Consider the following 54,532-nt stretch of genomic DNA (forward strand, 5'->3'; position numbering starts at 1 on the left):
CCAGTCGCCAAAAAAGAAACCAAAAAGGCTCGCCCCTGCATCCGGGTCCCGCTTCGCGGGACTCCCCTCGCTCCATCGTTGCTTCGGGGGCCGGCGCGATGGGCCATCCATGGCCTGGCGCGCCTCTCGCGGCATCCATGCCGCTCGTCCCCCTGCGCAACGACTGCGCTCGGCCTCCTGAAGGGGCAGGTTCCCTGCCTCAACTTCTCAGCCACATGCAATTTCGGAGTGCGCTTCAGATGGACTGCTCCCCAAAAAAAGCAGGCGCCACGAGGGCGCCACAGGGAGCAATGAACAATGCCCTTGTTCTGACCCCCTCGGGGCCGACACGTTCAGTCGTTGGCCCGGATCGGTGGTTTCAGGCCGTCGGCACCGGCCAGACGCCCCCGTCGCCGCAGAGGTAGAGGCGGGTGCCCGGGGTGGCCGATTGTTCCAGCCCGCCGGTGAATTCGCCGAAGGCCGGCAGCAGGCTGACGCTGCGGCCGAGGGCGAAGCAGGGCAGGCGCAGGCTCTGCCGGCCGGGGCCGCGCAGGCGGTGGCAGGGGTGCAGGTGGCCGGCCAGGACGTGGCGCTCTGGGTGGGGTTCGGGCTCGTGGCGCAGGGCGAAGGGGCCGAGCAGCAGTTCGGCCTCGTGCAGGTCGATGCCGAGGCTGGCGGGCGGGTCGCCGGCGTGGCGGTCGTGGTTGCCGCGCACCAGGTCGATGTGCAGTGCGGGATGCCGTTCGCGCCAGTCGGCCAGGGCCTGCCAGAGGCCGTCGTGGCGCCCGTGGCGGGCGTGCAGGAAGTCGCCGAGGAAGACCAGGCGCCGGGTGTCGTGGCGGTGCAGCAGGCGGTCCAGCCGCGCCAGGTTGGCGGCGGTGGTGCCGGCGGGGACCGGTTGGCCGAGGCGGCGGAAGCTGGCGGCCTTGCCGAAGTGGATGTCGGCGATCAGCAGGCAGTGCTGGTCCGGCCAGTAGAGGGCGCGGTCCCCCAGCAGGCGCAGGCGGGTGCCGGCCAGGTCCACGTCGAGGTGGGTGTTCACGGGCGGCGCCTCCGTCTGGGCGGGGCGTCGGCGGCTTTTTCCAGTTGCGCCACTATGCGGGCGATGCGGTCGGCGAGCTTCTCGGTGCTCAGGCCCTCGCGCAGGCGCTCCACCAGCAGGGGGAAGGCCAGCGGGGTGGCGCGTTCGACGTCCTTCACCACCAGGCGCCGCTGGCGCAGGCGGGCGAGGGCGTCGGCCAGGCGTGGCAGGTCCAGCTCCTGGCGCAGGGCTTCGTCGCGGGCCTGGTGCAGCAGGCGGTTGTCCGGGTCGTACTGGCGGAACACGTCGAAGAACAGGCTGCTGGAGGCCTGCAACTGGCGGGTGCTTTTGTGCGCCCCCGGCGGGCCGCTGTAGAGCAGGCCGGCGATCTGGGCGATTTCGCGGAAGCGGCGGCGGGTCAGCTCGCTGGCGTTGAGGCTGTCCAGCAGTTCGGTGAGCAGGTCGCCGTCCTCCAGCAGGGCGGGCAGGCGGGCGTCGTCCCAGTCGGGGTCTTCGGCGGCCAGCAGTTCCAGGCCGTAGTCGTTGACGGCGATGGAGAAGGTGCCGGGGCGCTGGCGGGCCAGTCGCCAGGCCAGGAGGCTGGCGAGGCCCAGGTGCACGTGGCGGCCGGCGAAGGGGTAGAGGAACAGGTGCCAGCCCTCCCGCGAGTGCAGGCGCTCCACCAGCAGGTTGTCGTTCTCGGGCAGGGCGGACCAGGCGGCCTGCAGGCTCAGCAACGGGCGCACGAGCTGCAGCTCGGGGCTGTCGTAGCGGCCCTGGGCGGCCTCGCCGAGCTGGTGCACCAGGGCGGCGGCCAGTTCGCTGGAGAGTGGCATGCGCCCGCCGTTCCAGCGCGGGATGGCAGCCTTGCGGACACTGGAGCGGCGTACGTAGGCGGTCATGCCTTCCACCCGCACCAGTTCCAGGTGGCGGCCGGAGAAGAGGAATACCTCGCCGGGGCGCAGGCGGGCGATGAAGCTTTCTTCGATGCTGCCGAGGTGGCCGGCGGCGCCGCCCTTGCCCCAGAAGCGCACCTGCAGGCTGGCGTCGCCGACGATGGTGCCGACGCTCTGCCGGTGGCGCCGGGCCAGGGCGCGGTTGGGTACGCGCCAGAGGCCCTGCTCGTCGGGCTCCACCCGCTGGTAGTCGGGGTAGGCGCTGAGGGAGCTGCCGCCATGGCGGACGAAGGCCAGGCACCAGGCCCAGTCGGCGGCGTCGAGGTGGCGGTAGGCCCAGGCGCCGCGCACTTCCGCCAGCAGCGCGTCGGGCTGGAAGCCGCCCCCCAGGGCCATGCTGACCAGATGCTGCATCAGCACGTCGAGGGGCTTTTCCGGGCTCTGCCGGGCTTCGATGCGGCGCTCGGCCACGGCCTGGCGGGCGGCGACGGCCTCCACCAGTTCCAGGCTGTGGGTGGGCACCAGGGTGACCCGCGAGGTGCGGCCGGGGGCGTGCCCGGAGCGGCCGGCGCGCTGCATGAGGCGGGCGATGCCCTTGGTGGTGCCGATCTGCAGGACCCGTTCGACGGGCAGGAAGTCCACCCCCAAATCGAGGCTGGAGGTGCAGACCACGGCCTTGAGCCGGCCGTGCTTGAGGGCGTCCTCGACCCATTCGCGCACCTCGCGGGACAGCGAGGCATGGTGCAGGGCGATCAGCCCGGCCCAGTCGGGCCGCGCCTCCAGCAGGGCCTGGTACCAGAGTTCGGCCTGGGAGCGGGTGTTGGTGAACACCAGGCTGCTGGGGCTGGCCTCCAGTTCGGCGACCACCTTGGGCAGCATGCGCAGGCCCATGTGGCCGGCCCAGGGGAAGCGCTCGACGCTGTCGGGGAGCAGGGTGTCCACTGCCAGGGCCTTGTCCTGGCGGCCTTCCAGCAGCAGGCCCTGGCCGTCGGGTACCAGCACCTCCAGGGCGTGTTCGAGGTTGCCGAGGGTGGCAGAGAGGCCCCAGGTCACCAGTTGCGGGTGCCAGCGGCGCAGGCGTGCGAGGGCCAGTTGCAGTTGCACGCCGCGCTTGCTGCCGAGCAGTTCGTGCCATTCGTCCACCACCACCATCTGCAGGTGGGCGAAGGCCTCGGCGGCGTCGGCGCGGGTCAGCAGCAGGGTGAGGCTTTCCGGGGTGGTGACCAGGGCGCTGGGCAGGCGCCGGGCCTGGCGGGCGCGCTCGCTGCTGCCGGTGTCACCGGTGCGCAGGCCGAGGCTCCAGGGCAGGCCGAGGGCGTCCAGGGGCGCCTGCAGGGCGCGGGCGGTGTCGGCGGCCAGGGCGCGCATGGGGGTGATCCACAGCACCGAGAGGTGCAGCGGCTTGGCGGGGCTGGCGGTGCCGGGGGCGATGGCGTCGAGGGCGGCGAACCAGGCGGCGTAGGTCTTGCCGGAGCCGGTGGTGGCGTGGAGCAGGCCGGAGCGGCCCTGGCGGGCGGCGTCCCAGAGCTGGCGCTGGAAGGGGAAGGGCGTCCAGCCCTGGGCGTTGAACCAGGCGTCGGAGGGTCGGCTCATGCATCGTCCTCTGTCGGGGCGTTGCCCAGCAGGGCGTGCAGGCTGGCCAGGGTGTCGGCGTCCTCCACGGGTTTGTCGCGGCGCCAGCGCAGCATGCGCGGGAAGCGCACGGCGACGCCGCTCTTGTGCCGGCGCGAGCGGGCGATGCCTTCGAAGCCCAGCTCGAACACCAGGCTGGGGGTGACGCTGCGCACCGGGCCGAACTTCTCCACGGTGGTGCGGCGGATGATGGCGTCCACCTGGCGCATCTCCTCGTCGGTGAGCCCGGAGTAGGCCTTGGCGAAGGGCACCAGGCTGCGCGGGGCGTCGCCTTCGCCCTCGGCCCAGACGGCGAAGGTGAAGTCGGTGTAGAGGCTGGCGCGGCGGCCGTGGCCGCGCTGGGCATAGATGAGCACGGCGTCGACGCTGTAGGGGTCGAGCTTCCATTTCCACCAGGTGCCGTCCTCGCGGGTGCGGCCGACGCCGTAGCGGGCGTCGCGGGCCTTGAGCATGAGGCCTTCCACGCCCTGTTCGCGGGCGCGCTGGCGTTCAGCGGCCAGGGCCTCCCAGGTGGCGCCGGCGACTTCCGGGGACAGCCCCAGCAACGGGGTGTCGAGCCCTGCCAGCAGCTGTTCGAGCTGGGCGCGGCGGGCCTGTTGCGGGCGGCTGCGCCAGTCTTCGCTCTGCCATTCCAGCAGGTCGTAGGCCAGCACCCGCACGGGGGCGTCTTCCAGCACCTGGCGGGTCAGGCGCTTGCGGCCGATGCGCTGTTGCAGCAGGGCGAAGGGCTCGGCGCGGCCGTCCTTCCAGACCAGCAGTTCGCCGTCGATCACGCAGCCGTCGGGCAACTGCCGGCAGAGGGCGTGCAGCTCGGGGAAGCGCTCGGTGACCAGCTCTTCGCCCCGGGACCAGATCCACAGCTGGCCGTCGCGGCGTACCAGTTGCGCGCGGATGCCGTCCCACTTCCATTCCGCCAGCCAGTCGCCGGGCGGGCCGAGGCGTTCGTCGAAGGCCTCGGGCTCCAGCTGCAGCGGGTGGGCGAGGAAGAAGGGGTAGGGCTGGCCGCCGCGTTCGCGGTGCTCGTCGGGGCTTTCGGCGGCGATCAGCCGGCGGTAGCCGTCGGCGCTGGGGACGCGGCTGATGTCGGTGTAGCCGACCATGCGCTGGGCGATGCGCTTGGGGTCCAGGCCGCTGAGGCTGGCCAGGGCGCGGGTCACCAGCAGGCGCGAGACGCCGACGCGGAAGGCGCCGGTGATGAGTTTGTTGAACACCAGCAGGCCGTCGCGATCGAGCCGCGCCCAGAGCCGCGACAGGCGCTCGGTGAGTTCGGCCGGCGGCAGGCCGCGCAGGGGCAGCAGGTGCTCTTCCAGCCAGTGGGCGAGGCCCTCCTGGCTGTCGCTGGCGGCGGGGGGCAGCAGCAGGGCGATGGTTTCGGCGAGGTCGCCGACGCTCTGGTAGCTCTCTTCGAAGAGCCATTCGGGCAGGCCGGTGACGGCCAGGGTGCTGGCCTTGAGCTGGCGCACCGGCACCAGTTGGCGCGGTTTGCCGCCGCTGAGGAAGTACACGGCCCAGGCAGCGTCTTCGGCGCTGGCCTGGCGGAAGTAGTCCTCCAGGGCGGTGAGCTTGGCGTTGCTGGAGGTGCTGGCGTCGAGGCGCACGTAGAGGTCGGCGAAGGCCTTCATGCGGGGGCCTCCGGGATGGCGTCGGCGCTGTCGGGGGTGTCGTCCTCGTCGCCGTACTCGGTGCTGAAGCCCTGGGCGTCGAGGCCCTGTTCGCGCAGGTAGCGCACCAGCACGGGGACCGAGCCGTGGGTGACGAAGACCCGCTCCGCGCCGCTCTGCTGCACGGCCCAGAGCAGGCCGGGCCAGTCGGCGTGGTCGGAGAGTACGAAGCCGCGGTCCACGCCCCGGCGGCGACGGGCGCCGCGCAGGAGCATCCAGCCACTGGCGAAGGCGTCGCTGTAGTCGCCGAAGCGGCGCATCCAGGTGCTGCCGGCAGCGGAGGGCGGGGCGATGACCAGGGCTTCGCGCAGCAGCGGGTCGTTGCGCTTGAGTTCGCCGGCGTAGCGGGTGTCGGCCAGGCGCACGCCGGCTTCGCGGTAGACGCGGTTGAGGGGCTCCACGGCGCCGTGGACGAGGATCGGGCCCGGATCGTCCGCCAGGCCGTGGAGCAACCGCTGGGCCTTGCCGAAGGCGTAGCTGAACAGCACGCTGGCGCGCCCGGCGGCACGGTTGGCCTGCCACCACTGGCGCACCTGGCCCATGACCTGGGCCTGGGGCTGCCAGCGGTAGATGGGCAGGCCGAAGGTGGATTCGGTGATGAAGCAGTGGCAACGCACCGGCTCGAAGGGAGCGCAGGTGCCGTCGGCTTCGGTCTTGTAGTCACCGGAGGCGACCCAGACCTGGCCCTGGTGTTCCAGGCGCACCTGGGAGGAACCGAGCACGTGGCCGGCGGGGTGCAGGCTGATGCGCACGCCGTTGTGCAGCAGGGCTTCGCCGTAGTCCAGGGTCTGCAGGGGCACGTCGCCGAGGCGGGCGCGCAACACGCCGGCACCGGGGGTGGCGGTGAGGTAGTGGCCGTTGCCGCTGCGGGCGTGGTCGCCGTGACCGTGGGTGATGACGGCGCGGGCGACGGGTTTCCAGGGATCGATGTAGAAATCGCCGGGCGGGCAGTAGAGGCCCTCCGGCCGGGCGACGACCAGGTCCATGGGATGCCTTGCTGTGGGTTCGTGGTTGCTGACCCGGCAGCGCGCTGGTTGGTTCGCCCTCAACGCGATGGACGTCGCAGTTGGACGCGGCATTCGTCGCCGGAGGTGGCCTGGAGCGCGGCTGGTGCGTCAAGATCGTGAACGGCCAGAAGGCCGGTTTCAAGGAGGATGTCCGATGGAGGCTCTCAAAGCCTATTTCCAGCGCCATGGCCACGCCCCGTTCCGGGTCGGGGAAGGGCGTATCAGTGGTTACCTGTCTGCGGCACTGGGCCTGTTGAGCCTCTGCGCGGTGCTGTGTTTCCTGTTTCCCGAGTGGCTGACCTTTGCGGAGTTCCGCAAGGTCTACAGCGAGCAGTTCGCTCGCACGGTGCTGTTGGTGGGCCTGGTGCTGTCGTTCAGCCTGGGCACGCTGAACATCCTGCTTAACCGGCGCAAGCGCCTGGGCTTCACCGGCATCGCGGCCTCGGGGCTGGCGGTGTTCTTGGGGGGCACCAACATCCAGTTCGAGACCATCGGCCAGACGCCCTATTCCCTGGGGCTGGACTGGTTCGTGCTGGCGCTGCTGGTGTCGGCCATCGTCTTCATCCCGCTGGAAAAGCTGTACGCGAAGGACCCGGAGCAGAACATCCTGCGGCCGCACTGGCGCACGGACCTGGCGTACTTCTTCGTCAGCCACATGCTGGTGCAGTTCATCCTGATCTTCGTCACCGCGTCCTCCACCCTGCTGGGGGGCTGGGCGGTCTCGGCGACCTTCCAGGCCGGCGTGCAGTCCATGCCGGTCTGGCTACAGTTCATCCTCGCGGTGCTGGTGGCGGACCTCGGCCAGTACTGGCTGCACCGCCTGTACCACGTGGTGCCCTGGCTGTGGCGCTTCCATGCGGTGCACCACTCGAGCACGGCGATGGACTGGCTGGCGGGCTCGCGCATCCACTTCGTGGAGATCCTGCTGACCCGTACCGGGGTGCTGGTGCCGCTGATGCTGATGGGCTTCTCGCCCCAGGCGATGAACGCCTACGTGATCCTGGTGGGTGTGCAGGCGGTGCTGGCCCACGCCAACGTGCGCATCGATGGCGGTTGGCTGAACTACCTGCTGGTGCTACCGCGCTACCACCACTGGCACCACGCTCGGCACCCGGACTACATCTACAAGAACTATGCGATCCACCTGCCGATCGTCGACATGGTGTTCGGCACCTTCAAGCTGCCGCCGAAGGAGTGGCCGACCCGCTACGGGGTGTTCGGCAAGCCGCTGCCGGACGGCATCCTGCGCCAGCACCTGTATCCCTTCCTGAAGCCGGAGCCCAAGGCGCCGGTGAAGCCCAAGGCGTCCTGAACCCGGGCGGCCCCTGTGCAATGCAGGGGCCGCTTTCCCTGGCTTTCCCTTCTTGCCGATCTCCCGGGCTGAAGCCCGGGCTACATCCGCGCATTTTCCGCAAGGTTGGCGCTGAGGCTTTTCACGGGCAAAAGAAAGGGCGCCGGTGAGGGCGCCCTGAAGATGTGATCTATGGAGTAAGTCCGTTTACATAGACAGCCACCACGCGGGGAGTTCCGCGTGGGGGTGATCATTTCTGCGGGGTGAGCATCAGCCGCTTGGTGCCGTAGACGCCGTCGAGGTTCTGAGACTGGAACGGGAAGCTCAGGTAGCGGGCCTTGAGCCAGGCGTCGATGCCGTCGGCGTAGTGCGGGCTGGCGGGGTTGCCGGACTGGCCGGAGCTGTTGAGGCCGATCATGGGTTCCGGCTGGCCGAAGTCGACGATGATGCGCATGGCCGGGATCAGCCAGGTGTCGAAGTCGTTGCCCCAGTTGTAGCCGGAGACGTTGAGGGTGTTCATGTCGCCGCCGGCGGGGTAGGGGCCGCGGTCCAGGTAACCCTTGATGGCGTTGATGCCGGTGCGCTGGCTGGCGCTCATGTAGGGCGCGAGACGGGTGGTGTCGGTGGCCCATGTGTAGGTGTGCAGCTTGCCCCACTGCCAGTTGCGGCGGTCGGCGCCGAGCTTGCCTTCGGCGAAGCTGACGGCGGCGGCGAGGCTGCGGGCGAGGATGGCGGGCTTGTCTTCCTTCTGCGGGGTGCGCACGTCGTCCCAGAAGGGGCTGTCGGCGCGGCCCAGGAGGTGGTCGGCCTGGGCGGAGTAGGAGAGGTTGGCGGTCTCCACCAGGGCCTGCCAGGCGGGGCTGGTGTCCGGGCCCAGTTCGTCGAGGAAGATCTGCCGCGCACTCTCGTGGAGGAAGGCTTCGTAGTAGACGGCGTCGGCCGAGGTGGGGGCGAGGTTGCCGTCGAAGGCCAGCAGGCGGCTCAGGGCTTCGCGGGCACGGTCACGCTCGGCGCCGGGCAGGGCGTCGATGGCCTGCTTGAGCGGCTGGGCCATGGCCGGGTCTTCGAACATGGCCTTGAGCTTGGTGGCGAAGGGGGTGGTCTGGTCGTACTGCATGGCGATCATGCTGCGGGTGTCGTGCTTGCCGCTGCCGGCCAGTTGGGCGATGCGCTCGGCCCGCTCGGGGTAGAACCAGGAGTTGGACAGTTGCACGCCATAGCCGCCCTGGACGGTGCGCTGGTTGGCGGTGCCGAGCCAGCCCTGGGGCGGGTCCTGGTCGTAGGGGTGGAGCATGGGGTCGGCGTAGCCGTCCCAGTCGTAGCGGCTGTCCCAGCCGGGAGAGGGCATCAGGCCCCGGCCTTCGCGGCGGTTCGGGTAGCGGCCGGTGACCTGCCAGGCAATGTGCTGGGCGTCGGCGGTGAGCAGGTTGAGGCCGATGGCACGAATGGCGCGGGTGGCTTCGGCGGCCTGTTCCACGGACTGGGCGCGGGACAGGTCGAAGAAGGCGTCGAGGGTGGTGTCCTGCTCGAACTGGACGGTCTTCAGGGCGATGCCCAGGCCGCTCTTCAGCTCCACCGGCTGCAGCGGGTGCTTGCGTTGGCCGAGTACGGAGTTCAGTAGCGGGCCGTGGCGGGTTTCAAAGATGGTTTCGCGGATCGGGCGCTCGCCCTTGATGAAGAAGGTCTCATTGCGCTCGATGGCCGGCTGCCACTTGCCGTCGGCCAGGTAGTAGAGGCGGTTGCCTTCGCGCTTGACCTTCTCCAGGTAGAGGTCCTGGTTGTCGGCCATGACCATGGTCATGCCCCAGGCGAGCTTGCCGTTGAAGCCGGCGACGATGGCCGGGACACCCGCCACCGAGACGCCGGCGGCCTGGAATCTCGGCGAGCGGATCTGCATGAAGTTCCAGATGGAGGGCATGGACAGCGGCAGGTGGGTGTCGTTGGCGAGGATGCTTTTGCCGTTGCGCGCGCGCTGCGGGGCGATGGCCCAGTTGTTGGAGGCGGCGACGCCGAGCATGCCGAGGCCGGCCACCTGGGCGGCGGCCTGGTCGATGCTGGCCAGGCCGGGGATCTGCCCGCCGAGGTTGAGGCCCTTGAGCTTTTCGGCTTCGTCGAAGGGCAGGTTCTCGTCGGGGTAGACCGGCAGCAGCCAGGCGACCTTGTCGGCGCCGACCTTCTGCGCCATGACCAGGGAGGCGATCTCTTCCTGCAGGTTCACCGCCAGGCCGAAGTTGAGCAGGGTGAAGACCAGCACCGAGTCCTCGGGCTTCCAGTAGGCGGGCCGGTAGCCGGATTCGGCCAGGTCCATCGGCAGCTTGTCGCGGTAGCGGTAGAGGTAGGCGTTGACGCCCCGGGCGTAGACCTCGAAGAAGGACTTCAGGCGCGGGGAGGCGTTCTTGTAGAGGATGTCGGCACTCTTGCGCAGGTTGGCCGCACGCATGAAACGGTCGATCTCCAGCACGCCCGGGCCGGCCATCTCCGCCAGGCGGCCTTCGGCCATGAGGCGCAGGCCGACCATCTGGCTGAGGCGGTCGGAGGCATGCACGTAGCCCATGGCGAAGAGGGCGTCGTGGAAGGTGGTGGTTTCGATCAGTGGCATGCCCAGCGGGTTGCGGCGGATCGAGACGCTCTGCGCCAGGCCCTTGACCGGCTGGAAGCCGGAGGTGGGCGGCAGGCTGTCGGCGTAGCGGCTGTCCAGCCAGGACTGGCAGCCGGTGAGGCCGACCATGGCGCTGAGGGCGGCGCCCAGGCAGAAGGTGGAGATGAGGCGCTTGGGCGCAGGCGAAGCCATGGGGCGGTGTCTCCCGGGGAAGGCGGCGGTTCGAAACGCGCTACGTTAGAGAGCGGCTTCGGACTGCGCAAGGGCCGGATGACCGGCCTTCCGACGGGGGCACCTGAGCACTGCCCGACGCCCACTGCATCACGGGTGCCGGGTGTGGTGCAGCGGTTACTTGCGGACGGCTGCGGCGGGGTTGATGCGCTCCACCAGGTCGTAGGCGCGGACGGTGGCCGGGCGGGTCTGGATGGCCTGGAACCAGCGCTTGACGTGGGGGAAGTCGTCCAGGTCCTGCTCCTGGTAGGCGTGGGGCACGATCCAGGGGTAGATGGCCATGTCGGCGATGCTGTAGTCGTCGCCGGCGACGAAGGCGCGGTCGGCCAGGCGGCGGTCGAGCACGCCGTAGAGGCGGGCGGTTTCCTTGACGTAGCGCTGGATGGCGTAGGGCACCTTCTCCGGGGCGAAGCGGTTGAAGTGGTGGTTCTGTCCGGCCATCGGGCCGAGGCCACCCATCTGCCAGAACAGCCACTGAAGGGCTTCCTGGCGGCCGCGCAGGTCCTGGGGGATGAAGCGCCCGGTCTTCTCGGCGAGGTAGAGCAGGATGGCCCCGGACTCGAACAGCGAGAGCGGTTCGCCGCCGTCCGCCGGCTCGTTGTCGACGATGGCGGGGATGCGGTTGTTGGGGGCGATCTTGAGGAAGTGCGGCTGGAACTGTTCGTCCTTGCCGATGTTGATGGGGTGTATCCGGTAGGGGAGGCCGGTCTCCTCGAGGAACAGGGTGATCTTGTGGCCGTTGGGGGTGGTCCAGTAATACAGGTCGATCATGGCGGGACTCCTCTGAAGCGGCCGGTCAGCCTAAAGGATTCCCGGCAGACACGAAAAGGCCCGTACTAGACGGGCCTCGTTGTGCGGGTGCGGATCAGGCACCGTGGCACTTCTTGAACTTCTTCTGGCTGCCGCAGGGGCAGGGGTCGTTGCGGCCCACTTCCTTCAGCGGGTTGCGCACGGGCTCCTGGTGGCCATGGTTGCAGTGCGGGCCGTGGACGTGGTGGTGATCGTGGTCATGGTCGTGGTTGCAGTCGGGACCATGGACGTGTTCGTGCTGGCTCATGGGGTGGATCACTCCGGGATGTAGTTGCCCGGGATTATCTCGCCATTGCGGGCGAGGTGCACGCTCTTGCCGAACATGAGGCCGGTCTTCACTTCGCCTTCGAGGCGGTAGCGGATGACCTCGTCGGGCTTTTCCAGCAGCTTGACGATGTACTTCATGTGACGCCACAGGTTGGTGCGCACCGGCACTTCGAAAGTCTCGCGGCCCCGAGCGGGGACGGTGAACCAGGTGTCGGATTCGCCGGTGGCGAGCTTCACGTCGTTGAGGTAGACGGTGTAGGCCAGGCCACGGATGGGCAGGCTGACGTCGTTGGGGTTGTCCACGCGAAAGCGCAGCAGGAACTGTTGTTCGAGGAGGCGGGCCTTGATCACGTCGACCTTGACCAGTTGCACGTCGGGATCGCGAAAGCCCCCGGTCAGCCAGGTGGAACAACCGGAAAGGCCTGAGGCAGAGAGGGTCAGCAAAACCAGTAGGCTGAGAATTCTTATCGTTTGCGCCTGATAAAACATCGCGATACTCCGAAGACGCTCAAGTGTAACAAGCAACTGCTCGGCTGCAACTTGTTGTTGGCAGAAAAAAACCTGCGCCATACTGCGTGCTGTTTAGGACAGGAGTGTGACCAATGAGCCGCTACGAGATCGCCTTCTCCGGCCAACTGGTTCCCGGTGCGGATGCCGACCAGGTGAAGGCCAACCTCGCCAGGCTGTTCCAGGCCGACGCACAGCGCATAGCCTTGCTGTTTTCCGGCCGGCGCATCGTGATCAAGAACAATCTTGATGCGGCCGGGGCGGAAAAATACCGGGTGACGCTGGAGCGGGCCGGGGCACGGGTGGATGTGCGCGACATGGACGTGGAGGTCGAGGAGGTGGAGCTGGCGCCCCCGCCACCCGCCGAGCCGGCGGCGCCTGCCGTGGCACCTGTGCCCGCTGCTGCGGCCCCCGCAGCCGCACCGGCCGGACGCCTCAAGGTGGCCCCGCGTGACGAGTACATGGCGGCCTTCATGGACGTCGACGCACCGGACTTCGGCATCGCGCCGGTCGGGGCGGACCTGCAGGACGCCAAGGCCGAGCCGGTGGCGCCGAAGGTGGACCTCAGCCAGTTCAGCCTGGCGCCGGTGGGCAGCGACATGGGCCAGGCCAAGGCGGTGCCGGCCGGCCCGCCGCCGGATATCTCGCACCTGAAGCTGCAGGAGTGAACGAAAGAGCCCGCCGAACTGGCGGGCTCTTTCGTTCTTGCCGTTGCGTCCTGCTTCAGCCCTGGGGGGCGGTACAGGTCTGCTTGGCCTTGTCGGCGTCGTACTTGCGGATGGAGGTGTAGAACAGCTCGCAGGTCTGCACCTTGTTGGTCACCTGCCAGGTCTGCTTGCAACTGGAAAGGGTGGTGGACGGGTCGGCACTCGGGTTGCTGCCCAGCTTGGCTTGCCAGCAGGCGGCGCTGAGGTCCTGGCCCATCACCTTGAGCCCGGCAGCGTCGGCCTTGGCTTCGTCGCCGTCATAGTTGTCCGGGTTGGCGGCGTACCAGATGTAGCTCGGGTGGTTGCTGCCCAGCACCGGGACCTTCTGGTCCTTGCCGAGGTCGATCTGACCGAGACCGAGCACGCCGATGCTGACGTTGTACTGCTTCTTCACCCAGTCCCGGACCGGCTTGCCGAACGCCACCATGGGCAGGGCAGCCGGTTTGCCGGCGGTGAGTTCCTGGACCATCCGCGTCTGGTAGGGCGTGAAGTAGTCGTAGACGGATTCCAGGGTGCTGCCGGCGTCGGATGGGGCGGCGATGGGGGCGATGTCGATGATGGTCTGGTAGCCCGGGGTCGCGTCGGCGGCCACGCCGTTGACCACCAGCAGGCTGGCCCAGCGGTTGGTGGTGGAGGACTCGAGGTAGTCCTGCGCCTTGGTCAGGGAGTAGTCCGGCGGGAAGTGCAGCAGCTCGACGCTGCGGCGGTTTTCCAGGGCCATGCCCAGCGGCAGGAAGAAGTACCAGTTGTACTGCCACTGCTTGTCGTGGTTCAGGCGCTTGGCGCCTTCGTAGGCGCTGTCGCCGGCATCCAGCAGCTTCATCAGCGGCTTGCCGTAGTCGGCCGGCACGCCGGAGAAGTTGGCGTAGACGCCGTCCTTGTCGCGGTGGACCTTCACCGAGGCCTTGGCCAGGCCGTCGCGGGCCAGGCTCTGCTTGAGGTAGTGCTCGACCGTCTGCTCCAGGCTCCAGTCGCGGTAGCAGATGACGTTGCAGTTGTTGGGGTAGGCGAACAGGCGGGTGACCCGTTCGGCGCTGCCGAGTCCGAGGTGGACTTCGGCGGCCTGGCTGGCGCAGGCCATGGCGGCGAGCAGGGGGATGAGCAAATGGCGCTTGGCCATGGGTGTCTCCTTCTTGGGGTTGGCGTGGATTCCTTTCGCTGCGCAGCTGTGTCTAGAGATACCCCGCGCAGCACTTCTTGAATTTCTGCCCGCTGCCACAGATGCAGGGGTCGTTGCGGCCCGCTTTCACCGGCACGGTGGGGTCGATGAAATACCAGCGCCCGTCGTGCTGGACGAAGGACGAGCGCTCACGGTGGGCGTGCTCGCCCTGGCTGTCATGCCAACGGGCGGTGAAGGTGACGCGGGCGTGTTCGGGGGCGCCGCCGAGGACTTCGCTGGCTTCCACCTCCAGACCCAGCCAGGTGCTGCCCAGGCTCCAGGCCTTGATCGAGTCCTGATCCAGACCCGCCTGCTGGCTCGGCAGGGTGGTGGCGACCAGGTAGTCCACCTGGCCCAGTACGTAGGCGCAGTAGCGCGAGCGCATCAGCGCCTCGGCACTGGGGGCCGGCTGGCCGGCGTGGTAGCGGCCACAGCATTGGTCGAGGAGGTTGCCGCTGCCGCAGGCACAGGGTGTTGTGCTCATGGTCACCACCAGTACTTGCCGAAGTTTTCCGGGTTGGCCCAGAACTTGGCGTTCAGCCAGTCGGGCACCTGCTTGTATTCGTGCAGGTCGTAGGTGAACAGGTGCAGCACCTGACCTTCGCGCTGGAAGGTTTCGGTGGCCTGGAGGGCCAGGGCGAAGAAGTCGGTGTCCTGCCAGTCGCAGGCAGTGAGGTCCACCAGCACGGCGATGCGGCTGGCGTTCAGGTTGCGGATGCCGCCCAGCAATTCCAGGCCGGTGCGCTTGGGCAGGTGCTCCAGGCAGTCGGCCAGCAGGGCCAGGTCATAGCGCTGGGCCGCCTGGGCACCGGACAGCGGCGCGGCGGGGGCGTGCTCCACCCGGCTGTCTGGGTGGGCGGCGGCGAAGGCTTCGGCCGCCGGCAGCGGGGTGTTACCCACCAGCAGCAGGCGGGCCGGGGCATAGCGGTCGAGCAGGGCGGCGACGGCCTGCTGTGGTGTACGGGTGGAAAAACTCTGGGTCATCGTCGTTCCTCGGACAGGTCTGCGAAGACTAGCCTGCCCGCGGAGCCAGGCCTAGTTCTGCCGGGTGCCTTGCTGGCAGTTTGCAGGGGGCGCGTCTTTACTCCCCAGGGATCGGCTTTCCGGGCCGACAACCATGAGGAGACAGGCATATGAGCATCACAAGGACAGCAATACCCTTGCTACTTGTGTCGACTCTGCTGACCGGCTGCGCCGGTCTGCAGAAGACCGACTGGCCCAAGTGCGCAGCAGTAGGCGGTGTAGGCGGTGCGGCGCTGGGTGCGATCGAAAGCAGTTCCTGGGCGGGGTGGGGGGCGTTGCTCGGCGGCGGTCTGGCGGCTGGTTACTGCTGGTCGCGCGGCGATGGCGACGAGGATGGTGACGGTGTACCGGACAGCCGCGACAAGTGCCCCGGCACGCCGCCCGGCACCGTGGTGGATGCCAATGGCTGCCCACCAGCGGCTCCGATGGTGGAGCAGGTGGAAGAGGTGGTGGTGGTCAAGGAGGAGACCATCGTGGTCCGTGACCTGCTGTTCGCCTTCGATTCGGCGAAGCTCGATCCGGCCGACAAGACCAAGCTGGACACCATCGTCGCGCGGCTGCGCAACGAGGCTCCCAGCGCTCGGCTGAGCGTGACCGGGCACACCGACAGCGTCGGCAGCGATGCCTACAACCTCAAGCTGTCGGAGAAACGCGCCAAGGCAGTGGCGGACTACCTGGTGGCCTCGGGGATTCCAGCCGACAGCGTGCAGTCGGTCGGCGGGGCGGGCGAGAGCGAGCCGGTGGCGGACAACAAGACCGCCGAAGGCCGCGCGCTGAACCGCCGCGTTGAGATCGTCATCCGCCGCTAGGCCACGCCTCGCGAGGCCTGAGCCTTGGCAAGCGCAGCGCCGGGGTCTTTACTCCTGTGTTGCCGGCATTCGGTCGGTGACACAGGAGAACTTCATCATGAGTACCTTTCCACGGGTGGCTCTCTTTCTTCTGGTCGGCAGTGTTCTTTCCGGTTGCGCCTCGACGTCCAGTACGGGCGATGCGCCGCTCAACCAGGGGAACTGGCCAATCTGCAGTGCGATCGGTGCGCTGGCCGGCGGTGGGCTGGGCGCGATCGAGAGTTCAGCCTGGGCAGGGGGCGGTGCCGTCGCGGGTGCGGTGGTCGGCGGCCTCATCTGCTATGCCCAGGACGGTGACGCGGACGGTGACGGTGTCTTCGACCGTCGCGACACCTGCCCCAACACCCCGGCTGGCATGGAGGTCGACCACAACGGTTGCCCGCAGCCGAGCTACCCCGACATGGTGCGCAACGAGCCGCCGCCCCCTGCAGAGGACGAAGTGATCGTGCTGAGCGACCTGGGCAAGGTGCTGTTCGCCTTCGACTCGGCGGAACTCACGGCCGCCGCCAAGCAGGAGCTGGCCACCATCGCGACCCGTCTGAACGGGGCCTCGATGGTGTCGGTGAAGGTGGTCGGGCATACCGACAGCGTGGGCGCCGACGGCTACAACCAGCGGCTTTCCGAGCGCCGGGCACGCAGTGCAGCGGACTACCTGATCAGCCAGGGCGTGCCCTCGGGCAAGGTCACCACCGAGGGGTTCGGCGAGAGCCAGCCGGTGGCGGACAACGGCACCGATGCGGGCCGTGCGCAGAACCGGCGGGTGGAGATCCACGTCGATCGCTGAAACACAGCAGACCCTCGAAGGGGCCGGAAGGCCCCTTCTTTTTGCCTGTTATCAACCGCTGGCATCTGGCTTATGAAGGGAGGCATAAAGGTCGCCAGGACAGGATGACCGTCGCTGAAATTTTATTTCGGCGGGGGTATTTGGCTGTGGCGGCGTTAGGGGTAAGGTCGCCCCACTAGAAAAACAAAAGGGGGTGACATGAAATTCTTCCTGGGGGTGGGCAAGTTCGTTGCCCTGCTGTTCTGGCTGGCAGTGCTGGCCAATCTGTTCGAACCCTTCGCTCGACCCTTCTCCACACTGCTCAATGGCCTCGCCCTGCTGGTGCTCGGCCTGCATGTGCTGGAAGCGCTGCTCTACAACGCCCAGCTCCGGACACGGCCGCATCCCTGGAAGGACCGCCTGCAACTGATGCTCTTCGGCGTGTTCCACCTGGCCAGCCTGCCGAAACAGGAGGCCAGTCATGCGTAGACTCTGCCTTCTCGCCCTGTTGACCAGCCCGTTGGCCTTCGCTGAAACCAGCGTGACCGTTGAAACCAACAGCTTCATCAAACTGCCGGCCCTGACCGGCACCCTCAACCTTGATCGCGTGGCGATTGCCGACCACGGCACCCTCGTTGTGCCCGTCAGCATCACTGAGATCAAGGTGGGCGATTTACGCATGGGGCGTGATGCGCGCATCGGCATCGCTTCGGCTGATCAACCCTTCCGCCTGGAGGTTGCCCGGGGCGAGATCGCCACCGGTGGCCACATCACCGCCTCCGGCGCGGCCGGCAGCATGAAGAAGCCGGCCAGCGACGGCCGCGACCTGACCTTGCGCCTCGGCACCGTCGCCGTCGACGAACTCACCGTGGATGTACGCGGTGGCATCGGTGCGCCGGGCTACAGCGGCCTGGCCGGTGCCGATGGCAAGCCCGGTGGCTGCCTCTGGGGCCAGGCCAGCCGGGGCCATGACGGCCAGAACGGCGGCAATGGCGGGGAAGGTGGAAATGGGGGGCACATTCGCCTGGAGGTGGCCCAGGACTTCCCGCTGGAGCAGGTACGGGCCCGTGTCGAGGGCGGTGCCGGCGGGCCAGCCGGTGAGGCCGGTGCCCCCGGCGCGGGTGGTGCCGCTAATGGCTGCCTGATCTACAGCACCGATCGTGGCCAGAAAGGCCGCGCCGGCCAGCCGGGGCAGGCGGGCCCGGCCGGCACGAACGGTCGCATGGACGTGGTGCGCTACTGACCTCAGAAGCTGGGGCGAGCGGCGGCGATGGTCATCAGCAGCAGCCCCAACAGCAGGTTGATGCCCATCAGCCGACGGATGCGCCCCAGGGCCGCGCCGCCGGCTGGCCAGTCTTCCGCCGCCACGGCGCGCTTCAGTTCCGGCAATTGCAGCAGGCTGACCCGCAGGAACAGCGCCAGCATCGCCAGGTAGAGCCCCACCATGATGTGCACATAGCGCGGCGAGCCGTCGAAGCCGGCGAAGCGCAGGTGCATCATCCCTACGCCGCTCAGCGGCAGTGCCAGCACGGCGACCCAGACCCAGACGAAGAATCGGCGGAACACCTCGATCCACAGCTTCAGGCGCTCTGGCGGCTGCAGCGTGGTCACGGCCGCCGGGCGCAGCACCATCCAGGCGAAGAACATGCCGCCGACCCATACCAGGGCGGCGAGGACGTGGGCAGCGTAGAGCGCGGCGAAGGGCGTCATCGGGTTTCTCCAGTCGGAAACAGGGCGCGGTATGATAGCCGCCCTGTTAAAGTACTGAAAATTTATCCAGCTCTCCGGCGTCCGCAACCTCCCCATGCTCAGCACCGAACTCAAGTCCCAGATCCAGGGGGCCTACTCCCGTTTCCTCGAAGCCAAGGGGCTCAAGGCCCGCTATGGGCAGCGCCTGATGATCGCCGAGGTGGCCAAGGTGCTCGGCGCCATCCCCCAGGATGACGAAGGGCATCGCCAGGGCGAACCGGCGGTGGTGGCGGTGGAGGCCGGGACCGGTACCGGAAAGACCGTGGCCTACAGCCTGGCGGCGATTCCTTCGGCCAAGGCAGCAGGCAAGCGGCTGGTGATCGCCACGGCCACCGTGGCCCTGCAGGAGCAGATCGTCCACAAGGACCTGCCGGACCTGATCCGCAACAGCGGGCTGAATTTCAGCTTCGCCCTGGCCAAGGGGCGCGGCCGCTACCTGTGCCTGTCCAAGCTCGACATGCTGCTGCAGGACGGTCAGGCGCAAAGCGCCACCGCGCAGTTGTTCGCCGAGGAAGGCTTCCGCATCGATGTCGACGAGAGCAGCCAGAAGCTGCTCAACCAGATGATCGAGCGCCTGGCCGGCAACCGCTGGGACGGCGACCGTGACTCCTGGCCCGAGGCCATCGAGGACCAGGACTGGGCCCGCGTCACCACCGACCACAGCCAGTGCACCAAGCGCCATTGCCCCAACTTCCAGCAATGCGCCTTCTACAAGGCGCGTGAGGGCATGACCAAGGTGGACGTCATCGTCACCAACCACGACATGGTCCTGGCCGACCTCGCCCTGGGCGGTGGCGCCGTGCTGCCCGACCCGCGCGAAACCCTCTACGTGTTCGACGAGGGCCACCACCTGCCGGACAAGGCCATCGGCCACTTCGCCCACTACACCCGCCTGCGCTCCACCGCCGACTGGCTGGAGACGGTGGCCAAGAACCTCACCAAGCTGCTGGCCCAGCACCCGCTGCCGGGGGACATGGGCCGCCTGATCGAGAACGTGCCCGAGCTGGCGCGGGAGATCCGGGCCCAGCAGCAATTCATGTTCACCGCCTGCGAAGAGCTGGCCGACTTTCGGGCCGGCGAGGACATGGAAGGCCGCGAGCGCCCACGCCACCGCTTCGAGGGTGGCGTGGTGCCGGAGCACCTGGTGGAGATGGGCATCGAGCTGAAGAAAGGCTTCGCCAAGCTCAACGACCTGTTCACCCGCCTGGCCGAACTGCTCAAGGAAGCCATGGATGGGGAGGGCGCCAATGGCCTCTCCAGCCAGCAGGCCGAGGAGTGGTACCCCTTGTTCGGCAGCCTGCAGACCCGCGCCCAGAGCAACTGGGAGTTGTGGACCGCCTTCACCACCGAGGACCCGGAGGAGAGCCCGCCCATGGCGCGCTGGCTGACCCTCGCCGAGTTCGGCTCGGCCTATGACATCGAGGTCAACGCCAGCCCGATCCTCGCCGCCGAGACCCTGCGGCGGAACCTGTGGAACGTCGCCCACGGTGCCCTGGTGACCTCGGCGACCCTCACCGCGCTCGGCACCTTCGACCGCTATCGCATGCGCGCCGGCTTGCCGCGGCAGTCGGTCACGGCCGTGGTGCCCAGCCCCTTCCACCATACCGATGCCGGCCTGCTGCGGGTGCCGGACCTCAAGGCCGACCCCCGTGACGCCGCTGCCCACACTGCCGCCATCACCCGCGAGCTGCCGCGCCTGGTGGAAGGCGCCCGAGGCACCCTGGTGCTGTTCTCCTCGCGCCGACAGATGCAGGACGTGTTCGACGGGCTGGAGCGTGACTGGCGCAGACGGGTGCTGATCCAGGGCAACCTGTCCAAGCAGGAGACCCTCAACAAGCACAAGGCCCGGGTGGACGACGGCGAGCCCAGCGTGCTGTTCGGCCTGGCGTCCTTCGCTGAGGGCGTGGACCTGCCGGGTGCCTATTGCGAGCATGTGGTGATCGCCAAGATCCCCTTCGCGGTGCCGGATGACCCGGTGGAAGCAGCCCTGGCCGAGTGGATCGAGGCCCGTGGCGGCAACCCCTTCATGGAGATCGCCGTACCCGATGCATCCCTGCGCCTGGTGCAGGCCTGCGGCCGCCTGCTGCGCACCGAGAGCGACCGCGGCACCATCACCCTGCTGGATCGCCGGGTGGTTACCCAGCGCTACGGCAAGGCCATCCTCAACGCGCTGCCCCCCTTCCGACGCGAGATCGAATGACCGGACGGCCCAGGCGCTTGACGCCGGGCTTGCCTCTGCGATGATTGCCCGCTCGCGCGGACACGGATCATTCGATCAGCGGCAACATTCGCCGTATCCGTTGTCTATGCACTGACTTTTCTTGGGGATCGGCTTGATGTTCTCGACACCTAAAACGGCTCGCCTGCTGCCTATCGTGCTGGCCCTGGCCGGCATGAGCGCTCCCATCCAGGCCGAAACACTGTTCAATTTCGTGCGTCCGCTGGATACCGTCACCGTCACCACTCAGGACGCGGTCCTGCCCAGCGTCACCGCCGAAACCACGCCCGAAGGCGAGGTGCTGCGCCGCCTGACCTTCAACCCGGCGGAGAAGCCCAGCCTGCGCCTGTCACCGCAGAGCGGCACCTGGGACTGGACCCAGGCCAGCGTCATGAGCCTGCACCTGCAAAGCGCCCAGGACTGGGCGATCACCCTCGACGTCACCGTCGAAAGCGCCGATGGCAAGACCCTTCGTAGCCGCATCGCCCTGCCGGCCGGCCCAGCCCAGACCCTGTTGTTGCCCCTGGCCGCCACCTCGCCCCGCGCCCATGGCATGCGCGCTGCACCGCCGCAGCCCTGGGTGAAGGATGGCAAGCGCTACCTGCTGGCCACCGAGGTGGAGGGTGAGCTGGACCTGTCCAGGGTCACGGCCGTCGTCGTTTCCCTGGAGCGCCCGAACGCCGCCCAGAACATCCTGCTGGGCCGCTTCGGCACCGAGGACAAGAACCCCCAGACCGATTTCTATACCGGTCTGATCGATGCCTACGGCCAGTACACCCGCGCCGACTGGCCGGAGAAGGCCAAGAACGACGAGCAGCTCAAGGCCGCCGCCGAGAAGGAGCGCAAGCAGCTCGATGAATGGAAGGCCAAGCTGCCCGAGCAGGACGCCTACGGCGGCTGGCTTGGCGGCCCGAGCTTCGAGGCCAGCGGCTTTTTCCGCACCGAGAAGCACGATGGCCGCTGGTACCTGGTTTCGCCCGAAGGCCACCCGTTTTTCTCCTTGGGCGTCAACACCGTTGCCCTGGACAACAGCCAGACCTACGTCGAAGGCCGCGAGGCCATGTTCACCGCGCTGCCCAAGGACGGTGATCCCCTCGCCAACTGGTACGGCAACGGCGACAGCCGCCGGGAGACCGGCTCCAACAAGGGCCGGGCCTTCGACCATGGCCGCTGGTACGACTTCTACCGTGCCAACCTGGAGCGCACCTACGGTCCGCAGGAGCCCGCGCGCTGGGTCGAGCACAGCCTGGATCGCCTGAAAGCCTGGGGTTTCAACACCGTGGGCAATTGGAGCGCTGCCGAGTTCGGCACTGCCCAGCGCATGCCCTATACCCTGCCGCTGTCGATCCACGGCGACTACGCCACCATCAGCACGGGGCTCGACTGGTGGGGCGGCATGCCTGATCCGTTCGACCCGCGCTTCGCCATGGCGGCCGAGCGGGCGATTGCCATTGCCGCCCGTGACCATCGCGACGATCCCTGGCTGATCGGCTACTTCGCCGACAACGAACTGGCCTGGGCCGGCCCCGGCAGTGATCCCAAGTCCCGCTACGCCCTGGCCTACGGCACCCTGCGCCTGACCACCGACGTGCCGGCCAAGCGCGCCTTCCTCAAGCAACTGCGCGACAAGTACCGCAACCAGCAGGGCCTGTCCCGGGCCTGGGGCATTGATCTGCCGGCCTGGGAGCTGATGGAGGACCCGGGTTTCGAGGCACCACTGCCCAATCCCGAGCACCCGGCCATCGAGGAGGACCTCAAGCGCTTCCAGCGCTTCTTCGCCGACACCTACTTCAAGACCATCGCCGAGTCGATGAAGTGGCACGCGCCGAACCACCTGCTGCTGGGCGGGCGCTTCGCCGCCAGCGTGCCGGAGGCCGTGGAGTCCTGCGCCCAGTATTGCGACGTGTTGAGTTTCAACTTCTATACCCGCGAGCCACAGCACGGCTACGACTTCGAATATCTGCGCAAGCTGGACAAGCCGCTGATGGTCACCGAGTTCCACTTCGGTTCCCGCGACCGGGGCCCGTTCTGGGGCGGTGTCTCCGAGGTCTACAAGGAAGAGGAGCGTGGCCCGGCCTACGCCAACTTCCTCAAGAAGGCCCTGGAAGAGCCGCTGATCGTCGGTGCCCACTGGTTCCAGTACCTCGACCAGCCCGCCAGTGGCCGTCTGCTGGACGGCGAGAACGGTCACCTTGGTCTGGTCGCCATCACCGACCGTCCCTACGAGGGCTTCGTCAAATCGGTGCGCAAGACCAACCTCGAGGTCGCTGCGCAACTGGCCGCTTCCGCCCCGGCGGCGAAGCAGCCGGCCGGCGCACCAAAGGCAGAGCCCGCCAAGCCCGAGGCGCCGAAGGCCCAGGCAGTCAAGCCGGAAGCCCCGAAAGCCGAGGCATCCAGCCCCGCGCCGGCCCAGCCTGCACCCGGGACCAAGGATGCAGCGTCGGCGCAACCCGCCGCGAACTGAGGCCATCCGCGCCGAACTTCAGCGGGGTTCACAGCAGACGGCGGCATCGCAACAATGCCGCCGTCGTCTTTTTTGAAGGAGAGTGATGGTGCAGATCCAGGGTTACTTCGACTTGCGTTTCGAAGCGGTGCGCGACGAGTTCGCCGCCCTCTTCGAGGACTCCCAGGAGCGCGGGGCCGCGCTGTGCGTGCAGGTGGGCGGGGAAACCGTGCTCGACCTGTGGGCCGGGACCGCCGACAAGGATGGCCAGCAGGCCTGGCACAGTGACACCCTGCTGAACCTGTTCTCCTGCACCAAGACCTATGCCGCCGTCACCGCCCTGCAACTGGTGGGGGAGGGCAAGCTCGACCTCGATGCACCGGTCGCCCGCCTGTGGCCGGAGTTCGCTGCCGCCGGCAAGGAGCGCATCACCCTGCGCCACCTGCTCAGCCATCGCGCCGGCTTGCCGGCGATCCGCGAGCCGTTGCCGGCCGAGGCGCTCTACGACTGGGACGCCATGACCGCTGCCCTGGCCGCCGAGCAACCCTGGTGGGTGCCGGGCGAGGGCCATGGCTACGCCCCCATCACCTACGGCTGGCTGGTGGGCGAACTGATCCGCCGTGCCGATGGCCGTGGCCCCGGTGAATCCATCGTGGCCCGCGTTGCCCGGCCCCTGGGGCTGGACTTCCACGTCGGCCTGGACGATGCCGAGTTCCACCGAGTCGCCCACATCGCCCGCGGCAAGGGCAACCTGGGGGATGCGGCGGCCCAGCGCCTGCTCAAGTGCATGATGAGCGAGCCCACCGCTCTCAGTACCCGTGCGTTCACCAACCCACCGTCGATCATGACCAGCACCAACAAGCCCGAATGGCGGCGCATGCAACAGCCGGCGGCCAACGGCCATGGCAATGCCCGCAGCCTGGCCGGCTTCTATGCCGGCCTGCTGGATGGCAGCCTGCTGGAATCGGCGCTGCTGGCCGAGCTGACTCGCGAACACAGCCTGGGCGATGACCGCACCCTGCTGACCCAGACCCGTTTCGGTCTGGGTTGCATGCTGGAGCAGCCCGATGTGCCCAATGCCACCTACGGCATGGGGCGCCTGGCCTTCGGCCATCCGGGCGCAGGTGGCTCCATCGGTTTCGCCGATCCGGAGCGCGATGTGGCCTTCGGCTTCGTCACCAATACCCTTGGCCCCTATGTGCTGATGGACCCCCGCGCCCAGCACCTGGCTCGCACCCTGGCGAGCTGCCTGTAGCACCACTCGTCAGCTGGAACGAATATCCCTTTTCGGATTAATGGGTTGCGTCCAGAATTTCACCCTGAATCTGAGATTGATGCGCCATTACGCGATGGCGTATCGGCTTTCTTCACCCCTCCTGTCACGGGTCCTTTCCATGAAGCTGTTCAAGTACTCCACCTTGATCCTCTGCATGACCGTTGCCGGCTGCAGCACCTTCAGCCATGACAAGCAGGCGACGGAAGCCCAGGCGCAAAACAGTGGCACCCATCACTGGTGGTGGCCGTTCGGTGGCAGCGAGCCGAAGGCCGAGTCGGCCAAGGTCGCCAAGATCGACACCCAGGCCACCCAGGCCTGGTTGGACCAGTACGAGCCGCGCCTGCGTGAAGCGGTGAAAGGCACGCGCATGGAAGTGGAGCGCCGCGACAGCGTGCTGGTGGTCACCGCGCTGGTGGACGGCTCCTTCAACCCGGACCGGCCGAGCATGCTGCTGCCGGTTTCCCTCGGGCCGGTGTCCCGTGTTGCCAAGCTGGTGGAAGGCGATGCCAAGACCGGCGTGCTGGTGCTCGGCCATGCCGATCCGTCCGGCGACGACGCCAAGAACCGCCAGCTCAGCCAGGAGCGGGCCCAGGCCGTGGCTGCCATCTTCCGCCTCAGTGGGTTGCAGCGTGACCGCCTGTCACTGAAGGGGGTGGGCTCCGACATGCCGCGTGCCGCCAATGACAGCAAGGACGGTCGCGCCCTGAACCGCCGCGTGGAAATCGTCCTCACCCCGCAGGCCACCCTGGTGGCCCTGCTGGCGCGTTACAACCAGCCGCCGAAGGTCGCCCAGCAGGCGATTGCGGCAGATCAAGGCAAGTGAGCGATCCTCGGATAGGCTAGCGTTTTCCTTTTCCGGAGAGCCCCCATGACCCAGACCCTGGCCGATATGCGCCGCGACTACACCCGCGATGGACTCAGCGAGGAGCAGGCCCCCCAGGAGCCGCTCGCACTGTTCCATCGCTGGTTCGACGATGCGGTGAAGACCGAGCAACTGCCCGTCGAACCCAATGCCATGACCCTGGCTACGGTGGACGCCGATGGGCGCCCCCATTGCCGGGTGCTGCTGCTCAAGGGAGTGGACGAGCGCGGCTTCACTTTCTTCAGCAACTACGACAGCGCCAAGGGCAAGCAACTGGCGACACGGCCGTTCGCGGCGATGACCTTCTTCTGGCCCAGCCTGGAGCGTCAGGTGCGTATCGAAGGGCGGGTGGAGCGGGTGACTCCGGCGGAGTCGAACGCCTACTTCCAGGTGCGCCCGCTGGGCAGCCGCATCGGCGCCTGGGCTTCACCACAGAGCCGGGTGATCGCCGACCGTGCCGAGCTGGAACAGCTCCTTGCCGAGACCGAGCAGCGCTTCCTCAACCAGTCTCCCACCTGCCCGCCGCACTGGGGCGGCTACCGGCTGCTGCCGGAGCGTGTCGAATTCTGGCAGGGCAGGCCGAGCCGCCTGCATGACCGCCTCAACTACCGCCTGGTAGACGGTCGCTGGCAGCGCGAGCGCCTCGCGCCCTAGGACGCCTGGGGCGGCTGTGGGTAACGGCTGGCCGCCTGCTCCAGCCAGACCTGCAGCGCCTTGCGCTTGATCCCCGCAGCCTTCGCCGCCTCCAGTTGCTCCAGCATGTAGGCGCGGCGCTGCGGGTCATCCCCCGCCATCGACAGGGCCAGGTCACGGTCCATCCAGCGCTTGATGCGCACGTAGATCCACCAGTGGAAGTACAGGCCCGCTACGGTGGTGACGACGATGATGAAGTAATCCATGGACTAACCTTGCTGGCTCGGCACCCTGGCGTCGTTTCGTTGTCCGATGGCGGTGGCTGTACGGAAACTGAACGAGTCTGCACTTTGGCCGAGCGTCGAGTGACAGTTGAAGGTGCCGCGCAGTCTAATGGAGGCGCATCCACTCTGGAGGAAAAATCATGCGTAAATCCGTTCTGCTGGCCGCTTCGTTCGCCTCGATGGCGATGCTTCTGAGCGGCTGTCAATCGAGCCTGACCGGGGACACCTACTCGCGCGCTGAGGCCCGCCAGGTGCAGACCGTGCGCATGGGGACCATCGAATCGCTGCGCCCGGTGAAGATCGAGGGCACCAAGACCCCCATCGGCGCCGGTGCCGGTGCGGTGGTGGGCGGTGTCGGCGGCAGCGCCATTGGCGGTGGCCGTGGCAGCGTGGTGGCCGCCGTGATCGGTGCGGTGGCCGGTGGCCTGCTGGGCGCCGCGACCGAAGAGGGTCTGACCCGCACCCAGGGCGTGGAGATCACTGTGCGCGAGGATGACGGCTCCATGCGCGCCTATGTGCAGGAAGTGCAGGAAAACGAGATATTCCGCGTCGGCGAACGTGTTCGCATCATGACCGTCAATGGCACCAGTCGCGTGACCCACTGATCCATCCCCCCGAACCGGCGGGCTTTCCGCCGGTTCATCCCCTACGCTTTATCTCACCAGCCGAGCGGCAGGCGGTTCACCGCTGTTCAGGGCGTGTCGCCTGTTACCGCTTGCTAGGTTTTGAAATAATTCATGCATGCGCGGTGATCGATAGTTCTGGATAATCGATCGCCGCATCGCCATTGCCGTGCTCAGCGCTGGCAGGCCGAAAGAGGAGGATTTCGATGCTACTGGCGCTGATCGTCGCCCTGCCATTCCTGGGAACCCTGTTGCCGTTGCTGTTCGGCCGCCATTGCCGCACCCGCGCCGCGCTGGCGGCCGCCGTGGCGCCGGCCATCGGCCTTGGCCTGCTCCTGACGCAGGCCGGCACCGTACTGGGCGGGGAGGTTCTGAAACTGTCACTGCCCTGGCTGCCGCAATTGGGGCTGAGTTTCAGCCTGCGCCTGGACGGACTCGGTTTCCTGTTTGCGCTGATGATCCTCGGCATTGGCCTGCTGGTGATCCTCTACGCTCGCTACTACCTCTCCGAGCGCGAGCCCTGTGGCCGCTTCTTCGCCTACCTGCTGCTGTTCATGGGCGCCATGCTCGGCGTGGTGCTGTCCGAGAACCTGCTGCTGATGCTGGTGTTCTGGGAGGCCACCAGCCTGTCGTCGTTCCTGCTGATCGGTTTCTGGGGCCACCGCTCGGATGCCCGCAAGGGCGCGCGCATGGCCTTGGCGGTCACCGGCGGCGGTGGCCTGGCGCTGCTGGCGGGCATTCTCCTGCTCGGGCAGATCGCCGGTAGTTTCGAGCTGACCGAGGTGCTGGCCCGTGGCGACCTGATCCGCCAGCACAGCCTCTATCCGGTGATGTTGTGCCTGGTTCTGCTGGGGGCGCTGACCAAGTCGGCCCAGTTCCCCTTCCATTTCTGGCTGCCCCACGCCATGGCCGCGCCGACCCCGGTGTCCGCCTACCTGCACTCGGCAACCATGGTGAAGGCCGGGGTGTTCCTCCTGGCGCGGCTCTATCCGGCCCTGTCAGGCACCGATCTGTGGTTCTACCTGGTGGGCCTGAGCGGCTTGGCGACCCTGTTGCTGGGTGCCGGGATGGCGTTGTTCCAGCATGACCTCAAGGGCCTGCTGGCCTATTCCACCATCAGTCACCTGGGCCTGATCACCCTGCTGTTCGGCCTGGATTCGCCGCTGTCCAACGTCGCGGCGGTGTTCCACATCATCAACCACGCCACCTTCAAGGCGTCGCTGTTCATGGCGGCCGGCATCATCGACCACGAGACCGGCAGCCGCGACATGCGGCAGATCAACGGCATGTGGCGCTACCTGCCGCACACCGCCGTGCTGGCGATGGTCGCTTCCCTGGCCATGGCAGGGGTGCCGTTGCTGAACGGCTTCCTCAGCAAGGAAATGTTCTTCAGCGAAACCCTCGGGCAGGATCTGTTGGGCAGCTTCAGTTGGCTGATCCCGGCCGGCGCGACCCTGGCGGGGGTGTTCTCGGTGGCCTATTCGCTGCGCTTCGTCCACGACGTGTTCTTCAACGGCGAGCCGCGCCAACTGCCCAAGTTCCCGCCCCACGAGCCGCCGCGCTACATGAAGGTGCCGGTGGAGGTATTGGTGGCCCTGTGCCTGCTGGTGGGCATGGCGCCCAACCTCAGTGTCGCGCCCCTGCTGGCGGCGGCGTCTTCGGTGAGCATGGGCGGTACGCTGCCGGAGTACAGCCTGGCGATCTGGCATGGGTTCAACCTGCCGTTGCTGATGAGTACCCTCGCGCTGGTCGGCGGCGTGCTGATCTACATCGGGCGCAAGCCGCTGTTCCGCTGGTACGAAGGGCTGCCGGACGCCGATGCGAAGGAAATCTTCGAAGCGGCGGTCCAGCGCGTGATCGGCGTGGCAGCCCGCTTCATCGCCGCGCTGGAGAACGGTTCCCTGCAGCGCTACATGGCGGTGTTGCTGCTGGCGGCCATTGCCGTGGTGGCGGTCGCCCTGGTGCCGCTGGCCTCGCTGACCGGCACCCGCCCGCTCACCACCTTGGATGGCGTGACCGCTGTCGGGATGCTGGTGTTGGCGATCAGCGGCGTGCTGACGGCCCTGCTGCATCGCCAGCGCCTGGTGGCATTGCTGGTGCTGGGTGTCGGCGGTTTGCTGGTGGCACTGGCCTTTGCCCGTTTCTCTGCACCTGATCTGGCGCTGACCCAACTGTCGGTGGAAGTGGTGACCCTGGTGCTGCTGATCCTCGCCATGTACTACCTGCCCTCGCGTACCCCGGAGGAAAGCTCCAGCCTGCGCATTCTCCGCGACCTCGGCCTGGCTGGCGCCGGCGGCACGCTGGTGGGCCTGCTGACCTACGCGGTGATGACGCGCCCGTACACCACCATCGCCGATTACTTCATTGCCAATGCCATCCCCGGCGGCGGCGGGCACAACGTGGTCAACGTCATCCTCGTGGACTTCCGCGGGTTCGACACCCTGGGTGAGATCACCGTGCTGGCGATCGCTGCGGTGGGCGTGCATGCCCTGTTGTCCGGGCTGTTGCTGCGCAACCCCACCTGCGACCCCCAGGGCCGCAACTGGGCCCGGGCCAAGCACCCGCTGATCCTCGAAACCCTGTCGCGCCTGCTGCTGCCCCTGGCGCTGATGGTGTCGGCGTTCATCTTCCTGCGTGGACACAACCTGCCGGGCGGCGGCTTCATCGCCGGCCTGATCACAGCCGTGGCCCTGGTGTTGCAGTACATCGCCAGTGGTTCGGTCCATGTGGAATCGCGCCTGTCCCTGAACTACCAGCGCATTGCCGGCTTCGGTGTGCTGGTGGCCAGCCTCACCGGGCTGGGCAGTTGGGTCTTCGGTGCGCACTTCCTGACATCGGCCTTCGGCCACTTCCATCTGCCGCTGGTGGGTGAGATCGAACTGGCCACGGCACTGATCTTCGACCTGGGCGTCTACCTCGCCGTGGTCGGTGCCGTGATGCTGATCCTCTCCGGGCTCGGCAAGCTGAGCCTGCATCCGCCCATGACCGAGGAGGTCCACTGATGGAAGCCCTGTTCGCCATCACCCTCGGGCTGCTCACCGCCAGCGGCCTGTACCTGCTGCTCCGGGCGCGCACCTTTCCGGTCGTGCTCGGACTGACCCTGCTGTCCTACGCGGTCAACCTGTTCCTCTTCGCCATGGGGCGCCTGACCGGTGACGCTGCCGTGCTCGGCCAGGGCGGCACTCCGGCCGACCCGTTGCCCCAGGCGCTGGTGCTGACTGCCATCGTCATCGGCTTTGCCATGACCGCCTTCCTGGTGGCGCTGGCCCTGCGGGGAGTCGGTGAGCTGGGCAATGACCATGTCGATGGCCGCCGTGACGGGGAGGGCCGATGAACCACCTGCTCATCCTGCCCATCCTGCTGCCCCTGTTCGCCGGGGCGGCTCTGCTGATGCTGCCCTCGCTGGAGCGCATCAAGCGCACCCTGTCGATCATTGCCTGCCTGGCGCTGATTCCCGTGGCCCTGCTGCTGATACAGCAGGCGGCGGAAGGCGATCTGCAGGTCTATGCCCTGGGCGGCTGGCAGGCACCGTTCGGCATCGTGCTGATGCTGGATCGCCTGAGTGCGCTGATGCTGCTGGTCACCGCCGTGCTCGGCACCGCCGTGGCGATCTATGCCGCCCGGGGGGACGACCGTCAGGGCATGCGCTTCCACGCGCTGCTGCAGTTCCAGTTGCTGGGCCTGAACGGTGCCTTCACCACTGGAGATCTGTTCAATCTCTTCGTGTTCTTCGAGGTGATGCTGATTGCCTCCTATGCGCTGCTGTTCCATGGCGGTGGTGTCGAACGGACCCGCGCCGGCCTGCACTACGCGGTGCTGAACCTGGTGGGGTCGGCCTTCTTCCTGATCGCCCTGGGCGTGTTCTACGGCATCACCGGCACCCTCAACATGGCCGACCTGGCGGGGAAAGTGGCCGCCGTTGCTCCTGCTGATGCGCCCCTGTTGGCCGCTGCCGGGCTGTTGCTGCTGGTGGTGTTCGCCCTCAAGGCTGCTCTACTGCCGCTGCACTTCTGGCTGCCGCGGGCCTACGCTGCGGCCAGTGCGCCGGTCGCTGCCTTGTTCGCGATCATGACCAAGGTGGGGGTGTACTCCATCGTGCGGGTCTACCTGCTGGTGTTCGGTGCCGGAGCCGGTGAACTGGCCCACCTGGGTAATGACTGGTTGTGGCCGCTGGCCCTGCTGACCATGGCCGTGGCCGCGCTCGGCGCTATCGCTGCCGCCAGCCTGCAGGCCCTGGTGGCGTACCTGGTGCTGCTCTCCGCCGGCACGCTGCTGGCGGCGGTGGCCCTGGGCACGCCGGCCTCCCTGGGGGCGGCCCTGTACTACCTGGTGCACAGCACCTGGGCGGCCGCCGGGCTGTTCCTGCTGGCCGACCTCATCAGCCGCGAGCGCGGCGAGCGACGAGGCGCGCTGGTGCAGGGGCCGCTGCTGGAGCACCCGGCCCTGCTGGGCGGCGCCTTCTTCTTCGCCGCCATCTCGGTGGCCGGCTTGCCGCCGCTGTCCGGCTTCATCGGCAAGCTGCTGCTGCTACAGGCCGCGACGCCGGGTCTGCCGACGGCCCTGCTGTGGGGCGTGCTGCTGGGTGGCAGCCTGTTGTGCCTGGTGGCCCTGAGCCGGGCCGGCAGCACGCTGTTCTGGCGTACCACGGGGGCTGATGCGCCCGGTGGCGAGGGGCTCGATGGTGTGCGCCTGGCCGTTACTCTGGGGCTGCTGGGCCTGGCCGTGGTGCTGGTGATCCTAGCGGGTCCGCTGATGGCCTACCTGGAGGCCACGGCCGCCCAGTTGCACGATGTGGACCTCTACCGGCAGGCCGTCCTGCCAGGAGCGGGCGCATGATCCGTCGTCTCTTGCCCCATCCCGCCACCAGCCTGCTGCTGCTGGTCACCTGGCTGCTGCTGGTGGATTCCCTGTCCTTCGGCCAGTGGCTGCTGGGCGGCGCACTGGCCGTGTTCATCCCGCTGCTGTGCAATCCGCTGATGCTGGAGCACCCGCGTACCTGGCACCCGGCTCGCCTGGCCCGGTTCATCCTGCTGGTGCTGTGGGACATCCTGCAGGCCAACTTCCTGGTGGCCCGCCAGACCCTCGGCCCGATCCGGCGCCTGCAGCCGGGTTTCGTCGAAGTGCCGATCGACCTGGACAACGAAATGGCCGTCAGCCTGCTGGTGTGTGTGGTGTCCCTGACCCCGGGCTCGGTGTCCGCCGACCTCAGCGGCGACCGCCGCACCCTGCTGGTCCACGCCCTGGACGTGCCTGATGCCGACGCGCTGGTGGCGGAGATCAAGCAGCGCTACGAAGCGCCCCTCAAGGAGGTGTTCCCATGCTCGCGTACGTGATTCCCATCTGCCTGGGCCTGCTGGTGGTGGCCATGCTGCTGACCCTGGCGCGCCTGGTGCGTGGGCCCTGCCTGCCCGACCGGGTGCTGGCGCTGGACACCCTCTACATCAACGCCATCGCCATGCTGATCCTGCTGGGCATCTGGAAGGGCACCAGCCTGTATTTCGAGGTGGCGCTGCTGATCGCCGTGCTGGGGTTCGTTGGCACGGTGGCGGCAGCCAAGTACATGCTGCGCGGAGACATCATCGAATGAACATCGCCGACCTGCCCCTGTGGGCCGACATCCTGGTTTCCCTGCTGCTGCTGCTGGGCTCGCTGTTCGTGCTGATCGGCGCCGTTGGCATCTACCGCCTGCCGGACTTCTTCACCCGGCTGCACGGCCCCACCAAGGCCACCACCCTGGGCGTGGGTGGCCTGGTGATGGGGTCGCTGGTCTACCTGTCCTGGGTGTCGGGCACGCTCAGTTTCCATGAGTTGCTGATCAGCCTGTTCCTCTTCATCAGTGCCCCGGTCAGTGCCTACATGCTGGCCAAGGCCGCCGTGCTGCAGCAGCTCCCCCTCAGCTCGCGGACCCGCGGCAAGCCCTGGCAGCAGTAACAGTTTTGCCGGGCGGCTGTGCCTGTCGGGGGCGTCTGCCGCCCCCTAGACTGTCGATTTTTCCGGAGGCGGTGCATGGCGCAGCAGGCTCGTTGGGTGGCAGTGGCCTGCCTGGTGCTGGCCATGGCGCTGTGGGGCAGCTCGTTCATCGCCCTCAAGTTCGCCTTCCGCGAGGTGCCGTCGATGTGGGTGATCTTCGCCCGCATGGCCCTCGGCAGCCTAGTGTTCCTGCTGGCCTGGCGCTGGCGGGGGAGGGCTGAGCCCCGGCCCGGCGACTGGAAGTACTTCCTCGCCCTGGGTGCCTGCGAACCCTGCCTCTACTTCATTTTCGAAGCCCTGGCGCTGGCGCACACCAGCGCCTCCCAGGCCGGGATGATCACCGCACTGTTGCCGCTGCTGGTGGCGGTGGGGGCCTACCTGTTCCTCCGTGAGCGCATCACCCGCACCACCCTGGCCGGCTTCCTGCTGGCGGTGCTCGGTGCGGTGTGGCTGAGCCTGGTCAGCGAATCGAATGCCCATGCCAGTGCGCCTCTGCTGGGCAACTTCTACGAATTCCTCGCGATGCTCTGCGCCACCGGCTACACGCTGCTGCTCAAGCACCTGTCGTCGCGCTATTCGGCCTTTCACCTGACGGCCTTGCAGGCGTTCATCGGAGCCGTGTTCTTCCTACCGGTGGCGTTGGCGGGCGAGTCCTTGCCCGCCGTCATCAGCCCGCTGGCGCTGGGGTCTATGGTCTACCTCGGCATCGTGGTCACGGTCGGCGCCTATGGTCTCTACAATTTCGGCGTGGGGCGCTTGCCGGCCAGCCAGGCCACCGGCTTCATCAACCTGATCCCGGTGTTCACCCTGATCTTCGCCATGCTGCTGCTGGACGAACGCCTCAGCCCCGCCCAGTTCTGCGCCGCTGCCCTGGTGTTCGCCGGGGTAGCCCTCAGCCAGTGGCGCAGCGCCCCGCCGGCCCCGGCCGGCATCCTTGATTGAGTACACACCATGCCCGCTGATTTCCGCCGTTGGACCCGCGACGCCATCCGCCTCATCGAGGCCGACTTCCAGCGCAGCGCCGATACCCACCTGATCCCCCTGGCGCTGCCGGGCTTCCCGGGTGTCGACCTGTATTTCAAGGACGAGTCCAGCCACCCCACCGGCAGCCTCAAGCACCGCCTGGCCCGTTCGCTGTTCCTCTACGCGCTGTGCAACGGCTGGCTGAAGCCGGGGGCGCCGGTGATCGAAGCCTCCAGCGGCTCCACGGCGGTGTCCGAAGCTTATTTCGCACGCCTGCTGGGGCTGCCGTTCATCGCTGTGATGCCGGCCAGCACCTCCCCGGAGAAGATCGCGCAGATCGCCTTCTACGGCGGCCGCAGCCACCTGGTGAGCGACCCGACGCAGATCTACGCCGAGTCCGAGCGACTGGCGCAGGAGAGCGGCGGCCACTTCATGGACCAGTTCACCTACGCCGAGCGCGCCACCGACTGGCGGGCGAACAACAACATCGCCGAGTCGATCTTCCAGCAGATGCGCCATGAGCCGCACCCGGAGCCGAGCTGGCTGGTGTCCAGCCCCGGCACGGGCGGCACCCTGGCGACCCTCGGGCGCTATGTGCGCTACCGCCAGCACCCGACCCGGGTGCTGTGCGCCGACGCCGAGCGCTCGGTGTTCTTCGATGCCTACGTGAGTGGCGACCGCAACCTGACCCTGGACTGCGGCTCGCGCATCGAGGGCATTGGCCGGCCTCGGGTCGAGGCGTCCTTCCTGCCCCAGGTGATCGATGCGATGGCCAAGGTGCCGGATGCGCTGTCCCTGGCGGCCATGCACTACCTGGCGCAGCGCCTGGGACGACGGGTCGGCGGGTCCAGCGGGACCAACCTGGTGGGGGCCTTGCGGGTGGCCTCAGACATGGCGGCCAAGGGAGAGCGGGGCTCGGTGGTTGCGATCCTCTGCGACGGCGGCGAGCGCTACGCGACCACCTACTACGACCCGGCCTGGCTGGCGAGCCAGGGGTTCGACCTCGAACCCCTGGTTGCGCAGATCGCCGCCTGCGCCGAGCAGGGCGCGCCCCTGCCGGATTCGCTGGCGGTTGCCGGGCTCTGACAGGCTGTTGAAACGCTCACGGCGCTCGCTGCCGCTGCGCCGTTTGCGCTATTCAACGGCTTGCCGGGCCTCGCCTCCTCGCCAGGCGAGGGCCACATCCAGCATGCGGTGGGCGAAGGCCCACTCGTTGTCGTACCAGGCGAGCACCTTCACCAGTTCGTCCTGCACCCGCGTCTGGGTCAGGTCGGCGACGCAGGACACCGGGTAGCCGTTGAAGTCCACCGACACCAGCGGCAGCTCGTTGCAGCTCATCACCCCCTCCGGCAGGCGGAAGGCGCCTTCGCGCAGTGCGGCGTTGACCGCCTCGCGGGTGGTGGGGCGCTCGGCGATGAAGCTCAGGTCCACCAGCGAGACGTTGGGGGTCGGCACCCTGACCGCCAGGCCGTCGAGGCGCCCGGCCAGCTCCGGCAGCACCAGGCCGATGGCCCGTGCCGCGCCGGTACTGGTGGGGATCATCGAGAGGGCGGCGGCCCGCGCGCGGTAGAGGTCGTCGTGGGTCTTGTCCAGCAGGTTCTGGTCGTTGGTGTAGGCGTGCACCGTGGTCACCAGGCCGCTGCGGATTCCGAACGCCTGGTGCAGCACCTGGGCCAGGGGCGCCAGGCAGTTGGTGGTGCAGGAGGCGTTGGAGACGATGCGCTGGTCGCCCAACTGGTCGTGGTTGACGCCGTACACCACCGTCAGGTCGGCGCTGTCCAGCGGGTGGGAGAGCAGCACGTGGGAGGCCCCGGCGGCAAGGTGCCGTTCCACCTGTTCGCGCTTCTTCATCCGCCCCGAGCATTCCAGCACCAGGTCCACCCCCAGGTCCGCCCAGGGCAGGTTGCCGGGGTCCGGCTCGGCCAGCAGGCGTATCGCCTGGTCGCCGACGTGCAGGTGGTCCTGGCGCAGTTCGAGGGTGCCGGCAAAGCGGCCGAAGGTGGAGTCGAAGCGGGTGAGGTGGGCGAGGGTGGCGAAATCGCCGAGGTCGTTGATGGCTTCGATCCGCACCTGCTGGTCGAGGCCTCGTTCGAACACGGCGCGGACAATGGCCCGGCCGATGCGTCCATACCCGTTCAATGCGATGCGCAGCATGACGTTCTCCTTCTTGGTGTCCTGTCTGCAAGCTTAGGAGGTCATCGGCGAACGGGGGCCGCTCCGGCCCTGGGAACGGGCCGAGGCGGGGGAGGGAAACAACGGTTCAGTCGTTGCGGGCGCCGCCGAAGGCCGCACAGCCGCGCAGGGTCTTGCCGTCCAGGCGCAGTTCGGCGGAGAGGTGCTGGACGGCACCGCTCATGCTGTCGACGCAGCGTTTCGGGGCGACCCACAGCTCCACCCGGCGGCCGTTGGCTTCGCTGGTGAGGTTGAAGCGGCCGTCGGGTAGTTGTTCTTCCATGTAGGGGATGGCCAGCGGCGGCTGCTCGGGCTCTTCCAGCACCAGGCCGGCGTTGCTGACGTTGACGCTCCAGGACGGCTCGTTGCCGCTGGCACGCAGCAGCAGGCGGCGGAAGTTCGGGTCGTCGCAGCCATGGCCCTCGCGCTGCAAGCGGTACAGGCGGCGCACGTCCAACTGGCCATCGGCACCGGCCTTGCTCGCACCCAACTGGCCGCCGAGATCGGCGAACAGCGGGCCCGGCCCGTCATCCAGGAGGGTGGCGGCTTCCTGCAGGATGCCGGTGGCGCCCACGTCGGCAATCATGAAGCGTCGCTGCTCCTGGCAGGGGCGGAACACCAGGCGTCCACCGCTGGCTTCCAGTTCGCCCTGCATCCGCTGCTGCGGGAGTTGCGGCGCCTTCTCCGGCCCGGTGAAAACCTGGCAGCCGGCGAACAGGGGGATCAGACTGAACAGCAGGGGACGAACGATGCGCATGGGGGCCTCCTTGGGAAGCGGCCACGTTACCGGGGCGCCTCGGCGAGCTCAAGGGCGAGGAGGATGGATGATCCAGTGCAAGCGGGTTTATGAACCCTGGGATGAACGCGATGGCCAGCGGGTGCTGGTGGACCGCCTGTGGCCGCGCGGTTGCCGCAAGGAGGCGTTGGGGTTGGCGCTCTGGCTGAAGGCGGTGGCGCCTTCGGATGCGTTGCGCCGCGACTTCTGCCACGACCCCGAGCGCTTCGATGAGTTTCGCCTGCGTTACCGGGGCGAGCTGGCGGCGCACCCGGAGCATTGGCAGGGGCTGCGGCAGATGGCGCGGGAGGGCACGCTTACCCTGCTCTACGCGGCCCGCGACGAGCAGGCCAACAACGCCCGTGTGCTGGCCGAGTTCCTTGAAGAGGAGCTGGACCGCGAGGGGCCGCCCAGTTCCCCGGCGTGCTACGCCGGGGAGGTGTAGCGGCTTACCAGACGCGGTACACCTGGCCGCTCTGGCCGCCTTCGGCGCTCTTGGCATAAGCCAGGGCTGCCACGGCTGCCGGCACGGCCTTGAAGCCGCGGAAGAACGGGCCGTAGGACGGCAGGGCCTCTTCGATCACCGTGGGGCTGACGCTGTTGATGCGCAGGCCGCGCGGCAACTCGATGGCAGCGCTCTTGACGAAGCTGTCGAGGGCACCGTTGACCATGCTGGCGGAGGCGCCGGCGCGGATCGGGTCGTCGCTCAGCACCCCGGAAGTGAGGGTGAAGGAGCCGCCGTCGTTGATGAACTCCCGGCCGATCAGCACCAGGTTCACCTGGCCCATCAGCTTGTCTGCCAGGCCCTTGGCGAATTCCGCTTCGCCCATTTCGGCCAGGGCGCCGAAGTGCACCTTGCCGGTGGCGCTGATCAGCGCATCGAAGCGCCCGGTCTGCTCGAACAGGCGGCGGATCGAGGCGGCATCGCGGATGTCCACCTGGAAATCGCCGCTGCTGTGGCCGACGCGGACGATCTCGTGGCGCTCCCTGAGCTCGTTGTCGATGGCTTGGCCGATGGTGCCGCCGGCGCCGATGAGAAGGATCTTCATGGAGGGGATTCCTGTGGCTGAGGGATGACGGAATCCAGTGTAGAGTCGCTTTTGTTTCCGATAAGCGGGGTAATCGGAAACCTTGGGTTTTCATTTGGAAACAGTGAGGCGCACGTGAGCGAACTCGACGACCTGGCGGCCTTTGCCGTCCTGCTGGAGGCGGGCAGCTTTACCCGCGCAGCCGAACGGCTGGGGTGCAGCAAGGGGCAGTTGTCCAAGCGCATCCGTCATCTGGAGGAGGGGCTGGGTACGACATTGTTGCACCGCACCACCCGGCGCCTGGACCTAACGGCGGCTGGCGCCGCGCTGTTGCCCCAGGCCCGCGCCCTGGTGGCCCAGGCGGAAGCGGCGCGGCAGGCGGTGAAGCGCCTGCAGGAGGAGGTGGCCGGTCGGGTGCGGATCAGCGTGCCGGTGTCCCTCGGGGAGACCTTCTTCGATGCGCTGCTGCTGGACTTCACCCGCCAGTACCCGGCAGTGCGGGTGGAGCTGGACCTGAGCAATGCCTACCGCGACCTGATTGCCGAGGGCTTCGACCTGGGCGTGCGCAGCGGCCCGCACCAGGACGAACGCCTGGTGGCCCGGCCGCTGTTCTCCCTGGAGGAGATCACCTGCACCGCACCGGCCTACCTGGCCCGCCACGGCGAGCCCCGTACCCCGGCGGAGCTGGTCGGTCACCAGTGCCTGCTGAACACCCATTACGCCGGCTACGAGGAGTGGCTCTACCACCGCCAGCACCAACTGGAGCGGGTGCAGGTGGCGGGCAACCTCGCCAGCAACCACTACAGCCTGTTGAAGAAGGCCGCCCTGGCCGGCGCGGGCATCGCCCGGCTGCCCTCCTACATGCTGCACGACGAATTGGCGGAAGGCCGCCTGGTGTGGCTGCTGCGTGGGTACCGCACGCGACAGTCGCCGGTGTTCCTCGTGCACCCCTACCAGAGCGGCCTGCCGCGGCGCACCCAGGTGCTGGTGGACTACCTGCTGGACTGGTTCGAGCGCAGCCGTCAGGCCCTCGACCGGCTGGAACTCGGGGTTTAGGACGGAGTCGATGCCATGGTTGCAGGCTCGGTGGCAGCGGTTTCAACCGCGAAAGCACCGCGCCGGAGTTGATCGCGAACGAGTTCGCTACCCGGCACCACCGCCCATCCCCGGACTGAAGTCCGGGCTACCGAGCGTTTGCGGACCCGCCAGCCGTTTACTGGCACCCGTAGCCTGGGCTTCAGCCCAGGGAGCGGAGGTTGGGCGTTCCCCGGACTGAAGTCCGGGCTACCCAGTGCTCGAACCCGCAGTCGATTACCGGCACCCGTAGCCTGGGCTTCAGCCCAGGAGGCGGAGGTTGGGCGTTCCCCGGACTGAAGTCCGGGCTGCAGGTGGCCGACCCTGTGGGAGCGGCTTCAGCCGCGATGCTCTTGCTTCACCTCGTTCGCGAATGAATTTGCTTGTATGTCCTAGGGTGAGACCTGTCTGGGGCGGAGGGACTGAATTCGCTTCTCCCACAGAGGGACATGGTGCCCCGGTGCGATGCGCTTCGTGCCTCAGCGCATCCTACGAGCCGACGTCACCTGTAGGATGGGCTGAGCTGTGCGAAGCCCATCGTGTTCAGGCGATTACCGGCTAGACGCCGCAGGGTGGACCACGCTTCATCGGTCCACCGTCATGCGTCCAGCCAGGCTCCGGGGCGCTGGCGATGCATACGAAAACGGCCCCTTCCGGGGCCGTTGTCGTGTCGCAGCGGGATCAGCCGCCCAGGTAGGCGTCGCGCACCTTGGGGTCGGTCAGCAGGGCTTCACCGGTGCCCTGCATGACGATCCGTCCGTTCTCCAGCACGTAGCCGCGATCCGCCAGCTTGAGCGCCTGGTTGGCGTTCTGCTCGACGAGGAACACGGTCACGCCATCACGGCGCAGCTGTTCGATGATGTCGAAGATCTGCTGGATGATGATCGGCGCCAGGCCCAGGGACGGCTCGTCCAGCAGCAAGAGCTGGGGCTTGCTCATCAGCGCGCGGCCGATGGCGAGCATCTGCTGTTCGCCGCCGGACATGGTGCCGGCGCGCTGGGCATAGCGTTCCTTGAGGCGCGGGAACAGGTGCAGGATCTTGTCCAACTGCTCCTGGTAGTCACCCTTGGGAGTGAAGAAACCGCCCATGGCCAGGTTCTCCTCGACGGTCAGGCGGGCGAACACACGGCGGCCTTCCGGCACCACCGCGATGCTCTTGCGCATGATGTCGCTGGACTCCTGGCCCACCAGCTCCTCGCCCAGGTAGCGGATGCTGCCGCTGGCCGCGCGCGGCGAGCCGCAGAGAGTCATCAGCAGGGTGGACTTGCCGGCACCGTTGGCGCCGATCAGGGTGACGATCTCGCCACGGCTGACTTCCATGCTGACGTCGTGCAACGCCTGGACCTTGCCGTAGAAGGTGGAAACCTTGTCGAAACTCAGCATGGCTCAGGCCTCCCCCAGATAGGCTTTGATCACATCCGGGTTGCTGCGGATCTGCTCCGGCGTACCGTCGGCCAGGGGGGTGCCCTGATTGATCACGTAGATATGGTCGGAAATGCTCATGACCAGATGCATGTCGTGCTCGATCAGCAGCACAGTGACGTTGTACTCGTTGCGCAGCAGGGCGATCAGGGCCTTGAGGTCCTCGGTCTCGCGCGGGTTCAGGCCGGCGGCGGGCTCGTCGAGCATGAGGACGCGCGGGCGCGTCATCATGCAGCGGGCGATCTCCAGCCGGCGCTGCTGGCCGTAGGCGAGGGTGCCGGCGGGGCGGTTGGCGACGTCGGTGAGGTTGACCTGCTCCAGCCAGTGCGCGGCGTAGTCCATGGCCTCGCGCTCGCTCTTGCGAAAGCCCGGGGTCTTGAACAGGCCGGCGAGGAAATTGGTGTTGAGATGACGATGCTGGGCGACCAGCAGGTTCTCGACAGCGGTCATTTCCTTGAACAGGCGGACGTTCTGGAAGGTACGCACCACGCCCTTGCGGGCGATCTTGTGGCCCGGCAGGCCTTCGATCTGCTCACCGTCGAGGCGGATGCTGCCGCCAGTGGGCTGGTAGAAGCCGGTCAGGCAGTTGAACACGGTGGTCTTGCCGGCGCCGTTGGGGCCGATCATCGAGACCACCTGCTTTTCTTGAACGGACAGTGCCACGCCATTGACGGCCAGGAGGCCGCCGAAACGCATGGAAAGGCCGCTTACTTCCAGGATCGGGCGGCTCATCACTTCAGCTCCAGGTGTGGGCGTTGCATGGGCAACAGGCCCTGCGGACGCCAGATCATCATCAGCACCATCAGGGCGCCGAACATCAACATGCGGTACTCGTTGAATTCACGGGCGAGCTCCGGCAGCAGGATCATCACCACCGCTGCGAGGATGATCCCCAGCTGCGAGCCCATGCCGCCGAGCACGACGATGGCGAGGATGATCGCCGACTCGATGAAGGTGAAGGATTCAGGGGTCACCAGGCCCTGGCGGGCGGCGAAGAAGCTGCCGGCGAAACCGGCGAAGCAGGCGCCCAGGGTAAAGGCCGAGAGTTTGATCACGGTGGGGTTCATCCCCAGCGCGCGGCAGGCGATCTCGTCTTCGCGCAGCGCTTCCCAGGCGCGACCGATGGGCATGCGCAACAGGCGGTTGATCACGAACAGGGTCAGCAGCACCAGCAGCAGGGCGATCAGGTAGAGGAACACCACCTTGTTCACCGAGTTGTAGGCGATGCCGAAGTATTCGTGGAAGGTCTGCATGCCCTCGGCCGCGCGACGCTCGAAGGTGAGGCCGAACAGGCTCGGCTTCTCGATGTTGCTGATGCCGTTGGGGCCGCCGGTGATCTCGGTGAGGTTGCGCAGCAGGATGCGGATGATCTCGCCGAAGCCGAGGGTCACGATGGCCAGGTAGTCACCGCGCAGGCGCAGCACCGGGAAGCCCAGCAGGAAGCCGAACAGCGCAGCCATCATGCCGGCGATCGGCAGGCACACCCAGAAGCCCAGGCCGTAGTAGTGCGACAGCAGCGCATAACTGTAGGCGCCCACGGCGTAGAAGCCGACGTAGCCCAGGTCGAGCAGGCCGGCCAGGCCGACCACGATGTTCAGGCCGAGGCCGAGCATCACGTAGATCAGGATCAGCGTGGCGATGTCCACCGCACCGCGCGAGCCGAAGAACGGCCAGGCGAGGGCGACCACGATCAGGCCGAGGATGATCCAGCGCTGGGTGGAGGGCAGGGTGAGGAAGTTGCTCGCCTTGGTGGAAAGCTTCGGCAGCTTCGGTGCGTTGTCCCAGACGCCCATCAGGCGGGTGCGGAACAGTTGCCAGAAGAACATGGCGATGGCGCAACCGGCGATGGTCCAGAGCACGGCGGGGCTTGCGCCCTGCACCTGCAGGCTGATGCCGACGGTGGTGAGCTTCAGGCCCAGGACCGGGTAGGCGACCGCGATGACCAGCAGGGCGCTGAAGAAGGCGGTCTTGAGGTTCTTGGCGGTGTTCATACCTTCTCCACCTCCGGGCGACCCAGGATGCCGGTGGGGCGGAACAGGAGGACCAGGACCAGCAGGCTGAAGGACACCACATCCTTGTACTGGTCACCGAACAGGTCGGCGCCGAAGGCTTCGGCCACGCCAAGCACCAGGCCGCCAAGCATGGCACCGGGGATGCTGCCGATGCCGCCGAGTACCGCAGCGGTGAAGGCCTTGATGCCGGCAAGGAAGCCCAGGTGCGGGTTGATCACGCCGTACTGCATCCCCAGCAGCACCGCGGCGATGGCGGCCAGGGTGGCGCCGATGACGAAGGTGAGGGCGATGATGTTGTTGGTGTTGATCCCCAGCAGGTTGGCCATCCTGATGTCCTCGGCACAGGCGCGGCAGGCGCGGCCCAGACGGGAACGGGAGATGAACTGGGTGAGGCCGAACATGACCAGGAAGGTGACGACGAAGATCAGCACCTGCATGTACGAGATGGTGACCCCGTTCATGGTGCTTTCGCCGAACACGAAGTTGCCCGGCAGCAGGTTCGGAATCGCCTTGTCCTTGGAGTCCTGGGCGAGCAGGACTTCGTTCTGCAGGAAGATCGACATGCCGATGGCGGAGATCAGCGGGATCAGGCGGTTGCTGCCGCGCAGCGGCCGGTAGGCGACCCGTTCGATGCTGTAGCCGTAAGCGCTGGCGACGATGATGCTGGCGCTGAAGGCCGCCACCATCAGGAGAGGCAGGCTGTCGAGACCGAGCATGGTGAGCCCGGCGATGGCGATGAAGGCTACGTACGAGCCGATCATGTAAACCTCGCCGTGGGCGAAGTTGATCATGCCGATGATGCCGTAGACCATGGTGTAGCCGATGGCGATCAGGGCATAGGTGCTGCCAACGGTCAGGCCGTTAACCAGCTGTTGCAGGTAGTGATAGAGATCAGGCATTCCCCAACTCCTCGGGCATCACGTAAAGCGGCGCTTGTGGCGCAGCGGAGCCCGTAAAACTCGGATAAACAAAGCCCACTGCTCTCGCAGTGGGCTCTGGGCTAAGGCGGGAAGCTTATTTGGCTTCGGTCTTGGTGCCGTCCTTGTGCCACTCGTACACCACGAAGCTGAAGTCCTTCAGATCGCCCTTCTTGTCGAAGGAGAGGGTGCCGGTCGGGGTTTCGAAAGAGTTGGAGCGCAGGGCTTCAGCCACCTTGGCGGTGTCGTCGCCAGCCTTCTTGATGCCTTCGGCAATGACTTGCACGGCGGCGTAGGCCGGGAACACGAACGGACCGGTGGGGTCTTCGTTCTTGGCCTTGAAGGCTTCTACCAGGGCCTGGTTCTTCGGGTCCTGGTCGAAGGACTTCGGCAGGGTCACCAGCATGCCTTCGGAAGCCGGGCCGGCGATGGCGGAGATTTCCTTGTTGCCGACGCCTTCCGGCCCCATGAAGCGGGCGCTCAGGCCTTTCTCGGAAGCCTGGCGCAGCAGCAGGCCCAGCTCGGGGTGGTAGCCGCCGTAGTAGACGAAGTCGACGTTGGCCTGCTTCAGCTTGGCGATCAGGGCGGAGAAGTCCTTGTCGCCGGCGTTGATGCCTTCGAACAGGACGACCTTGCCGCCCTTGGCTTCCAGGGTCTGCTTCACGGCCGTGGCGATGCCTTCGCCGTACTGCTGCTTGTCGTGGATGACGGCGACGTTCTTCGGCTTGATGTGGTCAGCGATGAAGTTGCCGGCGGTCGGGCCTTGCAGGCTGTCCAGGCCGATGGTGCGGAACACCAGTTGGTAGCCACGGGCAGTGATCTCGGGGCTGGTGGAGGCCGCGGTGATCATCAGGATGCCTTCGTCCTCGTAGATGTCGGACGCGGGCTGGGTGGAGCTGGAGCACAGGTGGCCAACGACGTACTTCACACCATCGTTGACGATCTTGTTGGCTACGGCGACGGCTTGCTTCGGATCGCACGCGTCGTCGTAGACCACGCCTTCGAGTTGAGCGCCGTTCACCCCGCCGGCCTTGTTGATCTGCTCGATCGCCATCTTGGCGCCGATGAACTGCATTTCACCGTACTGGGCGACCGCACCGGTCACCGGGCCAGCCAGGGCGATCTTGATGGTGTCGGCCGCTACAGAGTAGCTGGCGGCACCGGCGAGGGCCATGGCGGCGAACAGTTTGGAAAGCTGCTTGGTAGCCTTGTTCATAGTGCTCCACTCGTATGTTTATCGTTGTTGTTGTCCTGGTTGCCTGGAAGCAGAGGACAGGGTCCTTTTTGTCACCCCGCCGAGTCCTCCGGCAACTGTACCGGTACAGTGTAGAGTGCCGATTTGCGGCTTGAAAAGCCGACAGAAGGGGGCGGAATGTTCCTATGTCGCCTAATCGCAACAAACGTATAGAAATACGGCGTGCCCTGAAAGGCGCAGGAAGCGTCTGGCTGGACTTGTGAACAAGACGGCAGGCGTTGGTTATCATTGCCCGCCCTGCAACCGTTACTTTCCCACTCAGAGCAAGCCATGAACGAATCCTCAAGCACCCTCTATGCCAAGCTGCTTGGCGAAACCGCCGCCATCACCTGGGAGGAGTTGCAGCCCTTCTTCGCCCGTGGGCAACTGCTCTGGGTCGAGGGCCAGGAGGACCTGGTCGGCGTTGCCCTGGCGGTGGCCGAAGACGACAAGCCCCAGGTTGCGGCGCTGCTGCAGGCCGGCAAGCTGGAGCGCGTGGAAGAGGCGCGGGCACGTGACCTGCTGGAGCGTGATCCCACCCTCTGGGCCGTGGTGGTGGCGCCCTGGGTACTGGTGCAGGAACGCCTGGAGGCTCCAGCCCGCCACTGACGCTGCGGCCAGGCGAAAAAGGCCGTCTAGACTCTCCCCACCCTGTTCGTCACTCAAGGAGCTTCGCCATGTTCGAACCCGGTCATCTGCACCGTGCCAGCATTCCCGGGCTGCCCAACCAGCCGGAGTTCTCCATCGACCTCTACTACGAGGTCCGGCGTGATGCGGAGGAAGGCACCATGCTGCACTTCCGCATGGTGGGTGTGATCAATGGCGTTAGCTTCGAGGAAACCTTCGAGCTGCACCGGGACACTGCCTTCAACTTCGCCAGCGTCGCCACCCGCATTGCCAACAAGCACGGGCTGCATACGAGCGTCGGACCGATCGTGCACAACCATCAGGAGTTCGATGCGATGTTCGAGGACATCCGTCAGAAGCTGGGGGCGGAACCGGGTGAGCCGGTGGATCTTGACCATCTGCAGAAGGACGGTCTCTGACCCGGATCGGTGCGCACTCCTGGTGCGTACCGTTACCTTTCGCACCCTTCGGGTGCATTTTTCCTGCTGGGTGACACACCGATTTCCGGGGCGGTGCACGGCCTGGGCAGCCGGTTAAGATAGGCGCTTCCGTCCGACTGGAGCTCAGCATGTCGCTACCCCGCATCGCCTTCGCCGGCATCGGCCTCATGGGCCTGCCGATGACCCGTCGCCTGCTGGCCGCCGGCTTCCCCCTCACGGTCTGGAACCGGACTCCCGCCAAATGCACCCCCCTGCTGGAACTCGGTGCACGCCGTGCCGAGACCCCGGCCGAGCTGTGTGCCGAGGCCGACATCCTCATGCTCTGCCTGGCCGACACGGCCGTGGTGCGTGAGGTGGTGTTCGGGCCGGGCGGCGTGGTGGAAGGCGCCCGGGCCGGGCAGGTGCTGGTGGACTTCTCCAGCCTCGAACCGGCGGCGACCCGCGAGATGGCCGCCGAACTGGAGCGACGCACCGGCGTGCACTGGATCGATGCACCGGTTTCCGGTGGCACCCCGGGTGCTGAGGCCGGCACCCTGGCGATCATGGCTGGCGGTCGCGAGGAGGATGTGGAACGGGTGCGCCCCGTGCTCGCGCACCTGGGGCAGCGCCTGACGCGCATGGGTGAGGTCGGTGCCGGCCAGGTGACCAAGGTCTGCAACCAGATGATCGTCGCCTGCAATGCCCTGGTGATTGCCGAGGTGGTGGCCCTGGCGGAAAAGGCCGGGGTCGATGCCAGCCTGCTGGCGCCGGCACTGGCCGGCGGCTTCGCCGACTCGCGGCCCCTGCAGATCCTGGCGCCGCAGATGGCTGAAAGTTGCTTCGAGCCGGTCAAATGGCATGTCCGTACCTTGCTCAAGGATCTGGACACCGCCACCCGCCTGTCCCGCGAGGAGGGCAGCGCCACGCCCATGAGCGGGCTCGCCGCGCAGCTTATGCGCCTGCATGGCAGCCAGGGCAACCTGGAGCGTGACCCCGCGACCCTGATCGAACTCTACCGAGAGGAGCATCCATGAAGGTTTCCGCCAACCTGACGCTGCTGTTCACCGAGCTACCCCTGATCGAGCGCATCGGCGCCGCTGCCGAAGCGGGGTTCGAGGGCGTGGAGATCCAGTTCCCCTATGAGCTGCCCGCCGGCGAATTGAAGGTCGCTCTGGACCAGGCCGGCCTGCCGCTGGTGCTCATCAACCTGCCTGCTGGCGACCTGATGCAGGGCGGCGCCGGGCTGGCCGCCGTGCCGGCCCAGCAGGATGCCTTCGACGCCGCTCTGCGCCATGCCTACACCTACGCTGCGCTGGTGCAGCCGCAGTGCATCAACGTACTGCCCGGGCGCCTGGCCAATGGCGTGTCGCGTCCCGAGGCGCTGGCCACGCTGGTGGCCAACCTGCGCAAGGCCGCCGATACCTTCCACCCGCTGGGCATCCAGGTGCTGGCCGAGGCGATCAACCCGTTCGACATGCCGGGCTTCCTCATCAACACCCCCGAGCAGTTGCTGGACCTGGTTCGCTCGGTGGAAAGCCCCAACTTTGCCGCCCAGCTCGACCTCTATCACCTGGCCCGCCAGCAACTGGACCCGGTGGCGGCGATCCGCCTGCTGGGCAACGCCATCGGTCACGTGCAGTTCGCCGACCACCCCGGGCGCGGCGCCCCCGGTAGCGGTGAGCTGGATTTCGCCCCGGCCCTCGCCGCTCTGGCCGAGGTGAGTTACGCCGGCTGGCTGGGCGCCGAGTATCGCCCCGGCGGGCCGACCCGCGACGGCCTTGCCTGGTTGCCGCGCTTCAAGGCGGCGTGACCCTATGGGCCGGCCTCAGCGAAGCGGCGGGCCGGCCTCTCGCCCCATTCCTCCAGCATCGGACGCAGGTCCGCCAGCCATCGGGGGCGGTAGCCCTGGATGAACTCGCAACCTCCTGGTCGGGGAGGGCGCCATCGTTTGCCATAACCAGCGCGAATGTTCGCAGACAGCCGGAAGGCGAGCCTCTAGATTCGCCCTTACAAGCCTGGCAGGCGGTCTGTCGGGTCACCAACAACAAAGAGACCGACCCATGCAGCCTTCCCCGCAAGCGGCCAATGCCTGGCGCGTGCTGTTCCTGTTGTTCCTGGCCAATCTGTTCAACTTCTTCGATCGCACCATCCCGGCGATCATCATCGAACCGGTGCGCCACGAGTGGAGCCTGAGTGACTTCCAGTTGGGGCTGATCGGCACCGCCTTTACCCTGGTCTACGCCGTGGCCGGCCTGCCGCTGGGGCGTATGGCCGACACCGGCTCGCGGAAGAAGATCATGGGCTGGGGCCTGGCGGTGTGGAGCGGGCTGACGGCGGTGAACGCCCTGGCGTGGAATTTCTGGAGCTTCCTGCTGATCCGCATGGGCGTGGGCATCGGCGAGGCCAGCTACGCCCCGGCTGCCAACTCGCTGATCGGCGACCTGTTCCCGCCGAACAAGCGCGCCCGCGCCATGGGCCTGTTCATGCTCGGCCTGCCGCTGGGGCTGCTGCTGGCCTTCTTCACCATCGGCGCCATGGTGCAGGCCTTCGACAGTTGGCGGGCGCCCTTCGTCATCGCGGCGATTCCGGGGCTGATCCTCGCGGTGTTCATGTTCTTCATCAAGGAGCCGCAGCGCGGCGCCGCCGACAACCGTACCCAGGACCAGACGCCGCTGGACCGCCCGCTGCGCCGGGTGCTGTCGATCCGCACCTTCTGGTGGCTGACCCTGGCGGGGCTGGCCTTCAACTTCGCCACCTATGCCTGCAACTCGTTCATGGTGCCGATGCTGCAGCGCTACTTCCTGATGTCCCTGCAGGGCGCTGCTGTCGCCACAGGCATCATCGTCGGTCTTACCGGGTTGGTGGGGCTGACTCTGGGCGGCTGGCTGGCGGACAAGGCCCATGAGAAGTCCGAGCGCGGCCGCCTGCTGCTGGCCACCGGCAGCCTGCTGGTGGCGACCCTGGCCACCGGCTTCGCGCTGGTCTCCGGGCGCATCGACGTGGCGGTGTTCGTGGGCGTGTTCAGCATCGGCTGGCTGTTCGCCTACACCTTCTACACCTGCGTCTACACCGCCATCCAGGACGTGGTGGAGCCGCGCCTGCGGGCCACGGCCATGGCGCTGTTCTTCGCCGGTCTCTACCTGCTGGGTGGTGGCCTGGGGCCGGTGGTGGTGGGGCTGTTGTCGGACCACTTCGCCCATGCGGCGATGTACGCGGCCGGTGCCAGCGAGATGACCGAGGCCTTCAAGGCCGTGGGCCTGCACGATGCCATGTACCTGATCCCGGTGGCCCTGGGGCTGACCACCCTGGCGCTGTTCCAGGCGGCGCGCTGCTTCGGGCGGGACGCCCGGCACATGCGCGAGGGGCAGCAGCCGGCGGCACAGGCCTGATACCGCTGCCACGAAAAAGCGCGCCGAGGCGCGCTTTTTCGTGGGCGGGTGGTGCTTAGCCGGCGACCAGTACCCGGATGGACTCCAGACGCAGCGCGGCCTTCTCCATCAGCGCCAGACCCTCTTCGCGCTGGCGGCGCAGGGCCTCGATCTCGCTGTCGCGGACGCTGGGGTTGACCGCCTTGAGCGCTTCCAGGCGTGCCAGTTCTTCTTCCAGTTCGGCCGCGAGGCGCTTGGTGGCCTCGGCCACACGGGCTTCGTGGCGCGGGCGGATCTTGGCCTCGGCGACCTGGATCTGCGCCGCGAGCACGTCGCGCTGGGCCTGGACGAACTTGTTGGCACTGCCGCGCGGCACGCTTTCCAACTGATCGTTGAGGGTGTCGAAGGCCACCTTGGAAGCCAGGTCGTTGCCGTTGGCATCCAGCAGGCAGCGCAGCGCGGCCGGCGGCAGGAAGCGGCTCAACTGCAGGCTGCGCGGCGCCACCACCTCGCTCACGTAGAGCAGCTCCAGCAGCACGGTGCCGGGCTTGAGGGCCTTGTTCTTGATCAGCGCGACGGCGGTGTTGCCCATGGAACCGGACAGCACCAGGTCCATGCCGCCCTGGACCATGGGGTGCTCCCAGGTGAGGAACTGCATGTCCTCGCGGGACAGGGCCTGGTTGCGGTCGTAGGTGATGGTCACGCCTTCGTCGTCGCCCAGGGGGAAGCCGGCGTCGAGCATCTTCTCGCCGGGCTTGAGCACCAGGGCGTTCTCGGAGTGGTCCTCGCTGTCGACGCCGAAGGCGTCGAGCAGGGACTCCATGTAGATCGGCAGGGCGAATTCGTCGTCCTGCTCGAGGATGGCCTCGACCAGCGCGCGGCCTTCGCCGCCGCCATTGGAATTGAGTTCCAGCAGGCGGTCGCGGCCGGAATGCATCTCGCTTTCCAGGCGCTTGCGCTCCGCTTCGGCTTCGCTCAGCAGCGCACCCCAGGTGTCTTCGTCGGCGTCTTCCAGCAGCGGCAGCAGGCGCGGGCCGAACTGGTGCTGCAGGGCGTTGCCGGTGGGGCAGGTGGCGAGGAAGGCGTTCAGCGCGCGATCGTACCACTGGAACAGGCGCTCCTGGGGGCTGTTCTCCAGGTAGGGCACGTGCAGCTGGATGGTGTGCTTCTGGCCGATGCGGTCGAGGCGGCCGATGCGCTGCTCCAGCAGGTCCGGGTGGGCCGGCAGGTCGAACAGCACCAGGTGGTGGGCGAACTGGAAGTTGCGGCCTTCGGAGCCGATCTCGGAGCAGATCAGCACCTGGGCACCGAATTCCTCGTCGGCGAAATAGGCCGCGGCGCGGTCGCGCTCGAGGATGCTCATGCCTTCGTGGAACACGGTGGCGGGGATGCCGGAGCGCACGCGCAGGGCGTCTTCCAGGTCGAGGGCGGTCTCGGCATGGGCGCAGATCACCAGCACCTTGAACTTCTTCAGCATCTTCAGGGTGTCGATCAGCCACTCGACACGGGGGTCGAAGCGCCACCAGCGTTCGCTCTCGTCGACCTCGCCCTGCTGAGCCTGGAAGCTGACCTCGGGGTACAGGTCCGGGTGGTCGCCCACCGGCAGCTCCATGTACTCGCTGGGGTTGGGCAGCGGGTAGGGGTGCAGCTGGCGCTCGGGGAAGCCCTGGACGGCGGCGCGGGTGTTGCGGAACAGCAGGCGACCGGTGCCGTGGCGGTCCAGCAGTTCGCGCACCAGGCGTGCGGAGGCGTCGCTGTCACCCTCGGCGACGGCGGCCAGCAGGGTCTCGCCTTCGCTGCCGAGGAAGTTGGCGATGGTGGCCCGGGCTTCGGCAGACAGGCGGCCCTCGTCCAGCAGCTCCTGCACCGCTTCGGCGATGGGGCGGTAGTGGGCGCTTTCGGCACGGAAGGCTTCCAGGTCATGGAAGCGGTTGCGGTCCAGCAGGCGCAGGCGCGCGAAGTGGCTTTCCTGGCCCAGTTGCTCGGGGGTCGCGGTCAGCAGCAGGACGCCGGGGATGACTTCGGCCAACTGCTCCACCAGGCGGTACTCGTCGCTGGCGTGCTCGGGGTGCCAGACCAGGTGGTGGGCTTCGTCCACTACCAGCAGGTCCCAGCCGGCGGCGAAGGCGGCATCCTGGGCGCGCTCGCTGTCCTTCAGCCATTCCAGGGACACCAGGGCGAGCTGGGTGTCCTCGAAGGGGTTGCTGGCATCGCTCTCGGCGAAACGCTCGGCGTCGAACAGCGCGACCTGCAGGTTGAAGCGGCGGCGCATCTCCACCAGCCACTGGTGCTGGAGGTTTTCCGGTACCAGGATCAGCACCCGGCTGGCGCGACCGGAGAGCAGTTGGCGGTGGATCACCAGGCCGGCCTCGATGGTCTTGCCCAGGCCCACTTCGTCGGCCAGCAGGACGCGGGGCGCGATGCGGTCGGCCACTTCGCGGGCGATGTGCAACTGGTGGGCGATGGGCTGGGCGCGGGCGCCGGACAGGCCCCACAGCGAGGATTGCAGCAGGCGACTCTGGTGCTGCAGGGTGTGGTAGCGCAGGCTGAACCAGTTCAGCGGGTCGATCTGCCCGGCGAACAGACGGTCGCTGGCCAGACGGAACTGGATGAAGTTGGACAGTTGGGTTTCCGGCAGGGTGCGGGCTTCGTTCTGGGCAGTGATGCCGTGGTAGACCAGCAGGCCGTCGACGTCGTCGACCTCCTGCACGGTGAGCTTCCAGCCCTCGAAGTGGGTGATCTCGTCACCCGGGGCGAAGCGCACGCGGGTCAGCGGGGCGTTGCGCAGGGCATATTGGCGCGTTTCGCCGGTCGCCGGGTAGAGCACGGTGAGCAGCCGCCCGTCGGATGTCAGGATGGTTCCGAGGCCCAGTTCTGCCTCGCTGTCACTGATCCAGCGTTGCCCCGGTTCGTACTGCTGCGCCATGCGTGTCTCCCGCCATGCAAAAAAGCCGGCTAGTTTAGCGGAACGCGTGGCCAAGAGCGACGGAACTTGCGTTCCCGTTTGCGGTAGATAGTGTAGCGAGGCCGCTAAAGGTGCGGCCTGTGTTGCCGACAGGTTGAATGACAGAGGGTCTGACCATGTTGCCGCCGATCCCCCACAGCCTGGTTCCCGTGACCGCCCAGCAGGACGTGGTCAAACCGCGCCCCGATATTCCTCCCGTGACGCCGGCCCAGGAAAGCCAGCACGAGAGCGAAGTGGGTCTGGACCGCCGTCACCCCCAGGAGGCCGAGGAGATGCTCCGCGAGGAGCAGCGCCGCCGTCAGCGCCGGGGGTATACCCCCGAGCAACTGGCCGAGGGCGAGGTGAAGCCGGCGGACGAGGAGGTGATCGACACCCTCCCGCGGCAGGGGCTCTGGGTGGACGTCGAGGTCTGACCTCGTGACAGAATCTGTGCCCCCTTTGCACAACCGGTCATTCCATGAGCCTGTTCGACGACCTGCCCCTTGAACTGCCGAACGCCTGCCTGCGCCACGAGCGCCAGTGGCTGGCAGTGGAAGAAGCTGACGAGTGGCTGGCCGGGCTGCTGGCGGAAACGCCCTGGGAGCAACCGGTCGTACACTTGCACGGCCAGGAGTACCGAGTGCCTCGGCAGGTGGCCTGGTACGGCGACCCCGAAGCGAGCTACCGCTATTCCGGGCTGGTGCACCGCCCGCTGGCCTGGACGCCCCTGCTGGCGACGATCCGCCAGCGCGTGCAGGCGGAGGTGGGGCAACCATTCAACGGCGTGCTGCTGAACCTCTACCGTGACGGCCAGGACTCCATGGGTTGGCACAGCGACGACGAGCCGGAGCTGGGGCCCGATCCCACCGTGGCCTCGGTGAGCCTCGGCGGCACCCGGCGTTTCGACCTGCGCCGCAAGGGCAGCGGGCGCATCGAGCATTCGCTGGAACTTGCGCACGGTTCGCTGCTGGTCATGAGCGGTCCGACGCAGCATCATTGGCAGCATCAGGTGGCCAAGACCCGAGCCACCTGCCAGCCTCGCCTCAACCTCACCTTCCGCTGGATCCGCCCATGAGCAATGACGACAAGCTGATCGATTTCGGCGCCGAGCGCGACAAGCGCATCCATGACCTGCACGAGAAACGGCTGGTGGACATGCGCCAGGCGTTCGAAAAAGCATTGCCGCTGGGCAAGGCGAAGAAGAACCGCAGCAAACCGAAGAAGCGCTGAACGCCAACCTGAACGGCCCGTCATGGGCTGCGGTCAGAGTGTCGCCCGGTGCCGGGCTATTTTCGACGGACGAAAAAAAGGGCGACCGAAGTCGCCCGAGGTGCCTTGCGTGCCTGTGTACCTGGAGAACTCAACTCACGCTTTCTTGTCACGCTTGTGAGAGTCCTTCCAGATGAAGTATCCGACGCCACCGAAGAAGGCGAGCATCAGGCCAACAGTGCCGATACCGGCTAGAACCACAACATCGACGAACATAAGGGCCTCCTGCGTCTGGCGTCTTGTTTCGATGGGTCAAAGGTAGACCCGGGCCAGGGTGCCGAAATTGATCTGGATCAATAGCTGCGGGCCCCGCCCCACAAGGTCTGCGGGGAACTGATCCAGGTCAATTTTCCAGGGGGCCTACGCCGGATGGCGCGATTCAGAGCTGTTCGACAGGGAAGGAGGGGAGATGGTCAGACGAATCCACAGCGGTGCCATGCAGGCTGAAGGCCGCCTATGCTTGCCGCGACTCTTCCAAGGTTTTCGACGTGCGTGAAACCTTGAAGGCCTTCCTCGCCCCCGACCTCCCGGCCCTGCAGTTCGCCATCAAGACACTGCTCGGGGGTGGCCTGGCGCTCTGGTGTGCGCTGCGCTTCGGCCTGGAGCAGCCGCAATGGGCGCTGATGACGGCCTTCATCGTGGCCCAGCCGCTGTCCGGGATGGTGGTGCAGAAGGGCCTGGCGCGGCTGCTCGGCACCCTGGTAGGAACCACCATGGCGGTGGTGATCATGGCGCTGTTCGCCCAGACGCCCTGGCTGTTCCTCTTTGTCCTCGCCGCCTGGCTGGCGCTGTGTACGGCGGCCTCCACCCTGCTGCGCAGTGCCTGGTCATACGCCTTCGTCCTGGCCGGTTACACGGTGGCCATCATCGGCCTGCCGGCCATCGCCCACCCGCTCAACGTCTTCGACCAGGCCGTGGCCCGCTGCACCGAAATCTGCCTCGGCATCCTCTGTGCCACCGCCACCAGCGCGCTGATCTGGCCGCAGCGTGTGGAGCGCCAACTGGTGCGCCAGGCCACCGAGGCCTGGGAGAGCGGCATCCGTGCGGCCCACTCGGCCCTGGACGGCGCGCCCTACGAGCGCCAGGGGCTGCTGGGCGTCCTGGGGCGCCTGGTGGCCGTGGACGCCCAGCGCGAGCACGCCTGGTTCGAGGGCGCTCGCGGACGGCGCCGCGCCGCTGCCTTGCGGGTGCTCAGCCGCGACCTGCTCAGTGTGCTGCGCCTGGCACGCGGGGTGGCGCGCCAGTGGCGGCAACTGTCGAGCGACGAGGCCGAGCGCCTGGCCCCCTGGCTGGATGCCGTGCGACAGGCGCTGGAGTCACCCGATCCGGCCCGCCTCGAAGCCCTGGGGCAGGGCCTGCTGGAGGCGGCCGAATCCCCCGGGCTGAGCGTGGTGCAGCAATACTGCCTGGGCCGCCTGGCGGTCACCCTCCGCCAGGTGCTTGCCGCCGCCGCAGCGCTGGAGACCGTGGAGCGTGGCGCTTCCAGCGAGGACAGTTCGGCGCCCCTGTCCTGGCACCACGACCTGCCCACGGCCTTGCTCTATGGCTCCCGCAGCGGGCTGGCCTTCCTCGGGCTGGCGACCTTCTGGATGGCCACCGCCTGGACTTTCTCCATCGGCGCGCTGACCCTCACCTGCGTGGTCTGCAGCCTCTTTGCCAGCCGCGAGAACGCCGCGCAGATCGGCCTGATGTTCCTGCGCGGCATCCTTTATGCGCTGCCGGTGGCCTTCTTCATCGGCCAGGTGGTACTGCCCCAGTTCAGCGGCTTCCCGCTGCTCTGCATGGCCCTCGGCGTGCCGCTGTTCTTCGGCACCCTGGGCATGGCACGGCCGGCCCTGAGCGGCACAGC

Annotated in this window: 53 protein-coding genes and 1 pseudogene (1 of these 54 cut by a window edge); 31 read left to right on the plus strand and 23 right to left on the minus strand. The window is 67.5% G+C overall.

Features of this window, described 5'->3' with window-relative positions; genetic code table 11:
* Positions 1-358 precede the first annotated feature (358 nt).
* The 4 genes from pdeM to A9G05_RS18575 are packed head-to-tail and all read right to left on the minus strand — an operon-like array spanning position 359 to position 6,175.
* On the minus strand, positions 359-1,021 hold the full coding sequence (gene pdeM / locus A9G05_RS18560; protein WP_069562375.1) for a ligase-associated DNA damage response endonuclease PdeM: 663 nt from the start codon (positions 1,019-1,021) through the stop codon (positions 359-361).
* Complete coding sequence (locus tag A9G05_RS18565; protein ID WP_069562376.1) at positions 1,018-3,489, minus strand: ligase-associated DNA damage response DEXH box helicase; 2,472 nt, start codon at positions 3,487-3,489, stop codon at positions 1,018-1,020. Before A9G05_RS18565 ends, pdeM begins: the two co-directional genes overlap by 4 nt.
* Positions 3,486-5,150 (minus strand): ATP-dependent DNA ligase, encoded by a 1,665-nt coding sequence (locus A9G05_RS18570; RefSeq protein ID WP_069562377.1) that lies wholly within the window; start codon positions 5,148-5,150, stop codon positions 3,486-3,488. Before A9G05_RS18570 ends, A9G05_RS18565 begins: the two co-directional genes overlap by 4 nt.
* Positions 5,147-6,175 (minus strand): ligase-associated DNA damage response exonuclease, encoded by a 1,029-nt coding sequence (locus A9G05_RS18575; RefSeq protein WP_069562378.1) that lies wholly within the window; start codon positions 6,173-6,175, stop codon positions 5,147-5,149. The genes A9G05_RS18570 and A9G05_RS18575 overlap by 4 nt, the downstream gene beginning before the upstream one ends.
* A gap of 175 nt (positions 6,176-6,350) precedes the next feature.
* Between A9G05_RS18575 and A9G05_RS18580 the strand changes: the two genes are divergently transcribed.
* Positions 6,351-7,508, plus strand: coding sequence for a sterol desaturase family protein (locus tag A9G05_RS18580; RefSeq protein ID WP_069562379.1), 1,158 nt, complete (start codon positions 6,351-6,353; stop codon positions 7,506-7,508).
* Positions 7,509-7,737: 229 nt separating this feature from the next.
* Here the strand turns inward: A9G05_RS18580 and A9G05_RS18585 are convergent, their stop codons facing one another.
* The 4 genes from A9G05_RS18585 to A9G05_RS18600 form a co-directional block, all read right to left on the minus strand.
* Positions 7,738-10,278 carry a penicillin acylase family protein gene (locus A9G05_RS18585; protein WP_069562380.1) on the minus strand — a complete coding sequence of 847 codons (2,541 nt, stop codon included), beginning with the start codon at positions 10,276-10,278 and terminating at the stop codon, positions 7,738-7,740.
* A gap of 156 nt (positions 10,279-10,434) precedes the next feature.
* Positions 10,435-11,088 carry a glutathione binding-like protein gene (locus tag A9G05_RS18590; RefSeq protein WP_069562381.1) on the minus strand — a complete coding sequence of 218 codons (654 nt, stop codon included), beginning with the start codon at positions 11,086-11,088 and terminating at the stop codon, positions 10,435-10,437.
* Positions 11,089-11,182: 94 nt separating this feature from the next.
* Positions 11,183-11,374 (minus strand): SEC-C metal-binding domain-containing protein, encoded by a 192-nt coding sequence (locus tag A9G05_RS18595; RefSeq protein WP_069562382.1) that lies wholly within the window; start codon positions 11,372-11,374, stop codon positions 11,183-11,185.
* Between the two features lie 8 nt (positions 11,375-11,382).
* Positions 11,383-11,883 carry an LEA type 2 family protein gene (locus tag A9G05_RS18600; RefSeq protein WP_069562383.1) on the minus strand — a complete coding sequence of 167 codons (501 nt, stop codon included), beginning with the start codon at positions 11,881-11,883 and terminating at the stop codon, positions 11,383-11,385.
* A gap of 113 nt (positions 11,884-11,996) precedes the next feature.
* Between A9G05_RS18600 and A9G05_RS18605 the strand changes: the two genes are divergently transcribed.
* Positions 11,997-12,569 (plus strand): hypothetical protein, encoded by a 573-nt coding sequence (locus A9G05_RS18605; RefSeq protein WP_069562384.1) that lies wholly within the window; start codon positions 11,997-11,999, stop codon positions 12,567-12,569.
* Positions 12,570-12,624: 55 nt separating this feature from the next.
* Here the strand turns inward: A9G05_RS18605 and A9G05_RS18610 are convergent, their stop codons facing one another.
* From A9G05_RS18610 to A9G05_RS18620, 3 genes are read right to left on the minus strand one after another with little or no spacing between them, the layout of a single operon-like run.
* Positions 12,625-13,728, minus strand: coding sequence for a hypothetical protein (locus A9G05_RS18610; protein ID WP_069562385.1), 1,104 nt, complete (start codon positions 13,726-13,728; stop codon positions 12,625-12,627).
* 52 nt (positions 13,729-13,780) lie between these two features.
* On the minus strand, positions 13,781-14,251 hold the full coding sequence (locus A9G05_RS18615) for a YchJ family protein (RefSeq protein WP_069562386.1): 471 nt from the start codon (positions 14,249-14,251) through the stop codon (positions 13,781-13,783).
* Positions 14,252-14,253: 2 nt separating this feature from the next.
* Positions 14,254-14,751, minus strand: coding sequence for a DUF6231 family protein (locus A9G05_RS18620; RefSeq protein ID WP_069562387.1), 498 nt, complete (start codon positions 14,749-14,751; stop codon positions 14,254-14,256).
* 149 nt (positions 14,752-14,900) lie between these two features.
* On the opposite strand from A9G05_RS18620, the gene A9G05_RS18625 reads away from it, so the two are divergent.
* The 4 genes from A9G05_RS18625 to A9G05_RS18640 all read left to right on the plus strand — a co-directional run bounded on the left by A9G05_RS18625 (position 14,901) and on the right by A9G05_RS18640 (position 17,644).
* Positions 14,901-15,599 (plus strand): OmpA family protein, encoded by a 699-nt coding sequence (locus A9G05_RS18625; protein WP_069562388.1) that lies wholly within the window; start codon positions 14,901-14,903, stop codon positions 15,597-15,599.
* Positions 15,600-15,696: 97 nt separating this feature from the next.
* Positions 15,697-16,422 carry an OmpA family protein gene (locus tag A9G05_RS18630; RefSeq protein ID WP_069562389.1) on the plus strand — a complete coding sequence of 242 codons (726 nt, stop codon included), beginning with the start codon at positions 15,697-15,699 and terminating at the stop codon, positions 16,420-16,422.
* Between the two features lie 198 nt (positions 16,423-16,620).
* On the plus strand, positions 16,621-16,890 hold the full coding sequence (locus A9G05_RS18635; RefSeq protein WP_069562390.1) for a DUF1145 domain-containing protein: 270 nt from the start codon (positions 16,621-16,623) through the stop codon (positions 16,888-16,890).
* Positions 16,883-17,644 (plus strand): collagen-like triple helix repeat-containing protein, encoded by a 762-nt coding sequence (locus A9G05_RS18640; RefSeq protein WP_069562391.1) that lies wholly within the window; start codon positions 16,883-16,885, stop codon positions 17,642-17,644. Before A9G05_RS18635 ends, A9G05_RS18640 begins: the two co-directional genes overlap by 8 nt.
* Before the next feature lie 2 nt (positions 17,645-17,646).
* On the opposite strand, the gene A9G05_RS18645 is transcribed toward A9G05_RS18640, so the two are convergent.
* A complete protein-coding gene (locus tag A9G05_RS18645; protein WP_069562392.1) occupies positions 17,647-18,111 on the minus strand; it encodes a CopD family protein in 465 nt (154 codons plus the stop codon).
* 94 nt (positions 18,112-18,205) lie between these two features.
* Here A9G05_RS18645 and dinG point away from each other — a divergent pair, with 94 nt between their 5' ends.
* The 5 genes and pseudogenes from dinG to pdxH all read left to right on the plus strand — a co-directional run bounded on the left by dinG (position 18,206) and on the right by pdxH (position 25,603).
* Positions 18,206-20,350, plus strand: a complete 2,145-nt coding sequence (dinG, locus tag A9G05_RS18650) for an ATP-dependent DNA helicase DinG (RefSeq protein WP_069562393.1) — start codon at positions 18,206-18,208, stop codon at positions 20,348-20,350.
* Between the two features lie 136 nt (positions 20,351-20,486).
* Positions 20,487-22,832, plus strand: coding sequence for a beta-agarase (locus A9G05_RS18655; protein WP_069562394.1), 2,346 nt, complete (start codon positions 20,487-20,489; stop codon positions 22,830-22,832).
* 88 nt (positions 22,833-22,920) lie between these two features.
* Positions 22,921-24,066: a serine hydrolase domain-containing protein gene (locus A9G05_RS18660; protein ID WP_069562434.1), complete on the plus strand. Its 1,146-nt coding sequence runs from the start codon at positions 22,921-22,923 to the stop codon at positions 24,064-24,066.
* Between the two features lie 139 nt (positions 24,067-24,205).
* Positions 24,206-24,901, plus strand: a pseudogene (locus A9G05_RS18665) (OmpA family protein); the annotation flags it as partial.
* A gap of 54 nt (positions 24,902-24,955) precedes the next feature.
* Positions 24,956-25,603 (plus strand): pyridoxamine 5'-phosphate oxidase, encoded by a 648-nt coding sequence (gene pdxH, locus A9G05_RS18670; protein WP_069562396.1) that lies wholly within the window; start codon positions 24,956-24,958, stop codon positions 25,601-25,603.
* Here the strand turns inward: pdxH and A9G05_RS18675 are convergent.
* Positions 25,600-25,848: a hypothetical protein gene (locus tag A9G05_RS18675; protein ID WP_069562397.1), complete on the minus strand. Its 249-nt coding sequence runs from the start codon at positions 25,846-25,848 to the stop codon at positions 25,600-25,602. The two genes, pdxH and A9G05_RS18675, sit on opposite strands and share 4 nt — an antisense overlap.
* Positions 25,849-26,006: 158 nt before the next feature.
* On the opposite strand from A9G05_RS18675, the gene A9G05_RS18680 reads away from it, so the two are divergent.
* The 9 genes from A9G05_RS18680 to A9G05_RS18720 all read left to right on the plus strand — a co-directional run bounded on the left by A9G05_RS18680 (position 26,007) and on the right by A9G05_RS18720 (position 34,508).
* Entirely contained in the window at positions 26,007-26,471 is a 465-nt protein-coding gene (locus tag A9G05_RS18680) for a glycine zipper 2TM domain-containing protein (RefSeq protein ID WP_044413366.1), read from the plus strand.
* Positions 26,472-26,695: 224 nt separating this feature from the next.
* Positions 26,696-29,491 carry a monovalent cation/H+ antiporter subunit A gene (locus A9G05_RS18685; RefSeq protein WP_069562398.1) on the plus strand — a complete coding sequence of 932 codons (2,796 nt, stop codon included), beginning with the start codon at positions 26,696-26,698 and terminating at the stop codon, positions 29,489-29,491.
* A complete protein-coding gene (locus A9G05_RS18690) occupies positions 29,491-29,823 on the plus strand; it encodes a Na+/H+ antiporter subunit C (protein ID WP_069562399.1) in 333 nt (110 codons plus the stop codon). The genes A9G05_RS18685 and A9G05_RS18690 overlap by 1 nt, the downstream gene beginning before the upstream one ends.
* A complete protein-coding gene (locus A9G05_RS18695) occupies positions 29,820-31,325 on the plus strand; it encodes a monovalent cation/H+ antiporter subunit D (protein WP_069562400.1) in 1,506 nt (501 codons plus the stop codon). Before A9G05_RS18690 ends, A9G05_RS18695 begins: the two co-directional genes overlap by 4 nt.
* Positions 31,322-31,822 carry a Na+/H+ antiporter subunit E gene (locus A9G05_RS18700; protein WP_069562401.1) on the plus strand — a complete coding sequence of 167 codons (501 nt, stop codon included), beginning with the start codon at positions 31,322-31,324 and terminating at the stop codon, positions 31,820-31,822. The genes A9G05_RS18695 and A9G05_RS18700 overlap by 4 nt, the downstream gene beginning before the upstream one ends.
* A complete protein-coding gene (locus A9G05_RS18705) occupies positions 31,807-32,076 on the plus strand; it encodes a K+/H+ antiporter subunit F (protein WP_069562402.1) in 270 nt (89 codons plus the stop codon). The genes A9G05_RS18700 and A9G05_RS18705 overlap by 16 nt, the downstream gene beginning before the upstream one ends.
* Positions 32,073-32,420, plus strand: a complete 348-nt coding sequence (locus A9G05_RS18710; protein ID WP_083265789.1) for a Na+/H+ antiporter subunit G — start codon at positions 32,073-32,075, stop codon at positions 32,418-32,420. The genes A9G05_RS18705 and A9G05_RS18710 overlap by 4 nt, the downstream gene beginning before the upstream one ends.
* A 75-nt stretch (positions 32,421-32,495) precedes the next feature.
* Positions 32,496-33,401, plus strand: coding sequence for a DMT family transporter (locus A9G05_RS18715; RefSeq protein ID WP_069562403.1), 906 nt, complete (start codon positions 32,496-32,498; stop codon positions 33,399-33,401).
* A 9-nt stretch (positions 33,402-33,410) separates the two neighbouring features.
* Positions 33,411-34,508: a PLP-dependent cysteine synthase family protein gene (locus A9G05_RS18720; protein WP_069562404.1), complete on the plus strand. Its 1,098-nt coding sequence runs from the start codon at positions 33,411-33,413 to the stop codon at positions 34,506-34,508.
* A 48-nt stretch (positions 34,509-34,556) separates the two neighbouring features.
* Here the strand turns inward: A9G05_RS18720 and gap are convergent, their stop codons facing one another.
* Positions 34,557-35,576: a type I glyceraldehyde-3-phosphate dehydrogenase gene (gene gap / locus A9G05_RS18725; RefSeq protein WP_069562405.1), complete on the minus strand. Its 1,020-nt coding sequence runs from the start codon at positions 35,574-35,576 to the stop codon at positions 34,557-34,559.
* 106 nt (positions 35,577-35,682) lie between these two features.
* The gene (locus tag A9G05_RS18730) at positions 35,683-36,351 is read right to left on the minus strand and encodes a COG3650 family protein (protein ID WP_069562406.1); all 669 of its coding nucleotides are present in this window, start codon (positions 36,349-36,351) and stop codon (positions 35,683-35,685) included.
* Positions 36,352-36,418: 67 nt separating this feature from the next.
* Here A9G05_RS18730 and A9G05_RS18735 point away from each other — a divergent pair, with 67 nt between their 5' ends.
* A complete protein-coding gene (locus A9G05_RS18735) occupies positions 36,419-36,814 on the plus strand; it encodes a DUF488 domain-containing protein (RefSeq protein ID WP_069562407.1) in 396 nt (131 codons plus the stop codon).
* 4 nt (positions 36,815-36,818) lie between these two features.
* Here A9G05_RS18735 and A9G05_RS18740 read toward each other — a convergent pair whose 3' ends face one another.
* Positions 36,819-37,418: a short chain dehydrogenase gene (locus A9G05_RS18740; protein WP_069562408.1), complete on the minus strand. Its 600-nt coding sequence runs from the start codon at positions 37,416-37,418 to the stop codon at positions 36,819-36,821.
* Between the two features lie 114 nt (positions 37,419-37,532).
* Between A9G05_RS18740 and A9G05_RS18745 the strand changes: the two genes are divergently transcribed.
* Positions 37,533-38,453 carry a LysR family transcriptional regulator gene (locus A9G05_RS18745; protein ID WP_069562409.1) on the plus strand — a complete coding sequence of 307 codons (921 nt, stop codon included), beginning with the start codon at positions 37,533-37,535 and terminating at the stop codon, positions 38,451-38,453.
* A gap of 699 nt (positions 38,454-39,152) precedes the next feature.
* Here A9G05_RS18745 and A9G05_RS18750 read toward each other — a convergent pair.
* From A9G05_RS18750 to A9G05_RS18770, 5 genes are all read right to left on the minus strand, one after another.
* Entirely contained in the window at positions 39,153-39,854 is a 702-nt protein-coding gene (locus A9G05_RS18750) for an ABC transporter ATP-binding protein (RefSeq protein ID WP_044413400.1), read from the minus strand.
* A gap of 3 nt (positions 39,855-39,857) precedes the next feature.
* Positions 39,858-40,625, minus strand: a complete 768-nt coding sequence (livG, locus tag A9G05_RS18755) for a high-affinity branched-chain amino acid ABC transporter ATP-binding protein LivG (protein WP_069562410.1) — start codon at positions 40,623-40,625, stop codon at positions 39,858-39,860.
* The gene (locus A9G05_RS18760; protein WP_069562411.1) at positions 40,625-41,884 is read right to left on the minus strand and encodes a high-affinity branched-chain amino acid ABC transporter permease LivM; all 1,260 of its coding nucleotides are present in this window, start codon (positions 41,882-41,884) and stop codon (positions 40,625-40,627) included. The genes livG and A9G05_RS18760 overlap by 1 nt, the downstream gene beginning before the upstream one ends.
* Positions 41,881-42,804, minus strand: coding sequence for a high-affinity branched-chain amino acid ABC transporter permease LivH (gene livH / locus A9G05_RS18765; RefSeq protein WP_069562412.1), 924 nt, complete (start codon positions 42,802-42,804; stop codon positions 41,881-41,883). The genes A9G05_RS18760 and livH overlap by 4 nt, the downstream gene beginning before the upstream one ends.
* Before the next feature lie 115 nt (positions 42,805-42,919).
* Positions 42,920-44,038, minus strand: coding sequence for a branched-chain amino acid ABC transporter substrate-binding protein (locus tag A9G05_RS18770; protein ID WP_069562413.1), 1,119 nt, complete (start codon positions 44,036-44,038; stop codon positions 42,920-42,922).
* A gap of 309 nt (positions 44,039-44,347) precedes the next feature.
* Between A9G05_RS18770 and A9G05_RS18775 the strand changes: the two genes are divergently transcribed.
* From A9G05_RS18775 to A9G05_RS18795, 5 genes are all read left to right on the plus strand, one after another.
* Positions 44,348-44,665 carry a DUF2288 domain-containing protein gene (locus A9G05_RS18775; RefSeq protein ID WP_044413413.1) on the plus strand — a complete coding sequence of 106 codons (318 nt, stop codon included), beginning with the start codon at positions 44,348-44,350 and terminating at the stop codon, positions 44,663-44,665.
* A gap of 68 nt (positions 44,666-44,733) precedes the next feature.
* Positions 44,734-45,102, plus strand: coding sequence for a DUF5064 family protein (locus tag A9G05_RS18780; protein ID WP_069562414.1), 369 nt, complete (start codon positions 44,734-44,736; stop codon positions 45,100-45,102).
* Between the two features lie 149 nt (positions 45,103-45,251).
* Positions 45,252-46,136, plus strand: a complete 885-nt coding sequence (locus A9G05_RS18785) for an NAD(P)-dependent oxidoreductase (protein WP_069562415.1) — start codon at positions 45,252-45,254, stop codon at positions 46,134-46,136.
* Positions 46,133-46,912 (plus strand): hydroxypyruvate isomerase family protein, encoded by a 780-nt coding sequence (locus tag A9G05_RS18790; RefSeq protein WP_069562416.1) that lies wholly within the window; start codon positions 46,133-46,135, stop codon positions 46,910-46,912. The genes A9G05_RS18785 and A9G05_RS18790 overlap by 4 nt, the downstream gene beginning before the upstream one ends.
* Positions 46,913-47,162: 250 nt before the next feature.
* Positions 47,163-48,491, plus strand: coding sequence for an MFS transporter (locus tag A9G05_RS18795; RefSeq protein WP_069562417.1), 1,329 nt, complete (start codon positions 47,163-47,165; stop codon positions 48,489-48,491).
* A gap of 55 nt (positions 48,492-48,546) precedes the next feature.
* Here the strand turns inward: A9G05_RS18795 and rapA are convergent, their stop codons facing one another.
* Positions 48,547-51,396 carry an RNA polymerase-associated protein RapA gene (rapA, locus tag A9G05_RS18800; protein WP_069562418.1) on the minus strand — a complete coding sequence of 950 codons (2,850 nt, stop codon included), beginning with the start codon at positions 51,394-51,396 and terminating at the stop codon, positions 48,547-48,549.
* 155 nt (positions 51,397-51,551) lie between these two features.
* Between rapA and A9G05_RS18805 the strand changes: the two genes are divergently transcribed.
* The 3 genes from A9G05_RS18805 to A9G05_RS27700 are packed head-to-tail and all read left to right on the plus strand — an operon-like array spanning position 51,552 to position 52,644.
* Positions 51,552-51,848, plus strand: coding sequence for an aspartate-semialdehyde dehydrogenase (locus A9G05_RS18805; protein ID WP_069562436.1), 297 nt, complete (start codon positions 51,552-51,554; stop codon positions 51,846-51,848).
* Between the two features lie 44 nt (positions 51,849-51,892).
* Complete coding sequence (locus A9G05_RS18810) at positions 51,893-52,489, plus strand: alpha-ketoglutarate-dependent dioxygenase AlkB (protein WP_069562419.1); 597 nt, start codon at positions 51,893-51,895, stop codon at positions 52,487-52,489.
* Positions 52,486-52,644, plus strand: a complete 159-nt coding sequence (locus A9G05_RS27700; protein ID WP_164707288.1) for a hypothetical protein — start codon at positions 52,486-52,488, stop codon at positions 52,642-52,644. The genes A9G05_RS18810 and A9G05_RS27700 overlap by 4 nt, the downstream gene beginning before the upstream one ends.
* Positions 52,645-52,779: 135 nt before the next feature.
* On the opposite strand, the gene ccoM is transcribed toward A9G05_RS27700, so the two are convergent.
* Positions 52,780-52,899, minus strand: coding sequence for a cytochrome c oxidase subunit CcoM (ccoM, locus tag A9G05_RS28325; protein WP_044413434.1), 120 nt, complete (start codon positions 52,897-52,899; stop codon positions 52,780-52,782).
* A gap of 272 nt (positions 52,900-53,171) precedes the next feature.
* Here ccoM and A9G05_RS18815 point away from each other — a divergent pair, with 272 nt between their 5' ends.
* On the plus strand, positions 53,172-54,532 hold the 5' portion of the coding sequence (locus A9G05_RS18815; protein ID WP_069562437.1) for an FUSC family protein. The gene runs 628 nt beyond the window's last position; 1,361 of the gene's 1,989 nt are visible here — the first part of the coding sequence; it begins with the start codon at positions 53,172-53,174; the stop codon falls past the right edge of the window.

This window comes from Pseudomonas sp. ENNP23, from assembly GCF_001728945.1.
Classification (GTDB): Bacteria; Pseudomonadota; Gammaproteobacteria; order Pseudomonadales; family Pseudomonadaceae; genus Metapseudomonas; species Metapseudomonas otitidis.

Bases quoted from the DNA above. Each gene is read 5' to 3' on its own strand.
- A9G05_RS18710 (WP_083265789.1), top strand. From the start codon at position 32,073: ATGAACATCGCCGACCTGCCCCTGTGGGCCGACATCCTGGTTTCCCTG.
- pdxH (WP_069562396.1), top strand. From the start codon at position 24,956: ATGACCCAGACCCTGGCCGATATGCGCCGCGACTACACCCGCGATGGA.
- A9G05_RS18605 (WP_069562384.1), top strand. From the start codon at position 11,997: ATGAGCCGCTACGAGATCGCCTTCTCCGGCCAACTGGTTCCCGGTGCG.
- A9G05_RS27700 (WP_164707288.1), top strand. From the start codon at position 52,486: ATGAGCAATGACGACAAGCTGATCGATTTCGGCGCCGAGCGCGACAAG.
- A9G05_RS18580 (WP_069562379.1), top strand. From the start codon at position 6,351: ATGGAGGCTCTCAAAGCCTATTTCCAGCGCCATGGCCACGCCCCGTTC.
- A9G05_RS18770 (WP_069562413.1), bottom strand. From the start codon at position 44,038: ATGAACAAGGCTACCAAGCAGCTTTCCAAACTGTTCGCCGCCATGGCC.
- A9G05_RS18690 (WP_069562399.1), top strand. From the start codon at position 29,491: ATGGAAGCCCTGTTCGCCATCACCCTCGGGCTGCTCACCGCCAGCGGC.
- A9G05_RS18780 (WP_069562414.1), top strand. From the start codon at position 44,734: ATGTTCGAACCCGGTCATCTGCACCGTGCCAGCATTCCCGGGCTGCCC.
- A9G05_RS18740 (WP_069562408.1), bottom strand. From the start codon at position 37,418: ATGAAGATCCTTCTCATCGGCGCCGGCGGCACCATCGGCCAAGCCATC.
- A9G05_RS18620 (WP_069562387.1), bottom strand. From the start codon at position 14,751: ATGACCCAGAGTTTTTCCACCCGTACACCACAGCAGGCCGTCGCCGCC.
- A9G05_RS18675 (WP_069562397.1), bottom strand. From the start codon at position 25,848: ATGGATTACTTCATCATCGTCGTCACCACCGTAGCGGGCCTGTACTTC.
- A9G05_RS18625 (WP_069562388.1), top strand. From the start codon at position 14,901: ATGAGCATCACAAGGACAGCAATACCCTTGCTACTTGTGTCGACTCTG.
- A9G05_RS18570 (WP_069562377.1), bottom strand. From the start codon at position 5,150: ATGAAGGCCTTCGCCGACCTCTACGTGCGCCTCGACGCCAGCACCTCC.
- dinG (WP_069562393.1), top strand. From the start codon at position 18,206: ATGCTCAGCACCGAACTCAAGTCCCAGATCCAGGGGGCCTACTCCCGT.
- A9G05_RS18790 (WP_069562416.1), top strand. From the start codon at position 46,133: ATGAAGGTTTCCGCCAACCTGACGCTGCTGTTCACCGAGCTACCCCTG.
- A9G05_RS18585 (WP_069562380.1), bottom strand. From the start codon at position 10,278: ATGGCTTCGCCTGCGCCCAAGCGCCTCATCTCCACCTTCTGCCTGGGC.
- A9G05_RS18595 (WP_069562382.1), bottom strand. From the start codon at position 11,374: ATGAGCCAGCACGAACACGTCCATGGTCCCGACTGCAACCACGACCAT.
- A9G05_RS18635 (WP_069562390.1), top strand. From the start codon at position 16,621: ATGAAATTCTTCCTGGGGGTGGGCAAGTTCGTTGCCCTGCTGTTCTGG.
- A9G05_RS18775 (WP_044413413.1), top strand. From the start codon at position 44,348: ATGAACGAATCCTCAAGCACCCTCTATGCCAAGCTGCTTGGCGAAACC.
- A9G05_RS18705 (WP_069562402.1), top strand. From the start codon at position 31,807: ATGCTCGCGTACGTGATTCCCATCTGCCTGGGCCTGCTGGTGGTGGCC.
- A9G05_RS18695 (WP_069562400.1), top strand. From the start codon at position 29,820: ATGAACCACCTGCTCATCCTGCCCATCCTGCTGCCCCTGTTCGCCGGG.
- A9G05_RS18575 (WP_069562378.1), bottom strand. From the start codon at position 6,175: ATGGACCTGGTCGTCGCCCGGCCGGAGGGCCTCTACTGCCCGCCCGGC.
- A9G05_RS18700 (WP_069562401.1), top strand. From the start codon at position 31,322: ATGATCCGTCGTCTCTTGCCCCATCCCGCCACCAGCCTGCTGCTGCTG.
- A9G05_RS18610 (WP_069562385.1), bottom strand. From the start codon at position 13,728: ATGGCCAAGCGCCATTTGCTCATCCCCCTGCTCGCCGCCATGGCCTGC.
- A9G05_RS18750 (WP_044413400.1), bottom strand. From the start codon at position 39,854: ATGCTGAGTTTCGACAAGGTTTCCACCTTCTACGGCAAGGTCCAGGCG.
- A9G05_RS18720 (WP_069562404.1), top strand. From the start codon at position 33,411: ATGCCCGCTGATTTCCGCCGTTGGACCCGCGACGCCATCCGCCTCATC.
- A9G05_RS18685 (WP_069562398.1), top strand. From the start codon at position 26,696: ATGCTACTGGCGCTGATCGTCGCCCTGCCATTCCTGGGAACCCTGTTG.
- A9G05_RS18805 (WP_069562436.1), top strand. From the start codon at position 51,552: ATGTTGCCGCCGATCCCCCACAGCCTGGTTCCCGTGACCGCCCAGCAG.
- A9G05_RS18645 (WP_069562392.1), bottom strand. From the start codon at position 18,111: ATGACGCCCTTCGCCGCGCTCTACGCTGCCCACGTCCTCGCCGCCCTG.
- A9G05_RS18640 (WP_069562391.1), top strand. From the start codon at position 16,883: ATGCGTAGACTCTGCCTTCTCGCCCTGTTGACCAGCCCGTTGGCCTTC.
- rapA (WP_069562418.1), bottom strand. From the start codon at position 51,396: ATGGCGCAGCAGTACGAACCGGGGCAACGCTGGATCAGTGACAGCGAG.
- gap (WP_069562405.1), bottom strand. From the start codon at position 35,576: ATGCTGCGCATCGCATTGAACGGGTATGGACGCATCGGCCGGGCCATT.
- A9G05_RS18565 (WP_069562376.1), bottom strand. From the start codon at position 3,489: ATGAGCCGACCCTCCGACGCCTGGTTCAACGCCCAGGGCTGGACGCCC.
- A9G05_RS18795 (WP_069562417.1), top strand. From the start codon at position 47,163: ATGCAGCCTTCCCCGCAAGCGGCCAATGCCTGGCGCGTGCTGTTCCTG.
- A9G05_RS18590 (WP_069562381.1), bottom strand. From the start codon at position 11,088: ATGATCGACCTGTATTACTGGACCACCCCCAACGGCCACAAGATCACC.
- A9G05_RS18600 (WP_069562383.1), bottom strand. From the start codon at position 11,883: ATGTTTTATCAGGCGCAAACGATAAGAATTCTCAGCCTACTGGTTTTG.
- A9G05_RS18810 (WP_069562419.1), top strand. From the start codon at position 51,893: ATGAGCCTGTTCGACGACCTGCCCCTTGAACTGCCGAACGCCTGCCTG.
- livG (WP_069562410.1), bottom strand. From the start codon at position 40,625: ATGAGCCGCCCGATCCTGGAAGTAAGCGGCCTTTCCATGCGTTTCGGC.
- A9G05_RS18655 (WP_069562394.1), top strand. From the start codon at position 20,487: ATGTTCTCGACACCTAAAACGGCTCGCCTGCTGCCTATCGTGCTGGCC.
- A9G05_RS18785 (WP_069562415.1), top strand. From the start codon at position 45,252: ATGTCGCTACCCCGCATCGCCTTCGCCGGCATCGGCCTCATGGGCCTG.
- livH (WP_069562412.1), bottom strand. From the start codon at position 42,804: ATGCCTGATCTCTATCACTACCTGCAACAGCTGGTTAACGGCCTGACC.
- ccoM (WP_044413434.1), bottom strand. From the start codon at position 52,899: ATGTTCGTCGATGTTGTGGTTCTAGCCGGTATCGGCACTGTTGGCCTG.
- A9G05_RS18730 (WP_069562406.1), bottom strand. From the start codon at position 36,351: ATGCGCATCGTTCGTCCCCTGCTGTTCAGTCTGATCCCCCTGTTCGCC.
- A9G05_RS18715 (WP_069562403.1), top strand. From the start codon at position 32,496: ATGGCGCAGCAGGCTCGTTGGGTGGCAGTGGCCTGCCTGGTGCTGGCC.
- A9G05_RS18760 (WP_069562411.1), bottom strand. From the start codon at position 41,884: ATGAACACCGCCAAGAACCTCAAGACCGCCTTCTTCAGCGCCCTGCTG.
- A9G05_RS18735 (WP_069562407.1), top strand. From the start codon at position 36,419: ATGATCCAGTGCAAGCGGGTTTATGAACCCTGGGATGAACGCGATGGC.
- A9G05_RS18680 (WP_044413366.1), top strand. From the start codon at position 26,007: ATGCGTAAATCCGTTCTGCTGGCCGCTTCGTTCGCCTCGATGGCGATG.
- A9G05_RS18630 (WP_069562389.1), top strand. From the start codon at position 15,697: ATGAGTACCTTTCCACGGGTGGCTCTCTTTCTTCTGGTCGGCAGTGTT.
- A9G05_RS18615 (WP_069562386.1), bottom strand. From the start codon at position 14,251: ATGAGCACAACACCCTGTGCCTGCGGCAGCGGCAACCTCCTCGACCAA.